Source organism: Dyella sp. KRB-257, assembly GCF_049445995.1.
Classification (GTDB): Bacteria; Pseudomonadota; Gammaproteobacteria; order Xanthomonadales; family Rhodanobacteraceae; genus Dyella_A.
This window is the reverse complement of record NZ_JBMSDZ010000023.1, coordinates 1-42,952: the sequence shown is the minus strand read 5'-3', so window position 1 is coordinate 42,952 and position 42,952 is coordinate 1. Positions and strand designations below refer to the sequence as shown.

Annotated in this window: 37 protein-coding genes and 1 pseudogene; 21 read left to right on the top strand and 17 right to left on the bottom strand. The window is 68.9% G+C overall.

What is annotated here, in order from left to right; all coding sequences use genetic code 11:
- Window positions 1-114 precede the first annotated feature (114 nt).
- Entirely contained in the window at window positions 115-540 is a 426-nt protein-coding gene (locus ACO2Q2_RS14865; RefSeq protein ID WP_423256726.1) for a hypothetical protein, read from the top strand.
- A gap of 105 nt (window positions 541-645) precedes the next feature.
- On the opposite strand, the gene ACO2Q2_RS14860 is transcribed toward ACO2Q2_RS14865, so the two are convergent.
- The 3 genes from ACO2Q2_RS14860 to ACO2Q2_RS14850 are packed head-to-tail and all read right to left on the bottom strand — an operon-like array spanning window position 646 to window position 1,623.
- The gene (locus tag ACO2Q2_RS14860) at window positions 646-987 is read right to left on the bottom strand and encodes a type II toxin-antitoxin system PemK/MazF family toxin (RefSeq protein WP_423256724.1); all 342 of its coding nucleotides are present in this window, start codon (window positions 985-987) and stop codon (window positions 646-648) included.
- Window positions 974-1,180, bottom strand: a complete 207-nt coding sequence (locus ACO2Q2_RS14855) for a hypothetical protein (protein ID WP_423256722.1) — start codon at window positions 1,178-1,180, stop codon at window positions 974-976. The genes ACO2Q2_RS14860 and ACO2Q2_RS14855 overlap by 14 nt, the downstream gene beginning before the upstream one ends.
- A gap of 11 nt (window positions 1,181-1,191) precedes the next feature.
- Entirely contained in the window at window positions 1,192-1,623 is a 432-nt protein-coding gene (locus tag ACO2Q2_RS14850) for a helix-turn-helix domain-containing protein (RefSeq protein WP_423256720.1), read from the bottom strand.
- A 44-nt stretch (window positions 1,624-1,667) separates the two neighbouring features.
- Between ACO2Q2_RS14850 and ACO2Q2_RS14845 the strand changes: the two genes are divergently transcribed.
- Window positions 1,668-1,859, top strand: coding sequence for a hypothetical protein (locus tag ACO2Q2_RS14845; RefSeq protein ID WP_423256718.1), 192 nt, complete (start codon window positions 1,668-1,670; stop codon window positions 1,857-1,859).
- Window positions 1,860-2,051: 192 nt separating this feature from the next.
- On the top strand, window positions 2,052-4,730 hold the full coding sequence (locus ACO2Q2_RS14840) for a bifunctional diguanylate cyclase/phosphodiesterase (RefSeq protein WP_423256716.1): 2,679 nt from the start codon (window positions 2,052-2,054) through the stop codon (window positions 4,728-4,730).
- A gap of 25 nt (window positions 4,731-4,755) precedes the next feature.
- On the opposite strand, the gene ACO2Q2_RS14835 is transcribed toward ACO2Q2_RS14840, so the two are convergent.
- The gene (locus ACO2Q2_RS14835; protein WP_423256714.1) at window positions 4,756-6,147 is read right to left on the bottom strand and encodes a M20/M25/M40 family metallo-hydrolase; all 1,392 of its coding nucleotides are present in this window, start codon (window positions 6,145-6,147) and stop codon (window positions 4,756-4,758) included.
- A gap of 111 nt (window positions 6,148-6,258) precedes the next feature.
- Between ACO2Q2_RS14835 and ACO2Q2_RS14830 the strand changes: the two genes are divergently transcribed.
- Together ACO2Q2_RS14830 and ACO2Q2_RS14825 are read left to right on the top strand one after the other, a co-directional pair.
- Window positions 6,259-7,497 (top strand): TIGR03862 family flavoprotein, encoded by a 1,239-nt coding sequence (locus tag ACO2Q2_RS14830; protein WP_423256712.1) that lies wholly within the window; start codon window positions 6,259-6,261, stop codon window positions 7,495-7,497.
- A 217-nt stretch (window positions 7,498-7,714) separates the two neighbouring features.
- The gene (locus tag ACO2Q2_RS14825) at window positions 7,715-7,936 is read left to right on the top strand and encodes a hypothetical protein (RefSeq protein ID WP_423256710.1); all 222 of its coding nucleotides are present in this window, start codon (window positions 7,715-7,717) and stop codon (window positions 7,934-7,936) included.
- Window positions 7,937-8,029: 93 nt separating this feature from the next.
- On the opposite strand, the gene dbpA is transcribed toward ACO2Q2_RS14825, so the two are convergent.
- The 4 genes from dbpA to ACO2Q2_RS14805 all read right to left on the bottom strand — a co-directional run bounded on the left by dbpA (window position 8,030) and on the right by ACO2Q2_RS14805 (window position 12,192).
- On the bottom strand, window positions 8,030-9,424 hold the full coding sequence (gene dbpA / locus ACO2Q2_RS14820) for an ATP-dependent RNA helicase DbpA (RefSeq protein WP_423256708.1): 1,395 nt from the start codon (window positions 9,422-9,424) through the stop codon (window positions 8,030-8,032).
- Window positions 9,425-9,464: 40 nt separating this feature from the next.
- Window positions 9,465-10,184, bottom strand: coding sequence for a pseudouridine synthase (locus ACO2Q2_RS14815; protein WP_423256706.1), 720 nt, complete (start codon window positions 10,182-10,184; stop codon window positions 9,465-9,467).
- Between the two features lie 97 nt (window positions 10,185-10,281).
- Window positions 10,282-11,061 carry an ABC transporter permease gene (locus tag ACO2Q2_RS14810; protein ID WP_423256704.1) on the bottom strand — a complete coding sequence of 260 codons (780 nt, stop codon included), beginning with the start codon at window positions 11,059-11,061 and terminating at the stop codon, window positions 10,282-10,284.
- A gap of 180 nt (window positions 11,062-11,241) precedes the next feature.
- Window positions 11,242-12,192 (bottom strand): ABC transporter ATP-binding protein, encoded by a 951-nt coding sequence (locus tag ACO2Q2_RS14805; RefSeq protein WP_423256702.1) that lies wholly within the window; start codon window positions 12,190-12,192, stop codon window positions 11,242-11,244.
- 91 nt (window positions 12,193-12,283) lie between these two features.
- Between ACO2Q2_RS14805 and ACO2Q2_RS14800 the strand changes: the two genes are divergently transcribed.
- Window positions 12,284-13,030 carry an FAD-binding oxidoreductase gene (locus ACO2Q2_RS14800; protein ID WP_423256700.1) on the top strand — a complete coding sequence of 249 codons (747 nt, stop codon included), beginning with the start codon at window positions 12,284-12,286 and terminating at the stop codon, window positions 13,028-13,030.
- A 644-nt stretch (window positions 13,031-13,674) separates the two neighbouring features.
- On the opposite strand, the gene ACO2Q2_RS14795 is transcribed toward ACO2Q2_RS14800, so the two are convergent.
- The 4 genes from ACO2Q2_RS14795 to ACO2Q2_RS14780 form a co-directional block, all read right to left on the bottom strand.
- A complete protein-coding gene (locus tag ACO2Q2_RS14795; protein ID WP_423256698.1) occupies window positions 13,675-16,155 on the bottom strand; it encodes a carboxypeptidase regulatory-like domain-containing protein in 2,481 nt (826 codons plus the stop codon).
- Between the two features lie 206 nt (window positions 16,156-16,361).
- Window positions 16,362-17,207: a hypothetical protein gene (locus tag ACO2Q2_RS14790; RefSeq protein WP_423256696.1), complete on the bottom strand. Its 846-nt coding sequence runs from the start codon at window positions 17,205-17,207 to the stop codon at window positions 16,362-16,364.
- Window positions 17,204-17,821, bottom strand: coding sequence for a hypothetical protein (locus tag ACO2Q2_RS14785; RefSeq protein WP_423256694.1), 618 nt, complete (start codon window positions 17,819-17,821; stop codon window positions 17,204-17,206). The genes ACO2Q2_RS14790 and ACO2Q2_RS14785 overlap by 4 nt, the downstream gene beginning before the upstream one ends.
- Window positions 17,822-17,997: 176 nt before the next feature.
- Window positions 17,998-18,612: a hypothetical protein gene (locus tag ACO2Q2_RS14780; protein WP_423256692.1), complete on the bottom strand. Its 615-nt coding sequence runs from the start codon at window positions 18,610-18,612 to the stop codon at window positions 17,998-18,000.
- A gap of 392 nt (window positions 18,613-19,004) precedes the next feature.
- Here ACO2Q2_RS14780 and ACO2Q2_RS14775 point away from each other — a divergent pair, with 392 nt between their 5' ends.
- The 7 genes from ACO2Q2_RS14775 to ACO2Q2_RS14745 are packed head-to-tail and all read left to right on the top strand — an operon-like array spanning window position 19,005 to window position 23,924.
- Window positions 19,005-19,649: a hypothetical protein gene (locus tag ACO2Q2_RS14775; protein ID WP_423256690.1), complete on the top strand. Its 645-nt coding sequence runs from the start codon at window positions 19,005-19,007 to the stop codon at window positions 19,647-19,649.
- A complete protein-coding gene (locus ACO2Q2_RS14770; protein WP_423256732.1) occupies window positions 19,649-20,050 on the top strand; it encodes a hypothetical protein in 402 nt (133 codons plus the stop codon). The genes ACO2Q2_RS14775 and ACO2Q2_RS14770 overlap by 1 nt, the downstream gene beginning before the upstream one ends.
- Window positions 20,047-20,247, top strand: a complete 201-nt coding sequence (locus ACO2Q2_RS14765) for a helix-turn-helix transcriptional regulator (protein WP_423256688.1) — start codon at window positions 20,047-20,049, stop codon at window positions 20,245-20,247. Before ACO2Q2_RS14770 ends, ACO2Q2_RS14765 begins: the two co-directional genes overlap by 4 nt.
- Window positions 20,248-20,249: 2 nt before the next feature.
- On the top strand, window positions 20,250-21,824 hold the full coding sequence (locus tag ACO2Q2_RS14760; RefSeq protein ID WP_423256730.1) for an alpha/beta hydrolase: 1,575 nt from the start codon (window positions 20,250-20,252) through the stop codon (window positions 21,822-21,824).
- On the top strand, window positions 21,821-21,991 hold the full coding sequence (locus tag ACO2Q2_RS14755; protein ID WP_423256686.1) for a hypothetical protein: 171 nt from the start codon (window positions 21,821-21,823) through the stop codon (window positions 21,989-21,991). Before ACO2Q2_RS14760 ends, ACO2Q2_RS14755 begins: the two co-directional genes overlap by 4 nt.
- Entirely contained in the window at window positions 21,988-22,722 is a 735-nt protein-coding gene (locus ACO2Q2_RS14750; RefSeq protein ID WP_423256684.1) for an ATP-binding cassette domain-containing protein, read from the top strand. The genes ACO2Q2_RS14755 and ACO2Q2_RS14750 overlap by 4 nt, the downstream gene beginning before the upstream one ends.
- On the top strand, window positions 22,719-23,924 hold the full coding sequence (locus ACO2Q2_RS14745; protein WP_423256682.1) for an ABC transporter permease: 1,206 nt from the start codon (window positions 22,719-22,721) through the stop codon (window positions 23,922-23,924). The genes ACO2Q2_RS14750 and ACO2Q2_RS14745 overlap by 4 nt, the downstream gene beginning before the upstream one ends.
- Window positions 23,925-24,225: 301 nt before the next feature.
- Here ACO2Q2_RS14745 and ACO2Q2_RS14740 read toward each other — a convergent pair whose 3' ends face one another.
- Both ACO2Q2_RS14740 and hemH read right to left on the bottom strand, forming a co-directional pair.
- Complete coding sequence (locus ACO2Q2_RS14740; protein ID WP_423256680.1) at window positions 24,226-25,083, bottom strand: alpha/beta fold hydrolase; 858 nt, start codon at window positions 25,081-25,083, stop codon at window positions 24,226-24,228.
- Window positions 25,084-25,088: 5 nt separating this feature from the next.
- On the bottom strand, window positions 25,089-26,207 hold the full coding sequence (hemH, locus tag ACO2Q2_RS14735) for a ferrochelatase (protein WP_423256678.1): 1,119 nt from the start codon (window positions 26,205-26,207) through the stop codon (window positions 25,089-25,091).
- Window positions 26,208-26,334: 127 nt separating this feature from the next.
- Between hemH and ACO2Q2_RS14730 the strand changes: the two are divergent.
- The 4 genes and pseudogenes from ACO2Q2_RS14730 to tatC form a co-directional block, all read left to right on the top strand.
- Window positions 26,335-27,006, top strand: a pseudogene (locus tag ACO2Q2_RS14730) (lipid-binding SYLF domain-containing protein); the annotation flags it as partial.
- A 67-nt stretch (window positions 27,007-27,073) separates the two neighbouring features.
- Window positions 27,074-27,313 (top strand): twin-arginine translocase TatA/TatE family subunit, encoded by a 240-nt coding sequence (gene tatA / locus ACO2Q2_RS14725; RefSeq protein WP_423256676.1) that lies wholly within the window; start codon window positions 27,074-27,076, stop codon window positions 27,311-27,313.
- Window positions 27,314-27,334: 21 nt separating this feature from the next.
- Window positions 27,335-27,781, top strand: coding sequence for a Sec-independent protein translocase protein TatB (tatB, locus tag ACO2Q2_RS14720; protein WP_423256674.1), 447 nt, complete (start codon window positions 27,335-27,337; stop codon window positions 27,779-27,781).
- The gene (gene tatC, locus ACO2Q2_RS14715) at window positions 27,768-28,511 is read left to right on the top strand and encodes a twin-arginine translocase subunit TatC (RefSeq protein WP_423256672.1); all 744 of its coding nucleotides are present in this window, start codon (window positions 27,768-27,770) and stop codon (window positions 28,509-28,511) included. The genes tatB and tatC overlap by 14 nt, the downstream gene beginning before the upstream one ends.
- Before the next feature lie 247 nt (window positions 28,512-28,758).
- Here the strand turns inward: tatC and ACO2Q2_RS14710 are convergent, their stop codons facing one another.
- Both ACO2Q2_RS14710 and ACO2Q2_RS14705 read right to left on the bottom strand, forming a co-directional pair.
- Complete coding sequence (locus ACO2Q2_RS14710) at window positions 28,759-30,102, bottom strand: S41 family peptidase (RefSeq protein WP_423256670.1); 1,344 nt, start codon at window positions 30,100-30,102, stop codon at window positions 28,759-28,761.
- 284 nt (window positions 30,103-30,386) lie between these two features.
- Window positions 30,387-31,580 (bottom strand): murein hydrolase activator EnvC family protein, encoded by a 1,194-nt coding sequence (locus tag ACO2Q2_RS14705; RefSeq protein ID WP_423256668.1) that lies wholly within the window; start codon window positions 31,578-31,580, stop codon window positions 30,387-30,389.
- 242 nt (window positions 31,581-31,822) lie between these two features.
- On the opposite strand from ACO2Q2_RS14705, the gene gltB reads away from it, so the two are divergent.
- Together gltB and ACO2Q2_RS14695 are read left to right on the top strand one after the other, a co-directional pair.
- Window positions 31,823-36,244, top strand: a complete 4,422-nt coding sequence (gene gltB, locus ACO2Q2_RS14700; protein WP_423256728.1) for a glutamate synthase large subunit — start codon at window positions 31,823-31,825, stop codon at window positions 36,242-36,244.
- Between the two features lie 364 nt (window positions 36,245-36,608).
- Window positions 36,609-38,039 carry an FAD-dependent oxidoreductase gene (locus ACO2Q2_RS14695; protein ID WP_423256666.1) on the top strand — a complete coding sequence of 477 codons (1,431 nt, stop codon included), beginning with the start codon at window positions 36,609-36,611 and terminating at the stop codon, window positions 38,037-38,039.
- A gap of 146 nt (window positions 38,040-38,185) precedes the next feature.
- On the opposite strand, the gene ACO2Q2_RS14690 is transcribed toward ACO2Q2_RS14695, so the two are convergent.
- Complete coding sequence (locus tag ACO2Q2_RS14690; protein WP_423256664.1) at window positions 38,186-39,529, bottom strand: hypothetical protein; 1,344 nt, start codon at window positions 39,527-39,529, stop codon at window positions 38,186-38,188.
- A gap of 363 nt (window positions 39,530-39,892) precedes the next feature.
- Here ACO2Q2_RS14690 and ACO2Q2_RS14685 point away from each other — a divergent pair, with 363 nt between their 5' ends.
- Window positions 39,893-40,657: an NRDE family protein gene (locus tag ACO2Q2_RS14685; RefSeq protein WP_423256662.1), complete on the top strand. Its 765-nt coding sequence runs from the start codon at window positions 39,893-39,895 to the stop codon at window positions 40,655-40,657.
- A 340-nt stretch (window positions 40,658-40,997) separates the two neighbouring features.
- Window positions 40,998-42,758 carry an NAD-dependent DNA ligase LigB gene (gene ligB, locus ACO2Q2_RS14680; RefSeq protein ID WP_423256660.1) on the top strand — a complete coding sequence of 587 codons (1,761 nt, stop codon included), beginning with the start codon at window positions 40,998-41,000 and terminating at the stop codon, window positions 42,756-42,758.
- The last annotated feature ends 194 nt before the right edge of the window (window positions 42,759-42,952 follow it).

Genomic DNA, 42,952 nt, shown 5'->3' with positions numbered 1-42,952 from the left:
AGATTGATATGGAAGTATAAACGGCTAAATGCGCGACGCGAAGTGCGCGGAATGTCGAAACAGCATCTTCACCCATAGGGTGAACCCGGCATGAGGGCGGAACCCAAGCGCAGCATGGATCCGACCGAACGAGCTCACGGAATCAGGTTCTACCAAGCGCTTTTGAATGATGCGCTGGCGACGGGGGATTCTGTGGTGCTTTTGAGAGGAGAAGTCACGTCCGTTGACGAAAATCCGCGAGTGTCGGAGCGAATTGATCTAAAACATGGCATCGCTACTAATGCAATGGTGAAGTTTGGGAAGCAGGCGCAAGCGGGTTATCGCATGGCAGTTGTTCTGCCGGATGCCGATGCTGGGCTCCGCTTTTTAGAATCACGAGGATACGAGCGTTGCGCGACATCATCGCCAGGGTCAGCCGAAGTTATTCGAGGCTGGGAGGCGTGGCTGGAACAGCATTTACCCGATGCGAAGAGTGCACTGGTTTTTGGTCACGATTATGAGCCGGCTTTCATATTTGAGAGGTCCCGTAGGGTAGAGTAAAGGGAAACCTCAGGGACGTAGGCAATTAACCCGCGCCCCGAAGCACAAGGCCCGCATCGCTGCGGGCCTTGTTGCGTCTGGCGGGTTCTCTTTTAGCCGCTGCGCTCACTCGCCGAGCAGCGTGTGCAGCAGTTGATGCAGCGTCTGCCGGTCACCGGCCTGCAACCGGCCGAGCGTCTTGCGGAGCAGGGCCTGCTCGGCGGTGAACACGATCGGCTTGAGCACGGAGGGCTTGAGCAGGCCGGCGGCCTGCCAGTCGGCAATCAGCGCTTCGCCAAACCCTAACGCCGGCCGTACCTGGCTGGTGATCGCGAGCAGGATCACGTCGGGGCGTTGCCGCTGATACTCGGTGCGGCTGATGACCACTGCCGGGCGCTGCTTGGCGCCGACCTGATCGGTGAACGGGAACCGCACCAGGACGACATCGCCGAACTCACAGCCGGTCATAGGCGGCATCGTCGGCGTTGTCCCAGAGCGTTTGCAGGGCGGGGGTGCTGGCGGCTTGCGCAGCGCGAACCAGGCCGCGATCGGTGTCGCGGCTGGCGAGGAAATCGATGAAGTCCTCGACCTCGGCGACCCGCTCGGGCGGCAGACGGCGGAGCTTCTCGACGACCGTATTGACGGGTTGCGGGGCGGGCATGGGGTTCTCTCTTAGCTGCGGGCCTGCGCCCGGGGGTGGCTGCGCGGCCGCCGTGCGGGCGTGGCGCCGACGGCGCGGCTGACGCGCGAGGACTTGATCAAACGGTCTATGACCAGAATCAGCGCCTGCTGGTCCTCGTCGGGCAGTTCGTCCACCTGCCGGTAGAGCTGGTGCAGCTCGGGGTTGCGCAGCAGGCCGTGGTCGGCCGGTTCGGTGCGGCCGGCCAGTGTGTCCAGACTCACGTCCAGCGCCTGGGCGATCCTGACCACGGTATCGAAGTGCGGGACGGCGTCGCCGGTCTCCCAGCGGTTGTAAACGCGCGGGCTGACCCCGAGCAACTCGGCGAAGCGGGTCTGGTTGATGTTGCGTTGGCTGCGCAGGGTGCGCGGCCGCTCGGCGAAGTTGGCCATGTCCAGCACGACACGAACGGGCGACAGCGGCATGGTAGGGGTACCTCTCAAAAGTACCGGCTTGCATAGACACTATAGTGCAGACGCGGCGCCTGCTGAAGCTGGTCAGGGTCCGGAGCGCTGCGCAGGCGATCCCACGCGACGCCGCGCGCTTCACCCGGCGCGAGCTGCGCGAGGCTGTGGGCTGGGGCGACACGCAGGTGAAGCTGCACCCCTCGCGGCTGGTGGAACACGAACACGGGTTCTTCTTCTTTAGTTGCTGCTTCTAAAGAAACAGCACTTCCAGAGCCGCTCACAGTGCCGCGTCGTAGTCGTAAGGGTGCCGCTGCGGCCGTAGTAGAGCGCGCAGGCAGTGCCCAGGCGGTGCGCCACCTCCGCGCCACCTCACAAAACCGTACTGCGCGCGCGGGTCTGATGTGCTCAGATAGCCGGCAGTGCCCGCCGGCAACACGGACAACCGCTTGAGCCAGCTACCTGCTTCGTCCCTGCCCAGCCAGGCCTCACTGCCCGCCGTCACCACGGACGGCATGGCCACCCGTCCGCCGCAGGGGTCGCGGACATGGTTCTGGGTGCTGCTCACCCTGCTGCTGGGCGTCGGCCTCACGCTGCTGTTGCACCACCAGCAGCGCGTGCGCCAGCAGGCCGCCGATCGCGCCGCCATGCAGCAGCTGGCCGACAAGAACTATGCGGCGCTGCAGGCGCGGATGGCCTCCTCGGAGCTGCTGATGCGCGCGCTGCAGACGCTGTATATCGCCTCGGACGACGTCACCGGGGCGGACTTCGCGCACTTCTACCAGAACCTGCGTCCGCGCGACTTGTTTCCCAGCCTGATCGCGCTGGCCTACGCGCAGCGCGAGATCGGCCCGGACGGCCAGGAGCGCTATATCACCCGCCGCGTGCAGCCGCTGGCCGGCAACGAGCGCCTGCTCGGGCTCGACATCACCAAGCAGGCGCGCAACCTGGCCGCGCTGGTGGCCGCGCGCGACAGCAACCAGTCCAGCCTGACCGCACCGTTCGAGCTGGTGCAGACCGACGCGGCGGGGCGACCCATCCTGGGCGTCACGCTGCGGCTGCCGATCTACAGCGAGGGCACGCCGCCGGCGTCGGCAGCCGAGCGCAGTGCCCGACTGGTCGGCTCCATCGCGGCCTCGTTCCGGGTGTCCGAGTGGGTGGGCAGCGCCTTCAGCCCCGATGCGCTCCAGCGCCTGCACGTGGAGGTCAGCGACGTGACCGCAGCGCCCCGGCCGCTGTTCGATTCGCAGCCTGCGGCGACGATCGCCGGTGGCGGCGACTTCACCCGCGACCTGCACTACGGCGGCCGCGTCTGGCGGGTGGTCATGCGCTACCGGATGCAGCCGGAGCCGACGTTCGGCTGGTCGCAATCGCTGCTGCCGTCGGGCCTGCTGATCACGCTGCTGCTGGCGCTGCTGGTGTGGTCGGTGGCCGGCACCCAGCGCCGGGCGGTGGAGCTGGGCTGGCGCATGAGCCATCGCTACCGCGAGAGCGAGGAACGCTTCCGCGCGCTCAACGAGCTGCTGCCGGCGCTGGTGGTGCTGGCCGACGCCGCCGACGGTCGCGTCACCTACGCCAACCAGGCCTCGCGCGACCGGCTCGGCGAAAGCCTGGTCGGGCGCACGCTGCAGGACATGTTCGACGCCCCGGCGATCCGGCGCTGGCTGCGCGATCCGCAGGGCGAGCAGGTCGGTTGCGTCGATGCCTTGCTCCGCGACGGGCGCGGCCTGCAGTTCTGGGCCAGCGTGTCGATCGCGCGGGTGGAGCTCGATGGCGTGCCCAAGCTGCTGCTGGTGGCCGCCGACATCACCGAGCAGCGCCAGCTCAACGAGCGGCTCAGCCATCAGGCCAGCCACGACACGCTCACCGATCTGTACAACCGGCGCGAGTTCGAGCGGCGGCTCGCCGCGGCGATGGCGGCGGTGGCCGACGGTGCGCCGGTCGCGGCCCTGCTCTATATCGACCTGGACCAGTTCAAGCTGATCAACGACACCTCCGGCCACATGGCCGGCGACCAGTTGCTGGCCCAGCTGGCGATGCTGATGCGCGAGCAGCTGGCGCGGCACGACGTGCTGGCGCGGCTCGGCGGCGACGAGTTCGGCGTGCTGCTGCCGGAGGTGGCCACGCGGGACGCGGCCGAGGCGGTGGCCGAGCGGCTGCGCGCGCGTATCGACAGCTACGTGTTCATGTGGGAGCAGCGCAGCTACTCGATCAGCGCCAGCGTCGGCGGCGTATTGATCGACCGGCCCGGTGCGCACCTGCACGAGCTGTTCGCGCAGGCCGACACCGCCTGCTACATGGCCAAGGAGCTGGGCCGCAACCGCGTGCACTTCTACTCCGAGCACGACGACGAAACCGCGCGTCGGCGCAGCGAGATGGAGTGGGCCAACCGGCTGCGCTGGGCGGCCGAGCAAGGGCGCCTGCTGCTGACCTACCAGGAGCTGAGGCCGCTGGTGGCGCACGCGGGTGACGGCGTGCACATCGAGCTGCTGCTGCGCTTTCGCGACGACAACGGTCACCTGGTGCTGCCCGGCGCCTTCATGCCCGCGGCCGAGCGTTACGGCCTGATGCCCACGATCGACCGCTGGGTGATCGAGACCGCGCTGTCGCACTTCGACCAGTTGCACCCGGCCGGTACCGCGCTGCAGCTGGCCACCATCAATCTCTCCGGCGCCAGCGTGGAAGATGACGCGCTGGCCGATCGCATCATCGAGCTGCTGGCGCTGCACCGGGTCGATCCGGCCCGGGTGTGCTTCGAGATCACCGAGACGGTGGCGGTGCGCCGCCTCTCGCAGGTCGCGCGCTTCATGCAGCGGCTGCGCGCAGTGGGCTGCAAGATGGCGCTGGACGACTTCGGCGCCGGCATGTCCTCGTTCGCCTACCTGAAGAACCTGCCGGTGGACATCATCAAGATCGACGGCAGCTTCATCCACGACATGCTGGACGACCCGGTGAGCCACGCGATGGTGCGCGCGGCCACCGACATCGGCCACCGCATCGGGCTCACCGTGGTGGCCGAGTGGGTAAGCAGCGGGGCGGTGATGCAGGCGCTGCGCGAGATGGGGGTGGATCTCGCGCAGGGCTTTTATCTGCACATGCCCGAACGGGTGCCGTTCCAGCGCGACTGACGCCGGTGGCGCCCGCCGCGGACGATCACTGCGCCGCGGGCGCCGCTTCCGGCGCCTGCCGCTCGAAGCTGCCGGAGGAACCTGGGAACACCACCGGGCTCTCGTAGCCGTCGGCCGAGACCGCCGACACGCCGAAGAACCAGTCGTCGATCACCACGTCCCTGATTACCGCCCTGTCGACGTCACCGACCGCGCGCACGTACTGCCAGCGCGGCGCGGTGGTGTCGCGCCAGTGCACGCGGTAGCCGGCCGCGCCGGGCACCTTGTGCCAGCTCACCGTGGTGTCGGTGGCCAGCGCGCCCTCGATCTTCACCCCCGTCGGCGGCGCCGGCGCATTGGCCATCGCGGCCATGGTCGCGGTATTGAGCGCGGTGACCCGGGCGAGGTAGCAAAAATCGATGCCATCGATGGTGTCGCCGTAATGGATGCCGTGCTCGGTGCGCAGGTCCTGGTGCTGCCGGGTGTAGTCCTCGTGGCCCTCGCTGACGCGGATCGCCGGATAGCCGGCCTTGAGGAACTCCACCTGGTCGCCGCCGCGGCCGTAGCGGTCGGTGCGATAGACCATCTTCACGCGCAGGTCCGGCAGGTACTGGTCGGCGATCGAGGCCATGTAGCGCGCCACGTTGCGCGAGGGGGAATCCACTTCGCCGCCGAAGTAGTTGCGGATGCGCGCCTGCTTCGCCGTCTCGGTGCTGCGCGTGCCTTCGCTGAACACGCGCACGGTGGTGTTGTCGCGCACGCCGTTCTGGCCGCGGCTGTTGCCGACGATGTCGTTGTTGAGATCGGCCTCCACCTGCCAGCCGTGGGCCACGGCGTAATCGGCCAGCACCTTGCCGCCGTACAGGCCCTGTTCCTCGCCGGACAGCGCGGCGAAGACCAGGGTGGCGCGGTTGTCCTGCCTCGACAGCAGCCGTGCCGCTTCCATCAGCGCGGCCACGCCGGAGGCGTCGTCGTTGGCGCCGGGGGCGTCGCTGGTCGCATTCATGATGTCGGTGACGCGCGAGTCGAGATGCCCGCTCATCACGATGACCCGGTCCGGATCGCTGCTGCCGCGCTTGATCGCCACCACGTCCATCACTTCGGTGGGCTTGGGAATCCGCTCGCCGGTGAACACCTGCGACGGCGTGACCACCTCCAGGCAACCGCCGCAGTCGCGCGAGATCGCCTCGAACTGCCCCTTCACCCAGCGCCGCGCGGCACCGATGCCGCGCTTGTCGGACTTGGTAGCGGACAGCGTGTGGCGGGTGCCGAAGCCGACCAGCCGGGCGATGGTGTCGTGCAGGCGCACTTCGCTCGGTGCGCTGGCCAGCGCATGCAGGGAAGTCTGTTCGCGCGGCTGCGCGGCATCCTGCGCGACGACAGCGCCGCTGGCGGCGGCGAGCAGGGCGGCGGAAAGCAGCAGTCGGAGTCGGGGCATGGGCGGAACCTCGGTGGATCGAGCAGGTGGTGCGCGCATGGCGCATCGCCCGAGTATGCGCAGGGCGCGCGCCGCGCACCACCCGACCTTCGGCATGCGACCATGCGCGGCATGATCGAATCCTCCCCACCGCGTGCCGCCGTGATCGGCGGCGGGCCGGCCGGACTCATGGCTGCCGAGCAACTGTGCGCCGCCGGCATCGGCGTGGACCTCTACGACGCGATGGGCTCGGTGGGCCGCAAGTTCCTGCTCGCCGGCAAGGGCGGGCTGAACCTCACCCACGGCGAGGGGTTCGACGATTTCGTCGCTCGCTACGGCGAGCGCGCGGGCGAGGTGGGCGGCTGGCTGCGCGATTTCGATGCCGATGCCCTGCGCGCGTGGGTGCGCGGGCTCGGCGTGGAGACCTTCGTCGGCAGCTCCGGCCGGGTGTTTCCCGCCGACCTGAAGGCCGCACCGCTGCTGCGTCGCTGGGTGCGCCGGCTGCATGCCGACGGCGTGCGCTTCCACATGCACCACCGCTGGCTGGGATGGGACGACGGTGCGCTGCGCTTCGCCACGCCGTCCGGCGAGACGACCGTGCGCGTCGACGCCGCCGTGCTGGCGCTCGGCGGCGGCAGTTGGCCGCAGCTGGGGTCGGACGGTGCCTGGATGGCCACCCTGCAGGCCGCCGGCGTGGACACGGCGCCGCTCGCGCCGGCCAACTGCGGCTTCGAGTGCCCATGGGGCGAGCATCTGGCCAGCCGCTTCGCCGGCGCGCCGCTCAAGGCGGTGGTGGCGCAGTGGCACGACCGCCACGGCTGGCGGCACCGGCGCCAGGGCGAATGCGTGATCAGCCAGTACGGCATCGAGGGCAGCCTGGTCTACGCGATCGGCCCCGCGCTGCGCGATCAGATCGTGGCGCGTGGCGAGGCGCGGCTCACGCTGGATCTGGCGCCGGGCCATCCGCTCGACACGCTGGTGTCGCGCCTGGGCGCGCCGCGTGGCAAGCACAGCATCGGCGACTGGCTTCGCCGCCGCGCGGGGCTCGATGCCGTCAAGTGCGCGCTGGTGTTCGAAGTGGCCGACAAGGCCACGCTGGCCAACCACATCGCGCTGGCCGGGTTGATCAAGGCGCTGCCCCTGCGCCTGCGCGCGCCGCGGCCGATCGCCGAGGCGATCAGCACCGCCGGCGGCGTGCGTTTCGAGGCGCTGGTGGACGAGCGCCTGATGCTGCGCGCGCGCCCCGGCGTGTTCTGCGCCGGCGAGATGCTCGACTGGGAGGCGCCGACCGGCGGCTACCTGCTCACCGCCTGCCTTGCCAGTGGCCGCCGGGCCGGGCGGGATGCCGCGCAGTGGGTGCATGAAGCCTGATGCAGGTTGCGCAGGGCGGCCCGAAGCGGAGCGGGACAAGGCCGCGCGGGCTGCCGGATCGTCATGCAGTGCAGCATCGCCCCCGCACTGGTGGCGCGCGGATTTCGGCGCTACGCTCAGAAATCGGTAAGGACAGAGACCGGCATCGTGTCCGCCTTGGGCGATCCGTGAGGCAGGCGACACCCCGGCGCATCTCACTGCAGAGAGGGTGCACAGCATGAAGATTCGTTCCGTGTCCGCGGTGTTTGTGTTGACCGTGATCGCCAGTGGCGCGATGGCTGGCGAAACCGTCCGCGTCGCCGCGCAAGACTCCATCCCGCTCCCGGCCCATCCGGTCCATCCGGCGCTCGCCATGTCGACGCAGGCACTGACCGATCTCGACGTGGTGCGGCTGACACGTGCGGCCATGACCATGCCGGCCTGCAGCACCTGCCACTGATGCTGGCGCGCCGCGCCGGTCGCGGCGCACATTCGGATTCCCTCCCGCGTTGTCCCTTGCGGCCGTCGGCGGCCGCGTGGCCGGTCGCCGGCGTCAGCCCAGCGCGCGCACACGGAAATTGCGGCCCTTGATGCGTCCGGCGCGCAGCCGCTCCAGCGCCTTGTTGGCCAGCTCGCGGCTGATCGCCACGTAGGCGCGGGTGGCGAACACGTCGATCTTGCCGATGTCGGCCGCCTGCAGGCCGGCGTCGCCGGTGAGCGCGCCGAGGATGTCGCCGGGGCGCAGCTTGTCCTGCCGGCCGGCGTCGATCACCAGGGTCTTCATCGGCGCCAGCTGCAGCGTCTTGCCGCGCGGCGGCTGCACCCTGAGCGTTTCGCGCCGCAGCGGCGCGCCCAGCACCTGCTCGATGTTGTCCGCCTTTGGCCCTTCGCGCGGCGTGACCAGGGTCAGCGCGAGGCCCGATTCGCCGGCGCGGCCGGTGCGGCCGATGCGGTGGATGTGGGTGTCCGGGTCGTGCGCGATGTCGAAGCTCACCACCAGCGGAAGCGCGGCGATGTCCAGCCCGCGCGCGGCCACGTCGGTGGCCACCAGCACCGCGCAGCTGCGGTTGGCGAAGCGCACCAGCACCTCGTCGCGGTCGCGCTGCTCCATGTCGCCATGCAGGGCCAGCGCGGAGAAGCCGCGGCGGTCGAGTTCCTGCGCCACCGCGTCGACGTCCTTGCGCATGTTGCAGAACACCAGCGCCTGCGCGCGTGCAGCCGGACCGCTTCGCTCGGTAGTGAGCAGTTGCGCCAGCGCGTCCAGCTTCTGCGCCGGCTCCACCCGCAGGAAGCGCTGCTCGATCGAGGGCCGCTGGGTGACCGGCGCCGCCACCGTCACCTCGACCGGATCGCGCTGCACGCGTGCGCTCACCGCGCGGATCTCGTCCGGGTAGGTGGCCGAGAACAGCAGGGTCTGGTGGTGCTTGGCGATGCGCCCGACGATGTCGTCGATCGCCTCGGAAAAACCCATGTCGAGCATGCGGTCGGCTTCGTCCAGCACCAGCACCTTGATGCCGCCGCCGTGCAGGCTGCCGCGCTTGAGATGCTCCTGCACGCGCCCGGGCGTGCCCACCACGATGTGCGGATCGTGCGTCAGCGAGGCCAGCTGCGGCCCCAGCGGCATGCCACCGCACAGCGTCAGCAGCTTCACGTTGGGAATGTTCGCCGCCAGCCTGCGGATCGCCTTGCTGACCTGGTCGGCCAGCTCGCGGGTGGGGCACAGCACCAGCGCCTGCAGGCGGATGGTGTCCGCGTCGATGCCCTGCAGCAGCGAGAGGCCGAACGCGGCGGTCTTGCCCGAGCCGGTCTGCGCCTGCGCGATCACGTCGCGCCCGGCCAGCATCGGCGGCAGGCTCTGCGCCTGCACCGGGGTCATGGTGGCGTAGCCGAGGGTGTCGAGGCTGGCGAGCAGGGCGGGCTTGAGCGGCAGCGAGGCGAAGGAAGTCATGCGCCATGATCGCACGGCGCCGCGTTTCACCCGTCGGGCGTCACCACTGCGTGCGGTTCGGCAGCAGGCCTTTCAGTTCCACGTCGGTGAGCTTGCGCCACTGGCCGGGCTTGAGGTGGCCGAGCCTGATGTTGTCGATGCGCACGCGGCGCAGCTGGGTCACGCGGTAGCCGAACGCGGCGGCCATCAGGCGGATCTGCCGGTTCAGGCCCTGGGTCAGCACGATGCCGAAGCCGAACCTGGCGATGCGCCGCACGCGGCAGCGCTGGGTCGTCTGGCCGTGGATGCGCACGCCGCGGCTCATGCCGGCGAGGAACTCGTCGGTGACCGCCTTGTTCACCGCCACCAGGTATTCCTTCTCGTGGCGGTTCTCGGCGCGCAGGATCTCGTTGACGATGTCGCCGTTGCTGGTCAGCAGGATCAGACCCTCGGAATCCTTGTCCAGCCGGCCGACCGGGAAGATGCGCTGCGGGTGGTCGACGAAGTCGACGATGTTGCCGTCCACGCTCTGGTCGGTGGTGCAGGTGATGCCCACCGGCTTGTTCAGCGCGATATAGACCGCTTTCTTCGCCGCCGGCGTGGCGGCGAGGATGCGCGCCCTGACGATCTCGCCGTCCACGCGCACCTCGTCGCCTTCCAGCGCCTTGGCGCCAGTGGTGACGGCTTCACCGTTGATCGTCACCCGCCCGGCGAGCAGCAGCTCGTCCGCCTTGCGGCGCGAGCACAGGCCGGCTTCGCTGATGTATTTGTTGACGCGCATGCCACAGCACCCGTGTAGGAGCGCACCCTGTGCGCGATCGCTTTTATCCGGCCCCGGAAGATTTTTCGCGCACAGGGTGCGCTCCTACAGGCTCATGTCAGGAGCGCAGCCCCACGCCGCGCTTGAGCAGCTGCAGCGCCACCGCCGACAGCACCACCACGAACAGCACCATCACCGCGAAGGCGGTGCCGATGCCGACGTCGCTGACGCCGAGCACGCCGAAGCGGAACGCGTTGACCATGTACAGGATCGGGTTGATCCGCGAGATCGCCTGCCACGGTTCGCCCAGCATGTTGATCGAATAGAACACGCCGCCCAGGTAGGTGAGCGGGGTGAGCACGAAGGTGGGCACCAGCGCGATGTCGTCGAACTTCTTGGCGTACACCGCATTCACGAAGCCGGCCAGCGAGAAGATCGTGGCGCCGAGCAGCACCGAGAGGAAGGTGAGCAGCGGGTGCACCACGTGCAGCGAGGTGAAGAACAGCGCGATCATCAGCACCAGCACGCCGACCACCAGCCCGCGCACCACGGCGCCGGTGACGTAGCCGAGCAGGATCACCCAGTTCGGCATCGGCGAGACCAGCATCTCCTCCACCGCGCGGCTGAACTTGGCGCCGAAGAACGAGCTGGAGATGTTGCCGTAGCTGTTGGTGATGATCGACATCATCACCAGGCCCGGCACGATGTACTGCATGTAGCTGAAGCCGCCCTCGATGGTGCCGATGCGGCTGCCGATCAGCTTGCCGAAGATCACGAAGTACAGCGTCATGGTGATCGCCGGGGGGATCAGCGTCTGCGTCCAGATGCGCGTGATGCGCGCGATCTCGCGGCGCACGATGGTGTACAGCGCGACCATGTTGGCGGATGTGTTGCTCATGCTTTTCGCCTTTGGCTTGTTGCTCCCTCTCCCCCGGCTGCGCCGGGGGAGAGGGTTGGGGTGAGGGGGAAGCTGTTCGCTTTTTTTTTGCTTTTGCGGAAATGAGGGAGGTCAAACTGGAAGGCCCCCCTCACCCCGGCCCTCTCCCCCGACTGCGTCAGGGGAGAGGGAGAACGGCGGTCACGCCGCCTTGTCCCGCCCGTTCTCCACCAGCCGCACGAACAGCTCCTCCAGCCGGTTGGTCTTGTTGCGCATCGAGGTCACCCGGATGCCGTGCGCGCTCAGTGCCGCGAACAGCGCATTGAGATCGGACGTGCGCGGCATCTCCGCTTCCAGCGTGTGCTCGTCGACGCGGCGCAGGGCGATGTCGGCCAGCGTCGGCAGCGGCTCGGGTGTGGCGGTGACGTCGAGCACGAAGGTCTCCGAGTCGAGCTTGGCCAGCAGCCGCTTCATCGTGGTGTTCTCCACGATGCTGCCGTGGTCGATGATCGCGATGTTGCGGCACAGCTGCTCGGCTTCCTCCAGATAATGCGTGGTGAGGATCACCGTGGTGCCGGCCGCGTTGATGCCGCTGACGAACTGCCACATCGAGCGGCGGATCTCGATGTCCACGCCGGCGGTGGGCTCGTCCAGGATCAGCAGGCGCGGCTCGTTCATCATCGCGCGGGCGATCATCAGGCGGCGCTTCATGCCGCCGGAGAGCATGCGCGCCTGGTCGTGCGCCTTGTCCCACAGGCGCAATTCCTTGAGGTATTTCTCCGCGCGCTCGGCGGCGATCTTCCGCGGGATGCCGTAGAAGCCGGCCTCGTTGACGCAGATGTCGAACGGCTTCTCGAACTGGTTGAAGTTGATCTCCTGCGGCACCAGGCCGATCAGCTTCATCGCCTCGTTGCGCTGCCTGTTCACCGACACGCCGAACACCTGCGCGTCGCCGCCGGTGGAGTTCACCAGCGAGGAGAGGATGCCGATCAGGGTCGACTTGCCGGCGCCGTTGGGGCCGAGCAGGGCGAAGAAGTCGCCGGGCTGCACGGTCAGGCTGACGCCCTTGAGCGCCTCGACGCCGTTGCCGTAGGTCTTGCGTAGGTTGTCGACGACGAGCGCCGGAACCGTTGTACTGGGTTGCGTGGACATGGGCTGCACCGTGAGGACCAAGCCGCCTATTATACGTGGCTGACCCACGCCGCCCGGGCTCGCCGGGTGCACGCACCGTTTCCGGAAGCTCATGGCCGATCATTTCCCGCTCCGCCTCGTCGACAGCCGCATGCTGGCGCCCACCGTGCGCCACCTGGTGTTCGAGCGGGTCGACGGCCAGCCGCTGGCCTTCATGCCGGGCCAGTTCCTGCAGATCCACTTCGCCTACACCGACGGCACGCCGACCAAGCGCAGCTATTCGGTGGCCACGGTGGGCGACGGCCGCTCGCCGGTGCAGCAGGTCGAGATCGCCGTGAGCTACGTGGAAGGCGGCGCCGCCACGGCGCTGCTGGGAGGCCTGGAACACGGCGGCACGGTGGAGGCCAGCGGTCCCTACGGCCGCTTCTGCCTGCAGGACGGCGACGCGCTGCCGCGCTATCTGCTGATGGCCACCGGCACCGGCGTCACGCCGTACCGGGCCATGCTGCCGCAGCTGGCCGAACTGCTCGCCGCGGGCGAGCGCGAAGTGGTGCTGCTGTACGGCGCCCGCCAGGAAGCCGAGCTGCTCTACGACGCGGAGTTCACCGCCTTCGCCCAGGCGCATCCGGGTTTCACCTACCTGAGCTGCCTGAGCCGCGAGGCCCGCACCGAGCCCCGACCGAGCGACCGCATGGGCCATGTGCAGGCCGCCCTGCCCGAGCTGGCCCCCGCGGCCGACCGCGACATCGCTTACCTGTGCGGCAACCCCAACATGGTCGACGCCGCCTTCGCCGCGCTGAAGGAATTCGGCCTGCCGGTGCCGCAGATCCGCCGCGAGAAGTACATCTCCTCGCGCTGAGCGGATACCCGGGCCGGTACGCGGCGCGGTGCGGATGCATCGGCCGCGGGCCGTAGTCGATGACGTCCACAATACGTTAACGCCCTGATCACATTGCCGTCGAGAAGCCGACGCGAATAACGTGCGGTGGTGCACGTTTCCGCGACGCATGCTGCACCCGCACATTTTGTGTGATCTGCATCGCAATTACGACGGGCGCCCGGGCGGAGCCTATCAAGACGCGACGGTGCGGGCCGAAAACCCCTTCGGACACCCGCCAACCCCGCGGATGTAGGGTTTCGACATGAGCGCTGTACGCGGTTCTTTGCTGATTCGTTGTATTGGTACCGGACTCCTCGCGTTGTGCTTTTCGTCGGCCGTGCCTGCGGCCACGAGTGGAACGAGGTTTGTCGTGCGTGTAGATGCCGGTGCCGCCGCGGTAGTACGCGCATGGCGGGCGGCCCACGGTCTGGCGGTGCCTGATGAAGCCCATGGATCCCTGGTACAGACGCCAGTCGCAACGTTCGAAGCGCGCTGCATCCAGGATGGTGGCAGTCCCCACATCGCTACTGCAAGGCGGGGGTCAGAGGATCTGGCGGCTAGGGCGGACTTGTGCGTGTAACCCGACAGGAAAAGCCCTCACGGCTGGTGCGTCGATCTCAGGATCAGTCCGGCGGCAGCGTCAGATCTTGACCGTACATAAAGCTGCGCTTCAACGTGACCGAATGTATGACTGACCCAGTTCTTACGGTGTATTCGTCCGGCGGCAATTCGTCGATTCGATAGTAGCCCCGCGGATTGGTCACTGCGCGGCCCGCGATCTCGCCTTTGGCATTCATCACCAACACCTCGACACCGGCGGCGGGACGCCCGTCATGCCGCGTGATGCGGCCGGCAAATCCGAGTCGAAGCTGCAGCACAAAGTCTGCACGAGTGGTGGCGCCGGCACGGACTTCCACCCACGGTTGGTGCTCGGGCGGTTGCAGGTCGATCGGCAAAAATTCACTGTCCAGCTTTAATTGATACACCCCCGGGGCAAGGCCACTGACAAGATAGCGGCCGCCGCTGTCCACCGTGCCGTGCGGTGCGCCATCCACCAGCACGGTCACACCGGCTAGATCCGAGCGGTGGACATTCGCAGGAAGTTCGCCGTCGAGCCGCCCGGATACGGCTCCTTGACGCATGTAAAGCGGCGAGTAACTGCCGCGCGCCAATCCAGAGGGAGTCACCGCGAAGTCCGCCACGATGGAAAGCTGGAAAGTCGGGCCACCGCCGAATGAGCGGAAGACCGGATCGTTGTAGAGCTGCGCGTGCACCGATAGCCCGGGAATCGTCTCCATTGCACCGTCGAGCAGGTAACCAATACGGCCGCTTCCTTCCAGCAACCCGACCGACCATGACACCGGATGGCTATTTCGCCATAGCCCACTGAGTGTCTGAGAGTAGCGGGTGCCCAGCCTGGGATCGCGGGTAGCAGCCACATCGAGCTGCATTCCGTGTTGCATGGCGTGGGTCAGCTCCAGCTGGCTGACGCCCGCGTAGCGGCTGAGATTGAAGCGGGTTTGCGTCGAGGCCGCCCAATAAGCGGTATACGTATAAGCGCCATTGTAGTCCGGGCGAGCGCTGAAGTTTAGTTGATCGGTGGGTCGCCAGCTCACCGCAGGTCTTACGAAACGGTAGTGCGCAGCGAGGTAAGGGTCGGTGGCGTCCCGCCCCACGAGCGAAACATCGAGCTTCGGCGTGAGTTGTGCGCCAAGTTCGCCGTAGCGGTCACTCTGGATGCCGATCTGGTCAGTGAAGTAGCCGGCAGCGTATTGACGTGCAAAAACATTCCAGTACCACCCGGCATGTTGGCCAGAACCCTGTACGTCCCAGCCGTTGGCGTTGCCACTTCGCGCCACGCCGAACCCCCAGGTGCCCAGCGCACCCCCTGCCACGATGGCGTTGGCCACGCCGTAATTGCGACCGTCGGCCCGCTGTGTGGCCGCCTCGACAGTGAGATGGTCGGTAATTCCCCACCGCAGCTGAGAGAATCCGCCGGCGCCGTGGATTCCTATCGCCCGGTCCAGTGGATTGCCATTGGCTCCAGCGCCGGCGTAGGCCACCAACATGTGTGCAGGCAGCGAGCGCGGACTATAGGCCGCGCTGACCGGAAGTACCCGGGTTGGCGTGCCGTCCCCGAAGCGCTCGTACAGCGCCACCTCGGTAAACTGTGTGCCGCGCACGTTGACGTCGCGGAATTCCCAGTGGCCATCGAGTTGGATCGATGTGCGGGACAACACCCGGCCATCCATCCGCAGTTCGGCGATGCCGCCGGGGGGGCCGCGGCCACTGAGGGTCTGTCCGCCCAGCGTCTGAGTCGCGACGATCTGGTTGTTCTGCAGATTGTCGCCGTAGCTGATGTCGGGCCGACTGCTCCATGCCGCCTGCACGCCAGTGAGATTTGCGATGGGCAGCAGCGGATCAAGTGCAACTTCGCTGTGACCCAGGTATAGCCGACTCCTGCCACGGTCCAGGGTCCAGCCGTAGCTGCGCATGGACTGCTGTCCACCGGGCGAGGTCAGGATGCGTGTGCGCCATGAACCTGGACCCAGCGCGCCCTGCAGGTCGGTTAACGTGGCCAGACTTTGACTGCCGGCCTGACGGGTCAGGTAGATCTCACTGTGAATGGTCGAGAGGCTGGCCGATGGCGCCCGAATATCCGGTACATGCGTGCCGCTTGGGTAGATGCCCGTCATGCCATCGGTCTGCGGCGCGCCTGGAGTCCAAGCGAGCTTTACGTTGAGGGCGAACTCGCCGGGGTCGAAGTCGATCTTGCCGGCCAACACCTGAGCCAGTCGATCCACGGCCACGTAGGTCGATTTGCCATGACGTATGAGCCATGAGTTCTGCAGCGAAGCCACGCCGAGAGGCGTGGGTAGCTGCAGATCCTCCCTCCTGCGTTGCACCCGGGTCTGGATTGCCGCGGCGAACTGGTCGATATCGACGGTGTAGTGGCCATCCGGCTCGCGCAGGAGATTCACGGTTGTGCCACTGTCGCGGCCGTTGACGAATAGCCCAGCTAGTAGTGGCGCGGTCGGATCGGAAGCAACCGCTCGAGCCGGCAGCAGGATGAACAGGCCAGCCAGCCAAATAATCCATGCCATGGCAAACCCATCGCCATGACGTGGACGGTCATGCAACCGGTGGGATGAACCAGCCTGCATGCGCACGCGTGGGTCTCTGTCAGCGCAGAGGAGGAGTATCGGCGGCGCGCGACCGCTGCATCGGGGGGGCGGGCGGCGTAGTGCGCGCTGCCAATCGAGCAGCCAACACCGCGGACCGATGAGTGCAACCGGCCACGAGCCCCACGCTACGGTTCATCCTTCTTGGCGGGCACGTCGAAGCGCACGACGCGGTTGAACGCGCTGTCGCCGAATGTCCCTTCCACCGCCAGCACGTAGTGTCCTGGACTGAGCGAGGCCTTGCCAAAGGAGAGTGTGGAGTGCCGGATGGCACCGGGCAGTACCGCATCCTGCGGCAGCTTGCCAAAGCGGAGCAGGCCTTTTGGCGGGCGGTAAGACGTATCCAGTTGCGCGGAAGCGACGGCGTCGTGCGTCGGATAGGCATCGGTGCGCCATAATGCGTACTGGCCGACCATCCGCGAGGTGGCATTGCCGGTGTTGCGCAAAGTGAACACCGCGGCCTGAGCGTCTGTGCCCAGTGCGACAAGGTCGCCATTGCGGTGAACCGGCCCCACATGCGCATAGATGGCCGCGCCGATGCGGAAGTAGACGCGCAAGGTGGCTGGTTTTGCTTTCGCCGCGGCGTCGGGGTCCTCCGTGAAGAAAATCATCGCGCGATGCTCGCCGGAAACCAGCGGGACCGCCGGCCGGATGGCATAACGCACCACCTGCGACTGTCCGGGCAGCACGGTAAAGCGGGTTGGGTTGATCTGCACCCAGCTGTCGAGAGACTGCTCGGTGGTGGCGGCGATGTCGACCTTGCCGTTGGCGTCCATGGTCCAGTTGCTGACGGTCACCACCACATGCATCGGCAGCTTGGCCTCGTTGCTCAGGCGGAAAGAGTGGGTCTTGCCCGGGCCATCCAGCGAGAAGTCCGCCATCTGCGGCGCCAGTGCGACCTGGGCGTGCAGCGGATGAAATGCGATTGCCGCGAGGGTGACCCCCAAGGCGATGAAGCGTGTGGCGAGGTTCATGGCGAGGTCAAGGTGACTTGATCGATCGTGAGGTTGTAAGAGCCCGCGCCATTGCCTGCGATCGTCTGGGTAAGGAACGAGAGCGTGATGTCGACTCGCCACACCGAGCACAGCACGTAACCGTTATTGTTGTTGCCGTTGCCGTTGCCGTTGCCGTTGCCGTTGCCGTTGCCCAGAAGGCACAAGTAAAGTCCCTCGGACATCAGCGATGGCCTGTAACTTGCCGTCATGGTGGTGTTGAAGCCGTTGAGGCGAGCGAGCAGGATGCCGGCTCCAGCAGCCGGCAAGCTGGTGACCGTCGCGCTCAGGCTCCCAGCGTTGCAACCGGTGCTGGTGGCGAACCAGGCAATGCCCTTGACCGGGTCCATGGTTGCCGATGGCTGTGGCTGGACCAGAGTGACTTGATTTATGCCGGTGTCGGCGATCAGCGATGCACCGCTCGCCCTTGCGGTCACGCCGCGTGTGCCGTGGGCAAAAGCCGGGCCGCCCGGGAACAGCGTAAGCGGGCCGATGGTGGGGGTCAGGGCGGTGCCGGAAGGCGGCGGAATGAAATTCAGCTGCCCAGTGGCGTCGAAGTAGACACTGCACCTGCGCGCCGCAGCGGGAGCACGCATCCTTGGCGCACCGAATCGCGCGCCGCTGGCACTGTTCTGGATGGAGGCCGGGCCAACCACCCTCCCCCCGGCGGCACTTGCTCCCGAGGCCGCAGCCGTCCAGAAGAGCAACGGCACCCACAGCGGTGCCGTTGCGGTCGACCTCAGGCTGAACATCGTGGCAGGTGCAACTGCGATCAGGTGGAAGTAGCGGTGATATAGATGGTGGCGCCCGTATAGGTATCGGCGCTCGTGGCGTTGCTCATGTCCATCGTCATCGTGACATCGCCATAGACCGGGTTGGCAAAGCCGGTTCCACCGGTGCTGCCGGTAAAGCTGGTGCCCGGAGCGCTCAGGGCGATCTTTGAGTTGCTGTCGGCCGTGCCGGAAAGCGTGGCGCTGCTGCCGTTGGCGCTGTTCAGGCCGATCGCTACCGTCGTCTGACTGCTTTTGCCCAGGATGGAGCGCAGCGACCAGGTATTTTTCAACGTGAGGCTGATGTTCTTCAGCCCGCCGGTGCTGGTCTTGAGCGCGGCATCAGCCGACAGCGATGCGCCAGAAGCCGTGGCGGTGACAGCCTGAGTGGTTTTGGTGTTGCCGGCCCCGCTGACCAGAGTATTCAGTGCGGCCGAGTCCACCGTGAGATCGATCTCTTGGTAGTAGTCCAGGACCAGTACCGGCTGCAGAGTCACTTTGAAGGTGGTCTGGCCGCTGGCGGTAGCCGAGGTTGCGGCATCGGCGCTTCCGGCCGGAATAACGGCGGCGATCCCGATCGCGATCAAGGTGGCGAGCAGCGTCTTGTTGACGAGCATGGTTTTCCCCTGCATGTAAGTGAAATGTGGCCGGATCCTTCCAAGCACACGGCGTGCCACTATGGAATGGCGCGCAGTCAGTCGCATAATTCTCGCCCTTCTTGGGTAGGGGCGTTTTTTGGCGAAGCCGTGAAAGTGTGACGGACACTGTGAAGATTCGACGCAGATCGTCACATTCTGCAAATTACATCACAGTTTCGTCTATCAAGTTTCGGGGCCAAGAGCCGATAACCCGCATCCTTGTAAAGCATGCTTGACACAGGGCGGCGCACCACTTATCTTGCTGTCAAGGGTGCTTTACAGGGGTGGGCGATGGAGTGGGGAATGCACGGTGGCTCGTGGGGTGCGACGGCCGATCCGGGTACGAGCCGGAAGGGCGGGGGAGCGGCGCCATGAAGCGTCTGAGCGAGCGCGCGTACCAGCGCCACGTCAGCATCACCATGCTGGTCTATGTCGTGACGATGGTGCTGGTGTGGCCGCTGGCGCGGACCACGCCCGGGCTCTGGCTGAAAATTCTGCTGGCCGCGGTGCCCGCCCTGCCGATGCTCTACGTGATCGCCCTGATGGCGCGCAAGGTGGCGCACAGCGACGAGTTCGAGCAGCGCGTGCATCTGGTCGCGCTGGGCGTGGCCAGCGCGGTGCTGGCGGCGCTGAGCCTGACCGGCGGCCTGCTGGCGGCGGCCGGCGCGGTGCCGCTGGACGGCAGCATCCTGATCTGGGTGTTCCCGGTGATGATGGTGACCTACAGCCTGACGCGCTGGTGGGTGATCACCCGCCGCTACGGCGGCAGTACGGAGTGCGAGCAGGCCTCGGTGTGGTCGCTGCCGCTGCGCCTGTTGCTGGTGGCGGCACTGATGGGCGTGGTGCTGCTGGCCGCCTGGTGGCGCGGGCGGCTGGACGGCACCGGTGCGGGCATGCTCGTCGGCATCGGCGGATCGTGCATCGTCTTCGCGGCGATCGCGGCGGTGCGCCGCTGGCGCCGCTGGCGCCGCGATCGCCGCGATCATGCCGGCGATCGTGCCGGGACGCCGCCGTGATGCGCGCCATCCACAGCCGCTACCTGCGCGAGTTCTTCACCGCGATGGGTGCCTATGTGGTGCTGATCGTGCTGTACGGCGTGCTGGCGCCGCGGCTGCTAGCCAGCCCCTGGCGCTTCGTGCTGGCGATCGCCCCGCTGCTGCCGGTGATCGGCGTGATCCGCGCGGTGGTGCGGCTGATCCGCGACGAGGATGAGCTGGAGCGGCGCATCGATCTGGAAGCGTTCGCCATCGCCGCCCTGGTCACCGGCTTCGGCTTTTTCAGCTACGGCCTGTTGCTGAGCGTGGGCGCGTTTCCCAGGGTGCCGGCATTCCTGGTGGCGATATTGGTGATGCCGGCGCTGTTCGGCAGCTACGGGCTGGCCAAGTGGGCGGTGGCGCGGCGGTACGCCCGACCATGAACAACCGCCTGCGCGACCTGCGCGGGGAGCAGGGCTGGTCGCAGGCGGATCTGGCCGCGCGGCTGGACGTGTCGCGGCAAACCATCCACGCCATCGAGACGGGCAAGTACGACCCGAGCCTGCCGCTGGCCTTCAAGATCGCGCGGCTGTTCGGGCAGCCGATCGAATCCATCTTCGACCCGGGGAGCAGCACGTGAGCATGAAATCCAGAGCAGGACGCATGGGCGTGGCGGTCGCGATTGCAGTCGCGATCCTTGTCGCCAACCATGTGGCCCATCGACGCAAGGCGGCCGAGCCGACGCCTGCAAGTACCGGCGCATCGTCCGTGCCGGCCGCGCCGGTCAAGCCGGCGCCACCGGCCACCTGGAAGCTCGGTTCGCTCACGCTGACCGCGTGTGAGCTGGGCCAGCCCCACAGCGCTCAGACCACCGCCGCGTGGTGCGCGCCGTTCGAGGTGCCGGAGAACCGCGACGATCCGGCCAGCCGCAGGATCAAGCTGCGCCTGGCGGTGGTGCGTTCGAACGCGGAAGTGGCGGCCAGGGACATGCTGGTGTTCCTCGCCGGCGGTCCCGGCCAGGCGGCCACCGAGAACGCGGCGGCAGCGGTTGCCGCGCTCGATCCGCTGCTCGCGCACCGCAACCTGCTGCTGCTGGACCAGCGCGGCACCGGCGGCTCGCATCCATTGAGCTGCAAGAACGACGAGAAGCCGGCCACGCCCGACGATGACGTCGAGGACGATCCGGAAAAACTCAAGGCCGAGATCACCCGCTGTCTGGCGCAGGTGGAGAAGAACGCCGATCCGCGCTTCTACACCACCACCATCGCCGCCCAGGATCTGGAAGACGTGCGCAAGGCGCTGGGCTCGCCGAGCTTCGACCTGGTCGGCGTCTCCTACGGTACGCGCATGGCACAGCAGTACCTGATGCGCTATCCCGACGCGGTGCGCGCAATGGTGCTCGATGGCGTGGTGCCGAACTCGCTGGTGCTGGGCGAGGACTTCGCGCAGAACCTGGACGATGCACTGAAGGCGCAGTTCGCCCGCTGCACCGCCGATGCGGAGTGCCACAAGCGCTTTGGCGACCCGTACCAGACGCTGTACCAGCTGCGCGACGCGCTGCGCGCCAACCCGCACACGGTGAGCTTCCGCGACCCGCAGAGCTACCAGACCGTGCAGCGCCGGCTGAGCGAGTTCTCGCTGGCCAGCGTGGTGCGCATGTTCGCCTACTCGCCGATCACCGCGGCGCTGCTGCCGCTGTCGATCGACGCGGCCGCGCACGGCGACGTCGGCCCGCTGCTGGGACAGGCCAAGCTGCTCTCCGGCGACCTCGCCGACACCATGAACGGCGGCATGCAGTCCTCGGTGATCTGCAGCGAGGACGCCGACCTGTTCACCCCGCGCCCGCAGGACGAGCACACCATCCTGGGCACGCGCATGATCGACGCGCTCACCACGGTCTGCAGCGTGTGGCCGCACGGCACGCGGCCAAAGGATTTCCACGACCCGCTGAAGACCGACAAGCCGGTGCTGCTGCTGTCCGGTCAGTACGACCCGGTAACGCCGCCGCGCTACGGCCAGGAGGTGCTCAAGGGCTTGAGCAATGCGCGCCACCTCGTGGCCACCGGCCAGGGTCATAACGTGATCGGCGCCGGTTGCATGCCGAAGATCGTCAAGCACTTCGTCGAAGACCTGCAGCCGAAGACGCTCGACGCCAGCTGCCTGGAGCGTCTCAAGCCCACCCCGATGTTCATCGATTTCAACGGAGCGACGCCGTGAAAAAGCAGCAAACCCTTTTTGCCGCACTGCTGTGGGCGGCGGCCATGTTCATCGCGGCGCTGTGCAGCGCGCCCCCGTTCTTCGCCCAGATTCTGCTTCCGCTGATGGTCGCCCTGTCGGTGCTGCTGCGCGCAAGCTCATGCCGGACCAGGAGTGCCACGCCATGATCGAGGTGAAGGATCTGCACAAGGCCTTCGGCGCGGTGAACGCCGTCGATGGCGTCACGTTCGCCGCCCGCGACGGCGAGATCACCGGCCTGCTCGGCCCTAACGGCGCCGGCAAGACCACCACGCTGCGCATGCTCTACACGCTGATGGCGCCCGACCGCGGCCAGGTGCTGGTGGACGGCATCGACGCGGCGGTCGATCCGCTGTCAGTGCGTCGCCGGCTGGGCGTGCTGCCCGATGCGCGCGGCCTCTACAAGCGCCTCACCGCGCGCGAGAACATCGACTACTTCGGGCGCCTGCAGGGTCTGCCGGAAGACGAGCTGCGTACGCGCCGCGAGGCCTTGATCGGCGCGCTGGACATGGCCGACATCGCCGACCGGCGCACCGAGGGCTTCTCGCAGGGCCAGCGGGTGAAGACCGCGATCGCCCGCGCGCTGATCCACGACCCGCGCAACGTGATTCTGGACGAGCCGACCAACGGCCTGGACGTGATGGCCACCCGCGCGCTGCGCGAGTTCATGCTCAACCTGAAGGCGGAGGGCCGCTGCGTGCTGTTCTCCAGCCACATCATGCAGGAGGTGGGCGCGCTATGTGACCGCATCGTGGTGATCGCGCGCGGCCGCGTGGTCGCCGATGCCACGCCGGACGAGCTGCATGCGCAGACCGGCGAGAGCAACCTGGAGGAAGCCTTCGTGAAACTGATCGGCAGCGAGGAGGGCCTCGCCGCATGAATGCCCTGGACAACCCCGTGCGCCGCACCCGTGCCGTGCTCACCGTGTTCCTCAAGGAGGTGCGCGAGAACCTGCGCGACCGCCGTACGCTGACCAGCGCGTTCCTCACCGGCCCGCTGCTGACGCCGCTGATGTTCGTGATGCTGATCAACTTCACCATCAATCGCGAGCTGGACAAGGCGGACAAGCCGCTGAAAGTACCGGTGATCGGCGCGCAGTACGCCCCCAACCTGGTCGATGCGCTCAAGGCCGGCGGCGTGGTGCCGCAGCCGGCGATCGCCGATCCGGAGGCGGCGGTACGCAACCAGGAGATCGATCTCGCCCTGCGCATTCGCGCCGATTACCCCGAGGCCTGGCGCAAGGGCGAACCGGTGCAGGTGGAGGTGATCTACGACTCCTCCCAGCGCGATGCCAACACGCCGGTGGAACGGGTGACCAAGCTCATCGAGGGCTATGCGCGCGTGCAGGGGGCGATGCGGCTGGTGGCGCGCGGGCTGTCGCCGGCCACTGCGATTCCGGTGGTGGTGGCCAAGCGCGATCAGGCCACGGCCCAATCGCGCGCCGTGCTGCTGTTCAACATCCTGCCGTACCTGTTCGTGCTCACGTTGTTCATCGGCGGCATGTACCTGGCGATCGACCTCACTGCCGGTGAGCGCGAGCGGCAATCGCTGGAGCCGCTGTTTGCCAATCCGGTGCCGCGCTGGAAGATCTTCCTGGGCAAGCTGGCGGCGATCTGCGCGTTCTCCACCGCCAGCCTGGTGATCTGCCTGGTCGGCTTCGGCATCGTCGGCCGCTTCGTGCCGGCGGAGAAGCTGGGCATGGAGCTGCACCTGGGGCCGTCGTTCGCGCTGCACGTGCTGCTGCTGCAGTTGCCGATGATCGTGCTGCTCGGCGCGCTGCAGTCGATGGTGGCGGCGTTCGCCAAGAGCTACCGCGAGGCGCAGACCTACGTGTCGCTGCTGATGATGCTGCCTATCCTGCCCAGCGTGGCGCTGATGGTGATGCCGATCAAGCCGCAGGACTGGATGTACGCCGTGCCGCTGCTCGGCCAGCACCTGGGCATCCTCGACCTGGTGCGCGGCACCGGCGTGAGTCCGCTGCACCTGGCCTATTGCCTGGGCGGCAGTGCGCTGGCGGCGATCATCGTGGCGGGCGTCACCATGCAGCTGTACCGCTCCGAGCGGCTGGCGATCTCCGGCTGACACCCACGGCGAGGACGGCGCGCGCGTGTCGCCCTCGCTTACCATGGCGTTCTCATTTGCCGGAGAGCCGCCATGCGCCATCGACATACCGGCGAACGCCGGTATCCAGCACCTTGCGCTTCGAACCTGAAGGCGCTGGATGCCAGCTTTCGCTGGCATGACGGGGTGGGGTGCAAATGCGGCTTCGTACGGGACGCGGTATGAGCTTTCGCTGGCATGTCGGGGTGGGGTTTGGGCTGCGTGTCTGCGCGATTCGAACGAAAGGCACCTGTCGTGACTCGCGGACGTCGCGGCGGTTGGATCAGCCCGCCGCCAACGCCCACTCCGCCACCGCCTCGGCATGCTCCAGATGCAGATGATGCCCACCGGTCATGTGCGCGACGCGGATAGCGCGCACGCACGCGGCGCGGCGCTGCATCGGTGCGCTGGGCAGGTACGAGGTGGCCGGTTCGGCCAGCAGCAGGCGGGTGGGGGCGTCGATGCCGGCGAGCAGGGCGTGGATCTGGCTTTCGGCCAGCCGCAGCGGGGTGGGGCGGTTGATGCGCGGGTCGCTGCGCCACTGCCAGCCGCCGTCGGCTTCGCGCAGCGCGCGTTCGATGATCGGTCGCGCCTGGCTGGCCGGCAGGCCGCTGGCCAGGGTGCGCGCGCTGATCGCCTGCTTGATGCTGGCGAAGGTGCGCAGGCGCTTGCCGGCCGGCTCGTGGGCGAGCGCGTGGCGGAAGCGCTGCAGTGTCTGCGTGCCGTCGTCGCCGAGCAGGCCGAGGCCTTCGATCAGCAGCAGGCGTTCGATGCGTTCGGGCCGGGCGGCGGCCACCATCGAGGCGATGCCGGCGCCCAGCGAATGGCCCAGCAGCGCGTAGCGCTCGAGCCCCAGTGCGTCGGCGGCGCCGAGTACGGCGCGCACGTAGTCCGACCAGTGATAGCTGGCACCCTCGCCCAGATGATCGGAGTGGCCGTGACCGGGCAGGTCCAGCGCGATCACCCGATGCCGCGCGGCCAGCCGCGGGGCGAGCCGCGCGAAGCTGGCGGCGTTGTCCAGCCAGCCGTGCAGGGCGAGCAGCGGCGGCGCGTCGTCGTCGCCCCAGGCCAGCGCGGCCAGCCGCAGGGCGGGCAGGTCGATGCGAAGTTCGCGCGGCTCGCCCATGTGCTTCTCGCCCATGTGCTTCAGCCGGTGCGACCGTGCATGGCATCGGCGCGGGCCTTGGCGGCGAGCTGGCCGGCGCGCACGGCTGTGGCGTCGTAGTCCGGGGCAAATTCCGGCCAGCCCTGCGCGTGGCGCAGCACCAGGTCGGCCAGTGCCTTGACCTGGTGGGGCGAGTCGTTGAGCGCGGGGATGTAGCGCAGGTCGGTGCCGCCCGCTTCGAGGAAGAACTCGCGGTTCTGCATGGCGATCTCCTCCAGCGTCTCCAGGCAGTCTACGGCAAAGCCCGGAGAAATCACGTCGAGCTTCCTGATGCCGTTTTTCGCCAGTTGCTTGACCGTCTCGTCGGTGTACGGGTGCAGCCAGCGCTCGCGGCCCACCCGCGACTGGAAGCTGGTGAGGATCTGCCCGGTCTCCAGCCCCAGTCGCTCGCGCAGCAGGCGCGCGGTGGCGTGGCACTGGCAGAAGTACGGATCGCCCGCGCGCAGGTAGCGCTCGGGGATGCCGTGGAAGGACAGCAGCAGCTTGTCGCCGCGGCCGCGCTCGGCCCAGAACGCCTCGATGCTTTTCGCCAGCGCCTCGATGTGCGCCGGGTCGTCGTGGTAGTCGTTGATCAGGCGCAGCTCCGGCGGCCAGCGCAGCACCTTGAGCGTGTCGGCCACCGCATCGATCACCGAGCCGGTGGAGGTCGCCGAATATTGCGGGTACAGCGGCAGCACCAGCAGCCGGCGCACGCCTTCGCGCTGCATCTTCTCGATCTGCCGGCGCACCGACGGCTCGCCGTAGCGCATCGCCAGCTCGACGGTGACCGGCCCCGGCCGGCGCGCGGCAATCTCCGCCTGCAGCGCCCGCATCAGCGCCTCGCTGCCGGTGCGCAGCGGCGAGCCCTGCTCGGTCCAGATGCGCGCGTAGGCGCGGGCCGAGCGCCTGGGCCGAATGCGCAGGATCACCCCGTGCAGGATGAGGTTCCACAGCCAGCGCGGCAGCTCGATGATGCGCGGGTCGCCAAGAAACTGCGCCAGGTAGGGGCGCACCTTGCGGGCGGTGGGCGCTTCCGGTGTGCCGAGGTTCACCAGCAGTACGCCAGCCTTGGCGCTCTGGTCGTGGGCATACCCGGCCAGGCCGGTATAGTGGCTGCTCATGGGCGTCGGCGGCGGTCGTGACAGGGCCGCCCAGTCTGCCACAGGCCGCCGCGCCGGCCTGCTCGCACGCGATGCCGCACGATCCCCTTCCCCTTGGATTTCGGAGCCCGCCATGTTCAAAGCATCCCTGCGTCGATGGTCGCTGCTTGGGTTGATTCTGCTGCTGCCGGCGATGGCCGCCCACGCCGAGGATCCGCCGCTGGTGCGGGCCCAGAACGCGGTGCGCGTGCTGAACGAGATCATGCAGGCGCCGGACAAGGCGATCCCGCAGGACCTGCTGCGCGACGCCAAGGCGATCGCGGTGATTCCGGACATGGTCAAGGCCGGCTTCATCTTCGGCGGCCGCCGCGGCGAGGGGCTGATCTCGGTGAAGAGCCCGGACGGTACCTGGTCCAACCCCAGCTTCATCACCATGACCGGTGGCAGCGTGGGCTTCCAGATCGGCGTGTCGTCCACCGACGTGGTGCTGGTGTTCCGCACCCGGCGCGGGGTGGATTCGATCGTCAACGGCAAGTTCACCCTGGGCGCCGACGCCTCGGCCGCGGCCGGCCCGGTGGGCCGCACCGCCAGCGCGGCGACCGACAGCCAGATGAAAGCGGAGATCTACTCCTACTCGCGCTCGCGCGGTCTGTTTGCCGGCGTGGCGCTGGACGGCTCGGCGCTGCGCATCGACTACGACGCCAACGCCGCTGTCTACGGTGCCGGCATCACGCCGCGGCGCATCTTCGAGGGCGGCGTGAGCAACGTGCCGAGCCAGGTGGTCGATTTCCGCGATCGGCTGGAGGAGTACACTTCGCGCTGATCCGGAGGGCGCGCCGCGACAGGTGCGGCGCGCCCTCCCACCCCGCTTGGCATTCGAGGACATCATGAGCATCTGGCATCTCATCATCCTGCTTATCGTGGTCGTGGTGATTTTCGGCACCGGCAAGCTGCGCAACATCGGCGCCGACCTCGGCGGGGCGATGCGCGATTTCAAGAAGGGCCTCAGCGGCGATGAAGAGGACGCGGCCAAGCGCAAGCAGGCCGAAGAGCGCCTGCAAGCCGACCCGCCCAGGGCCGCCGACAGCGCCACGCAGAGTCAGCGCGACTCCAGCGACGCCAAGTAGGCACGTCGACGGCGTGCGGCCATGATCGAGATCAGCTTCGGCAAGCTGCTGCTGCTTGCCGTCATCGCGTTGATCGTGCTGGGACCGGAGAAGCTGCCCGTGGCGGCACGCACCGCCGGCACCCTGCTGCGCCGCCTGCGCTCCGGCTGGGACAGCGTGCGCGCGGAGGTGGAACGCGAACTGCAGGTGGAAGAGATCCGCAAGGCCGCGCGCGAGGCCGCGGCGCAGGCCGAGGCGGCGCAGGCCAAGCTCGACCAGGTGCAGGCGCAGATCGGCGAGACCGCGCGCAAGGCGCGGTCGGCCGCCGAAGCCGAAGTCGCCGAGCTGGCCGGCAAACCCGCGGCGCCGCCCGCGGTCGATGTCGACGGTGCGTCGGCCAAACCCGGTGAAACCCTGATGACCGGCCCCACGGCCGACGCTCCGGCCCCGGCGCCGCTCCATGACGAGGTGCCGCGTGGCCAGGCCTGACGATTCCGGCGACGCCGAACAGGGCCTGTTCTCGCACCTGCTGGAACTGCGCAGCCGCATCGTGCGTGCCAGCGTCACCGTGCTGCTGGTGCTGCTGGCGCTGGTGCCGATGGCCAACCGCCTGTACACCGAACTGGCCGCGCCGCTGGTGGCGCGTCTGCCGCAGGGCGCGCACCTGATCGCCACCGAGGTGGCCAGCCCGTTCGTGACGCCGCTGAAGCTGGCGTTCTACGTGGCGCTGTTCATCTCGATGCCGATGATCCTGTACCAGCTGTGGGCGTTCGTCAGCCCTGGCCTGTACAGGCACGAGAAGCGCCTGGCCCGGCCGCTGCTGGCCGCCTCGCTGTTGCTGTTCTATGCCGGCTGCGCGTTCGCCTATTTCCTGGTGCTGCCGGCGGCGTTCCGTTTCCTTGCCGCGGTGACCCCGGAGGGGGTGGAGATGATGACCGACATCACCCACTACCTCGATTTCGTGATGCTGATGTTCTTCGCCTTCGGCCTGTGCTTCGAGGTGCCGGTGGCGGTGGTGATCCTCGCCGCGGTCGGCGTGGTGAACCTGCAGAAGCTGCGCAGCGGGCGGCGCTACGCCATCGTCGGTGCCTTCACCATCGCCGCCTTCATCACTCCGCCGGACATCACCTCGATGATCATGCTGGCGGTGCCGATGTGCCTGCTCTACGAGCTGGGCGTGCTGGCGGTGGCGTGGCTGCTCAAGCCCCCGGGCGTGTAGGAGCGCACCCTGTGCGCGAAAGGCCTCGGGCTTCATTGCCGCATCGATCGCCCACAGGGTGGGCTCCTACCGGGGCGTGTAGGAGCGCACCCTGTGCGCGAAAGGCCTCGGGCTTCATTGCCGCATCGATCGCCCACAGGGTGGGCTCCTACCGGGGCGTGTAGGAGCGCACCCTGTGCGCGAAAGGCCTCGGGCTCCGTTGCCGCATCGGTCGCCCACAGGGTGGGCTCCTACCGACAATGCGGGTTCAATGCGCTGCCCGATGGTTCAGCGCCAGCCCCTTGAGCACGTTGAGCGCCTGCGACAGCGCGTAGTCCTGGGTGGCGAGCCTGGCGTTCTCGGCGCTGCCGTCGTTGTTGATGTCCTTCGGCGCGCTGCCGTCCTCGTTGGCGAGATGGTGGCTGAGGTCGGCCTCGGAGGTGATCAGCTGCGGGCCGCTGTCGGCCCTGTTCACGGTGAGGTCGGCCAGCGCGATGTCGGGCTTGATGCCCTCGGCCTGGATCGAGGTGCCGCTGGGCGTGTAGTAGCGCGCGGTGGTGATCTTCACCGCGTGGTCGGCGTCCAGCGGCAGCACGGTCTGCACCACGCCCTTGCCGAAGGTGCGCCTGCCGATGATCAGGGCGCGATGGTTGTCCTTCAGCGCACCGGAAACGATTTCCGCCGCCGACGCGGTGCCGTTGTCCACCAGCACCACCAGCGGCGCGCCGTTGAGCAGGTCGCCCGGATGCGCGCTGAAGCTCATGTTGGCGTCGGCCAGCCGGCCGCGCGTGGTGACGATGGTGCCGGCGTCGAGCAGGTCGTCGCTCACCGCCACGGCGGCAGTGAGCAGGCCGCCGGGATTGGAGCGCAGGTCGAGCACCGCGCCCTTGGGCTGGCCGTATCTGGCGATCAGCGCGCCGAGCTTCTTCTCCAGGTCCGGCGCGGTGTTTTCCTGGAACTGGCTGATGCGGATGTACGCGTAGCCGGGCTCGATTTCCCGCGTGCGCACGCTGGTGACGGAAATCTTCTCGCGCACCAGCGGCAGGTCGATCAGCTGGTCGCTCTTATCGTGCACGATGGTGAGGGTGATCTTGCTGCCGGGTTCGCCGCGCAGGTCCTTGAACATCGCGTCGATGTTCTCCGCGGTCACCGGCTTGCCGTCGATCCTGACGATGGTGTCGCCGGCCTTGATGCCCGCGCGCGCGGCCGGCGTGTCGTCGATCGGCGAGACGATGCGCAGCTGGCCGTCCTGCTCGATCACCTCGATGCCCAGGCCGCTGTAGGCACCGGTGGTGTCCTCGGTGAGTGCGGCCAGGCCGTCCTTGTCCAGGTATTCGCTGTGCGGATCGAGTCCGGCCAGCATGCCGCTGATGGCGGCCTTCATCAGCGTCTTGTTGTCGACCTTCTCCACATAGGCCTGGCGCACCACCTCGAACACGCGGCTGAAATTGCGGATGTCCTTCAGGTCCACCGGATCGGGCGTGCCGGCGACCGGGCCCGTGGCGGCCGGTGCCGCGGCGGCGCTCGACGGTGCGGCGGGCAGGTCCTGGCCACGGGCCAGCGGCACGGCCAGCAGGAGGGCGATCAGGCCGCAGGCGGGGGAACGACGCATGGGGAAACTCCGGACGATCGAGGCGGGGCGCGTGGGGGCTTGGACCGCCGGCAGCGGCGGTAATTCCCGCCTCCCGCGAGCGTGCAACACCGCACTAGGAGCGTGGACCGTAGAAACTTTGGGTAGCGAGATTGGGCTATCGCCATAGGATGCGTCTATCGGAGGGTGCGCATAGTCACACTATGTAAGCCCGACGAGAGGCGCAGCCTATGGATGAGAGCACAATCGCAGCCCAAAGATTTCTACGGCCCACGCTCCTAGCCTGCGTTGCCGCACGGGTGGCGTCAACGATGGCTGGCCAGCCAGCTGCGCGGGTCCACCGGCTTGTTGCCGTGGCGCAGCTCGAAGTAGGCGCCGGTGTTGACCCCGGTGGGCGCCATCGCGGTGCCCACCGGCTCGCCCGCCTCGACCGTGTCGCCGACCCGGTGCAGCAGCGCCTCGTTGTTGCCGTACATGCTCATCCAGCCGCCGCCGTGGTCGAGGATCACCAGCATGCCGTAGCCGCGCAGGAAGTTGGCGAACACCACCCGGCCTTTCGCCACCGCATGCACTTCGCTGCCGCCCGGCGCCTTGATCAGCACGCCGTTGCCGTAGCTGTGCACCGCGCCGGAGGTCGGCCACGGCAGGTTGCCGCGGATGTTGGCCAGCATCGGGGCCTTGCCGCCGCTGGGGGCCGCGCGGCCGCCGTGCGTGCGTGCGGCCGCGCGGGCCGCCTGGTCGATCACCGCCTGCAGCCTGCTCACCAGCGACGTGAGTGCGGCCTCGTCGCGCCTGAGGGCGGCCAGCCGCGCGGCCTCGTTCCGGTAGGTGGCATCGATCTGCTCGGCCAGCTTCTGCTGTTCGGAACGCCGCGCCGCCAGCGCCTTCGCCTGTTCGACCTGTCGTGCCCGGGTGGCCTGCAGCGCCTGCTGCTCGGCGGTGATGGCGTTCTCCACGTCCTGCAATTTGGTGAGGTCGCCCATCAGCTGTTGCACGCGCTGCAGGCGGTCGCGCTGGAAGTATTTCGAATAGGCCAGTGCGCGGGCGATGCGCGCCACGTCCTCGTCGCCCAGCAGCAGGCGCAGGTCCGAACCCTGGCCGAGCGCGTAGGTGGCGCGCAGCAGGTCGGCGATGGCGGCCTTCTGTCGGTCCAGCTTCGTCTGCAGTGCTGATCGTTGCTGCTGCAACTGTTCCAGGTCGTGCTGGCTGGCGGCGATCTGCGCCTCGGTGGCACGTACGGCGCTGGCGGCACTGGCGAGCGCACGGGCGCGCCTGGCCAGCTCGGCATTCACGCGGTCGCGTTCGCTGGCGGTGGCTTCCTGCGCCCTGGCCAGCGCCTCCATGCGGCTGCGCACGTCGTCCAGCCTGTGCTCGGCACGGGTTTTCTCGGCGGCGCTCTGGCCGCCGCGCCGGGCCTGGGCGGGCGGCGCGGCGAGGAGCATGACGAGACTGGCCAGACACAGCGGGAGCAGCAGGCGGAGGTGGGCGGGTGGGGGCATGGTCCCGATTATCACCGAGCGTTGCCGCGGCGGCGAGGCGGCGACCTCGGTTGCGCCGCCCGGTTGTCGCGTTTTTCGTTTGGACGCCCAAATGCCTTTGACGCGTCGCATCAAATGTGCGTACAGTCGGACTGCACGTCTTGTCAATTGCCTGCAGCGCGTGCGCTGCAGGCGTTGGTGTCCCCAACGGTTTCATTGAACGAACAAGGGAGGCGACCTTGCACCAGCAGGTTACGCCGCGCATGTACGACGCGAGTTTCGAACACGACAGCTGCGGCTTCGGCCTGGTGTCGCAGGTGGACGGGCGCGCCAGCGCCTGGGTGGTGGACACCGCGTTTGCGGCGCTCGCCAGACTCTCCCACCGCGGCGGCGTCAACGCCGACGGTATCAGCGGCGACGGCTGCGGCGTGCTGCTGCACCGGCCGCAGCCGTGGCTGCGCGCGCTGGCGAAGGAAGCCGGCATCGCGCTGGGCGAGCGCTTCGCCGCCGGCGTGGTGTTCCTCGATCCGGCCGGCGGCGACGCGGCGGCGGTGCAACTGGAGCGCCACCTGCGCGAAGAGGGCGTGGAGCCTGCCGGCTGGCGCGAGGTGGCGGTGAACGCCGAGGCGTGCGGACCACTGGCCGCGGCGGCGCAGCCGCGGGTACGGCAGATCTTCGTCGAGCCCGCGCACGGCATGGACGAGGGCGCATTCGAACGCGCGCTGTTCCGCGCGCGTCGCCGCGCCGAGCACGCGCTGCGCGAGGATGGGCATTTTTACGTGATCACGCTGTCGGCCGAGGTCGTCGGCTACAAGGCGATGGCCGCGCCCGGCCGCCTGCGCGAGGTCTATCCGGACCTGCTGCATCCGGCGCTCGCCGCCGACGCGGTGGTGTTCCACCAGCGTTTCTCCACCAACACCATGCCGCAGTGGCGACTGGCGCAGCCGTTCCGCCTGCTGGCGCACAACGGCGAGATCAACACCATCCGCGCCAACCGCCGCTGGATGCAGGCGCGCGAGTCGGTCCTGCGCTCGCCGCTGCTGGAGCTGTCCGACCTCGGTCCGCTGGTGCGTCAGACCGGCTCCGATTCGGAGAGCCTGGACAATGCGCTGGAAGTGCTGCTTGCCGGCGGGCTCGACCTGCTCGCCGCGATGCGCGTGCTGGTGCCGCCGGCGTTCGCCGCGCGCGAGGGCATCGACGAGGATCTGGCGGCGTTCTACGAGTACTACGCACTGCACAGCGAGCCGTGGGACGGTCCGGCCGGGCTGGTGATGTGCGATGGCCATTACGCCGCCTGCACGCTGGACCGCAACGGCCTGCGCCCGGCGCGCTGGGCGCTGTCGGCCGACAACCACCTGATCGTCGCTTCCGAGGCCGGCCTGTGGGACGTGCCCTCGTCGCAGGTGGTCGCCAAGGGCCGGCTGGCGCCGGGCGAGATGATCGCGGTCGACCTGAAGGCGCACCGCCTGCTGCGCGACGCCGACATCGACGCCATCAACCGCGCGCGCGCGCCGTTCCGCGACTGGCTGCGCGCGGGCGTGAGCTATCTCGAATCGGACCTGATCGATCCCTCGCTGGCGGCCGAACCGCTGCCGCCGGACGAACTGCACCGCTACCAGAAGCTCTACGGCCTGACCCGCGAGGAGCGCGAGTCGGTGCTCAAGGTGCTGGCCGATCTGGAGGCCGAGGCCACCGGCTCGATGGGCGACGACACGCCGATCGCGGCGATGTCGCGCCAGGTGCGTCCGCTGTTCGACCGCTTCCGCCAGGCCTTCGCCCAGGTCACCAACCCGCCGATCGATCCGCTGCGCGAAAAGCTGGTGATGTCGCTGGTGACCCAGCTCGGCCCCGAAGGCAACGTGTTCGACTTCAAGCCGGAGAACGCGAAGCAGACGCTGATCAACTCGCCCGTCCTCAGCCAGCGCAAGCTGCGCCAGCTGCTGGCGCTGCCGCAGTTCGCCGGCACGCCGCGCTTCGACCTGATGTACGCGCCGGAGGAAGGCCTGGAGCAGGCGCTGCGCCGGCTGTGCCGCGAGGTGGCGCAGAGCGTGCGCGACGGCCAGGTGCTGGTGTTCCTCAGCGATCGCTACCCCGAGCGCGGCAAGCTGCCGATCCACGCGCTGCTGGCCACCGGCGCGGTGCACGCGCACCTGATCGACGAGGGGCTGCGCTGCCAGTGCAACCTGATCGTGGAAACCGCCACGCCGCGCGATCCGCACCAGTTCGCCTGCCTGATCGGCTTCGGCGCCACCGCGATCTATCCGTGGCTGGCCTACCAGAGCCTGTTCGAGCTCGGTCGCCAGGGCCACATCGACGCCGACCGCGCCGAGGTGGGCCGCAGCTACCGCCGCGGCATCCGCAAGGGCCTGCTGAAGATCCTTTCCAAGATGGGCATCTCCACCATCGCCGGCTACCGCGGCGCGCAGCTGTTCGAGATCGTCGGACTGGCACCGGAAGTGGTCGAGCTGTGCTTCCCCGGCACGCCCTCGCGCATCGGCGGCGCCACCTTTGAGGATCTTGAGCACGACCAGCGCCTGCTCGCCGCCGAGGCGTGGGACGAGGCGTTGCCGCTGCGTGCCGGCGGCCTGTACAAGTACATGCACGGCGGCGAGTACCACATGTACAACCCCGACGTGATCGCCACGCTGCAGCAGGCGGTGCGCAGCGGCGAGGCGACCGACTATCGCGCCTACGCCGATCACGTCGACCATCGCCCGCCGTCGGCGCTGCGCGACCTGCTCGGGCCGCAGCCGCTGGGCGCGCCGGTCCCACTGGACGAGGTCGAGCCGGTGGAGGCGATCCTCAAGCGCTTCGACTCGGCCGGCATGTCGCTGGGCGCGCTGTCGCCGGAGGCGCACGAGGCGCTGGCGATCGCCATGAACCGGCTCGGCGCGCGTTCCAACTCGGGCGAGGGCGGCGAGGATCCCGCCCGCTACGGCACCGAGAAGATGTCCAAGATCAAGCAGGTCGCGTCGGGCCGCTTCGGTGTCACCCCGCACTACCTGGTCAACGCCGAGGTGCTGCAGATCAAGGTGGCGCAGGGCGCCAAGCCCGGCGAGGGCGGCCAGCTGCCCGGCCACAAGGTCGACGCCACCATCGCCCGGCTGCGCTACGCCAAGCCCGGCATCGGCCTGATCTCGCCGCCGCCGCACCACGACATCTACTCGATCGAGGATCTCGCCGAGCTGATCCACGACCTGAAGGAAGTGAACCCCGAGGCGCTGGTCTCGGTGAAGCTGGTCAGCCACGCCGGCGTGGGCACCGTGGCGGCGGGCGTGGTCAAGGCGGGTGCCGACCTGATCACCGTGTCCGGCCACGACGGCGGCACCGGCGCCAGCCCGCTCACCTCCATCAAGTACGCCGGCACGCCGTGGGAGCTCGGCCTGGCCGAGACGCAGCAGACGCTGCGCCGCAACGAGCTGCGCGGCCGCGTGCGGCTGCAGACCGACGGCGGCCTGAAGACCGGCCTGGACGTGATCAAGGCGGCGATGCTCGGCGCCGAGAGCTTCGGCTTTGGCACCGGCCCGATGGTGGCGCTGGGCTGCAAGTACCTGCGCATCTGCCACCTCAACAACTGCGCCACCGGCGTGGCCACCCAGCATCCGGTGCTGCGCAAGGATCACTTCATCGGCCTGCCCGAAATGGTGATGAACTACTTCCGCTTCGTGGCGGAGGACGTGCGCGCGCGGCTGGCGGAACTGGGCGCGCGCTCGATCGAGGAGATCGTCGGGCGCACCGACCTGCTGCGCCAGCTCGAAGGCACCACGCCCGTGCAGCACCGGCTCGACCTCTCGCCGCTGATCGACGGCCGTGGCCTGAGCGCCAGCGCGGACGCGGCCTGCACGCTGGCGCGCAACCCGATGCGCGACCCCGCCGCGCTGGCCTCGCGGATCAGCGCCGACACCCGCGACGCCGTGCTCGGCAAGCACGGCGGCCGCTTCGAATACGCCATCGCCAACACCGACCGCGCGATCGGTGCACGGCTGTCCGGCGAGGTGGCCCGCGCGCACGGCGACCACGGCATGGACGCATCGCCGATCACGCTCGCGCTCACCGGCGCCGCCGGACAGAGCCTGGGCGCGTGGAATGCCGGCGGCGTGCACATCGACCTGGTCGGCGAGGCCAACGACGGCGTCGGCAAGGGCATGGCCGGCGGCCGCATCATCGTGCGGCCGCCGGCCGACTCGCCGTTCGCCAGCCAGGACGCCTCGATCATCGGCAACACCTGCCTGTACGGCGCCACCGACGGCGAGCTGTTCGCCGCCGGCCGCGCCGGCGAGCGCTTCGCGGTGCGCAACTCCGGCGCGCTGGCGGTGGTGGAAGGCGCCGGTGACCACTGCTGCGAGTACATGACCGGCGGCGTGGTGGCGGTGCTGGGCAAGGTCGGCCTCAACTTCGGCGCGGGCATGACCGGCGGCTTCGCCTACGTGCTCGATCTGGAGCGCGATTTCGTCGACTGCTACAACCACGAGCTGGTCGACATCCTGCGCATCTCGCCGGAGGGCATGGAGAACTACATGCAGCACCTGCGCCAGCTGGTGACGCGCCACGTGGAATACACCGGCAGCGCCTGGGGCCGGCAGATCCTGCGCGACTTCCGCGGCCTGCAGTACAAGTTCTGGCTGGTCAAGCCGAAGGCCGCGAGCCTGGCGGCGCTGGCGGACGAACTGCGGAGCGCGGCGTGAGGCGCGCTTCGCTGTGGCCAGGGAATGGGGAATCGGGAATCGGGAATGGCAAGAGCGGGCAACAGCCGCCGGCCTCCCCGGCGCTGTCATTCCCGCGAACGCGGGAGGTGCTTTTCAACGGCGAATGCCGGTCATCCATTTTCGGCTCCTGCATCAGAGCACCGTGGATGCCCGCTTTCGCGGGCATGACGTCCGGTGGGGTGAAGGCGTTCAGAGAGAACCGGGTGACTGCGCGGAGCTTGCCGACGCCCCGGAGTCAAGCGTCGGAAGCTACGCGGCATAGGGCACTCGCCCCTCCGCGAAAACCTCCAGCTCGCCAGCTCTCTCGATTCCCGACTCCCGATTCCCTATTCCCGGCCCCCCGATGACCGACAAACTCTTCCAGTTCCTCAACGTGCCGCGACAGCCGCCGCGCACCGTGCCGGTCAACGTGCGCGTGCTGGGCTACGGCGAGATCTCCGGCGATTTCGCCACCAGGGAGGCGGGCACCCAGGCCGAGCGCTGCATCGATTGCGGCAATCCGTACTGCGAGCACGCCTGCCCGGTGCACAACTACATCCCCAACTGGCTCAAGCTGGTGCAGGACGGCCGCATCATGGAAGCGGCCACGCTGATGCACGAAACCAACCCGCTGCCGGAAATCTGCGGCCGCATCTGCCCGCAGGACCGCCTGTGCGAAGGCGCCTGCACGCTGGAGCAGACCGCGTTCGGCGCGGTCACCATCGGCAGCATCGAGCGCTGGGTCACCGACGAGGCGCTGCGCCAGGGCTGGCGACCGGACCTCTCGCACGTGACGGAAACCGGCAGGCGCGTGGCGATCGTCGGCGCCGGGCCGGCGGGCTTGTCCTGTGCCGACCGCCTGCGCCGCGCCGGCATTGCCGCCGACGTCTACGACCGGCAGCGCGAGATCGGCGGCCTGCTGACCTTCGGCATCCCGCCGTTCAAGCTGGAGAAGGACGTGGTGCGCACGCGCCGCACGGTGCTGGAGGAGATGGGCGTGCGCTTCTTGCTGGGGAAGGAAGTGGGTCGCGACATCGAGTTCGGCCAGCTGCTGGACGACTATGACGCGGTGTTCGTCGGCACCGGCGCCTACACCTACGTCGACGGTCAGCTGCCTGGCCGCGAGCTGCACGGCGTGCACGACGCACTGCCGTTCCTGATCGTCAACACCGAGCGCCTGCTGCGCAACGAGCCCTCGCCGATCGACCTCGCCGGCAAGCGCGTGGTGGTGCTGGGCGGCGGCGACACCGGCATGGACTGCGTGCGCACCGCGGTGCGCCTGGGCGCCGCGGCGGTGCGCTGCGTCTACCGCCGCGACGAGGCCAGCATGCCCGGCTCGGCGCGCGAGGTGAAACACGCGCGCGAGGAAGGCGTGGAGTTCGTGTTTCAGCGCCAGCCGCTGGAGATCCTCGACGACGGCCACGGCCACGTGCGCGGCGTGCGGGTGATCGCCACCGAACTGGTGAAGGACGGCCATGGCCGCCCGCGCCCGCAGAACGTGCCGGGCAGCGAGGCGGTGATCGAGGCCGACGTGGTGATCCAGTCGTTCGGCTTCCTGCCCAGTCCGCCGGACTGGCTCAAGGCGCACGGCGTGCAGTTGCACCGCTCCGGTCGCGTGATCACCGGCGAGCACGGCGCGCTGCCGCACCAGACCACCCATCGGCAGATCTTCGCCGGCGGTGACAACGTGCGCGGCGCCGACCTGGTGGTGCGCGCGGTGTACGACGGCCGCGAGGCGGCCGGCTCGATCGCGCGCATGCTGGCCGAGCAGCCGGTGGCGGCCGCGGTCGCATGAGCGCCCGGAGCTTGTGAAGAAAACCACTTCCTGTGGTTTTCTTCCATCGTGAGTCCGGCACCTGTCCGGACTCACTCACGCGGATCAGGCACTTGCGTGTCCGGCCTTCCCTGGCCGGCCTGAGCGGTTGAAAAGTCACAACGTTCTCAGCGTGCCGGAATGCGCACGTTCCGGCGCACCGATACGCGGCCGTCGGCGCCGCTGATGCGCAGCCGGTAGACGCCCGGGCGCAGGTACAGCTCGCCCGCGGTGGCGCCGCGCAAGGGCCGCACCCGGTCGTGCAGTGGCGGCGGGTTCGGCGGCGGATCGAACAGCAGGCGATCGGCGGCGACCGCGTCATCGCCTTCGTTCGCCGGCAGCGCCTCCACCAGGCACGGCCAGCGCTGTGCGCAGGCGGTGTCGCCGCTGACGAAGTACGGCCGGCGCAGTCCCCACAGGCCCAGCCAGGTCGGGCGTTCGCGGCGCAGGCGCGGCGGCGGGAAGAACACGCTGACGTCGTAGCCCGGGCGCAGCGACCACGGCTTGCCGTCACGGTCGACGAACACGAACGGCTGATCGGGGTGGCGCGTGGCCATCGCCGCGGTGTACCACGGGTGGTCCTGCGTGGCCTGCGGATGCGGGATCAGCATGGTCTGCTCCACCGTCAGCGCGTCGATGCCGTCCAGCTGCTGCAGGTACTGCGCCATGCTGCGGCCGCCCAGGTAGGCGCCGCTCTCCTGGATGTGCGCGTAGCCGGCGTTCACCACCAGCCTGGCCCTGGGGTCGCGGCGAAACACGCGGTCGTAGAGGTTGCGCGCCTGCGTCCGCTCGCGCTCGTCCGCGGTGCCGGGCTGGTCCGACTCGTAGGCCACCACGGTGAAGCCGAGCCTGAGCGCGCTGCGCACCATCTCGGCGTAGATCGGTTCGCGGGTGTAGAAGCCGCTGTCGGCGGTGACGTAGCCGCGCTTGGCCAGCGCGTGGTCGTCGCCGTACAGCGTCTCCACCGCAAAGTAGTTGAAGCCCTCGGCGCGCAGCGTGGCCAGCATCGCCACCGTCAGCGTGCGGGTCAGCGGCACGTTGTGCGCCTCGTTGAACAGCACCACCCGGCGACCCCTGGCGAGGCGGGCGATGGCGACGCGCGCGTCCTGCATCCGCCAGCCCGCGGCCAGCGGCGAGGGCGCGTCGTCCGGCTGCGCCGGCTGACCGATGGAGTAGCTGGCCTGCGCGTTCGGGTAGTCGCCGATGAAGCTCTGGTACCAGCTCAGGTACTGGCTGAAGATGATGTTGAACACGCGATCTTCCGCCGGCGCGGCGCTGGCCGCGTCCATCATCACGCGGTACTGGTCCAGCAGATCCTTGCGCCGGGCGGCGGTCGCCATGATCTGCTCGGAGCGTTCGGCGGCGGCGACCTGCGCCGCGCGCCAGGCCGCGTCCTGCTGCGCCGCCGTGGCGCGGGAGGCCAGGGTGAGCATGCCGATCAGCAGCACGGGCAGGGGATGCCAGCGGACCATGTCGTCTCCTCGCCGAGGGCTCGATGCCGGCGGCTGCGACGAGTGTGCATCCGGCGGGCAGCGGGCGAAACCCGACCCATGGCGCCGGGCGTGCAACATCCCCCTGGCACCGGCCCGAGCGGCCGAGACCACTTTCCACGGGGTGGCGGTGTACTTTGAGAGACGCGGCGACTCGCTTCGTGCGATGGCTGGCACGGCAAGCCCCGGCGGGCGGCGACGGAAAGCTCGTCGGCATGATGGATGCGGCATGCGCCTCGCGGGGATGACGAGCAAAATCGGGCCTTCCCCGGATAACGTTGCAAACTCCTGCTCCTCGACGCCTCCTCTCTCGCTCCTCATGCCTCTTCACTCACTCCTCGCCCCATGTGCCTGATCGGTTTCGCCTGGAACGCCCATCCGCGCTGGCGGCTCGTGCTCGCCGGCAATCGCGATGAGTTCCACGGCCGGCCGAGCGCGCCGCTGGCGCGCTGGCCGGATACGACGATGGCGGCCGGGCGGGACCTGGAAGCCGGCGGCACCTGGCTCGGCGTCACCGACGAGGGCCGCTGCGCGGTGGTGACCAACGTGCGCGATCCGCGCGATCCCCAGCTCGGACGCTCGCGCGGCCTGCTCGCACTGGACTACCTCACCGGGCCGCACGACGCGCCCGCCCATGCCGAGCGACTGCAGGCCGAGGCGGCGCACTACCGGCCGTTCAACCTGCTCACCTTCGATGCGCGCGACGGCTTCTACCTCGGCAACCGCCCGGCGCCGCGGCTGCAGCCGATCAGTCCCGGCGTGCACGGCCTGTCCAACGCCGACTTCAATGCGCCGTGGCCGAAGACGCGGGCGCTGATGGACCGGCTGCAGGCCTGGCTCGACACCGATGCGGACGACACCGAACCGCTGTTCGCCGCGCTGGCCGACGAGCGCCAGGCGCCGGACGAGGACTTGCCGGACACCGGCATCGGCCTGGAACGCGAGCGCTGGCTGTCGTCGGCGTTCATCCGCGGCGAGCGTTACGGCACCCGGGCGAGCACGGTGGTGCTGATCGATCGCCGCGGCGCGGGCCGCATCGTCGAGCGGCGGTTCGTTCCGAACGGACGTCCGGACGGCCAGACCGCCTTGCGCTTCGGCACCGCCGACTGAAAGGCCGAGAAAAAATCGCCCACCTGCGGCGACCGTCGCCAAAGGCCCGTGCCGGCGGCGCGCTCGCTGCGGCGGTCGAATTTTTTTTATCAGCCTCTGGGCGCACGCGTCGGTGAACGCTTTAGCCGGCAGGCAGCAGGTGCCTACAGTGCGCCCGGCACGAACCCGCTGTCGGACGCGTCGATGTCCTGACTAGGCTTGCCCGATCGGCGCCGGAGCGCGCCGCGGGAGACACACTATGCGTAGTCCAGCCATGCGTAGTCCAGCAGCCTGTCGGACTTTGCTCGGCCGGGCGGCGAATCCGGCTGCGCGGTCCCGGTTTCCGCCGCTTGGCCGATCCATGGAACCACCATGGGCCGACGAAACGTCGAAAATCCGTCCTCGCCCAGCCGACTTCTCGTCTCGACCAGCAAAGCCCGACAGGCTGCCGGGGATCGCGTTCGTCCTGGGTCTGCTGTGGGTCGTCGCGCCGCTGCATGCGGGCTGTCCCGACTGGCCGCCCGCCCGCGCCCGCGCCGAGCTCGCCGCCCTGCACGATCGCCTCGCCGCGTGGAACCACGCCTATCGGGTGGAAGGCCGCTCGCCGGTGGATGACGCCATCTACGACCAGGCGCTGGTGCAGTTCCGGGTCTGGCGCGCGTGCTTTCCCGCGCAGGCGCCGGCCGAGCTGCCGCACCTGGCCGACGCCGGCGGCAGCGTGCGTGCCCCGGTGGTGCAGACCGGGCTGGCCAAGCTGCCCAGTGCGGATGCCGTGCAGGCGTGGATGCGCTCGCGCGGTGGGCACGACCTGTGGATCCAGCCCAAGGCCGACGGCGTGGCGGTCACCCTGCTGTACGAGCACGGCACGCTGCGCGAGGCGGTGAGCCGCGGCGACGGCGCGCGCGGCTCGGACTGGAGCGCCGCCGTCCGCCGCATCGACGCGGTGCCCAAGACGCTCGCCCACGCGCCGGCGCGCGTGGTGCTGCAGGGCGAGCTGGTGTGGCGCCTGCCCGGCCACGTGCAGGCGCGCGACGGCGGCGCCAACGCCCGCTCGAAGGTGGCCGGCGCACTGGCGCGGGGCGAGCTGGACGACGCCACCGCCGCCCGGATCGGCCTGTTCGTGTGGGACTGGCCGAGCGGGCCGGACGAGATGGCCGCGCGCCTGGCCGGCCTGCGCACGATGGGTCTGGCCGACAGCGCCGCGCTGACCCAGCCGGTGGCGACGCTGGCCGAGGTGACGCGCTGGCGCGAGCGCTGGTATCGCCAGACGCTGCCGTTTGCCGCCGACGGCGTGGTGCTGCGCCAGGGTCAACGACCCTCGGCCAGCCGCTGGCAGGCCGCGCCGCCGGACTGGGCGGTGGCGTGGAAGTACCCGGCCGCACGCGCGCTGGCCACGGTGCGTGGCGTGGATTTCCGCACCGGCCGCAGCGGCCGGGTGAGCGTGGTGCTTGAGCTGGAGCCGGTGCAACTGGACGACCACCGCGTGCAGCGGGTGAGCGTGGGGTCACTGACGCGCTGGCGCCAACTCGACGTGCGGCCCGGCGATCGCGTCAGCGTGTCGCTGGCCGGGCTCACCATCCCGCGCCTGGACGCGGTGGTGTGGCGTACCCGCGAGCGCACACCGGTGCACACGCCGGATACAGGGCACGATGCGCTGAGCTGCTGGCACCCCGATCCGGGTTGCGAAGGGCAGTTCCGTGCGCGGCTGGTGTGGCTGGGCGGCCGCCACGGACTGGACCTCGACGGCGTCGGCCCTGCGCTGTGGCAGCAGCTGATCGATGCCGGACAGGTGCGAAGCCTGCTGGACTGGATGCGCCTGACGCCCGCGCAGTTGGCCACGCTCGATGGCATCGGCGCGGAACGCGCGGCGGCGTTGGGCCGTGCCTTTGCCGCCGCGCACGATGCGGATTTCGGCCGCTGGCTGGCGGCCCTGGCGCCGCCGCCGATGGGCGACGCGCCGGTGCCGGACTGGGCCACGCTGGTCGCCCGCAGCGAGGCGGACTGGCGGCGCATGAATGGCGTTGGCGCCACCGGGGCGAAGCGGCTGCGCGCGTTCTTCGCCAACGAGGACGTGCGGGCGCTGGCGGCGCGCCTGCACGCCGCCGGCGTGGCCGGCTTCTGAGCCGCATTTAGCGGTCGTCGCCGCCGCCGTCCACGTAGTACCAGCGTCCGTCCTCGCGCACGAAGCGGCTCAGAGGGTGTCGACAAAATAATCAGCTTGCGAGTCTGGTAGCAAGGATACGCGCCTCGACCAGCCAAACCCAAGCCACCGGTGCCCATGACGAACGGTCGTGGTGCGCCATCAGGCGGCGGGCG

What these genes read in the sequence shown, in the direction of transcription:
- ACO2Q2_RS14685 (WP_423256662.1), top strand. Translation starts at nt 39,893, where the DNA reads ATGTGCCTGATCGGTTTCGCCTGGAACGCCCATCCGCGCTGGCGGCTC.
- ACO2Q2_RS14785 (WP_423256694.1), bottom strand. Translation starts at nt 17,821, where the DNA reads ATGCGTGCTCCCGCTGCGGCGCGCAGGTGCAGTGTCTACTTCGACGCC.
- ACO2Q2_RS14790 (WP_423256696.1), bottom strand. Translation starts at nt 17,207, where the DNA reads ATGAACCTCGCCACACGCTTCATCGCCTTGGGGGTCACCCTCGCGGCA.
- ACO2Q2_RS14825 (WP_423256710.1), top strand. Translation starts at nt 7,715, where the DNA reads ATGAAGATTCGTTCCGTGTCCGCGGTGTTTGTGTTGACCGTGATCGCC.
- ACO2Q2_RS14815 (WP_423256706.1), bottom strand. Translation starts at nt 10,184, where the DNA reads ATGCGCGTCAACAAATACATCAGCGAAGCCGGCCTGTGCTCGCGCCGC.
- ACO2Q2_RS14775 (WP_423256690.1), top strand. Translation starts at nt 19,005, where the DNA reads ATGAAGCGTCTGAGCGAGCGCGCGTACCAGCGCCACGTCAGCATCACC.
- dbpA (WP_423256708.1), bottom strand. Translation starts at nt 9,424, where the DNA reads ATGACTTCCTTCGCCTCGCTGCCGCTCAAGCCCGCCCTGCTCGCCAGC.
- ACO2Q2_RS14865 (WP_423256726.1), top strand. Translation starts at nt 115, where the DNA reads ATGGATCCGACCGAACGAGCTCACGGAATCAGGTTCTACCAAGCGCTT.
- ACO2Q2_RS14855 (WP_423256722.1), bottom strand. Translation starts at nt 1,180, where the DNA reads ATGCCCGCCCCGCAACCCGTCAATACGGTCGTCGAGAAGCTCCGCCGT.
- tatB (WP_423256674.1), top strand. Translation starts at nt 27,335, where the DNA reads ATGATCGAGATCAGCTTCGGCAAGCTGCTGCTGCTTGCCGTCATCGCG.
- ACO2Q2_RS14800 (WP_423256700.1), top strand. Translation starts at nt 12,284, where the DNA reads ATGGCCGATCATTTCCCGCTCCGCCTCGTCGACAGCCGCATGCTGGCG.
- ACO2Q2_RS14780 (WP_423256692.1), bottom strand. Translation starts at nt 18,612, where the DNA reads ATGCTCGTCAACAAGACGCTGCTCGCCACCTTGATCGCGATCGGGATC.
- ACO2Q2_RS14710 (WP_423256670.1), bottom strand. Translation starts at nt 30,102, where the DNA reads ATGCGTCGTTCCCCCGCCTGCGGCCTGATCGCCCTCCTGCTGGCCGTG.
- ACO2Q2_RS14745 (WP_423256682.1), top strand. Translation starts at nt 22,719, where the DNA reads ATGAATGCCCTGGACAACCCCGTGCGCCGCACCCGTGCCGTGCTCACC.
- ACO2Q2_RS14835 (WP_423256714.1), bottom strand. Translation starts at nt 6,147, where the DNA reads ATGCCCCGACTCCGACTGCTGCTTTCCGCCGCCCTGCTCGCCGCCGCC.
- ACO2Q2_RS14770 (WP_423256732.1), top strand. Translation starts at nt 19,649, where the DNA reads ATGCGCGCCATCCACAGCCGCTACCTGCGCGAGTTCTTCACCGCGATG.
- ACO2Q2_RS14860 (WP_423256724.1), bottom strand. Translation starts at nt 987, where the DNA reads ATGACCGGCTGTGAGTTCGGCGATGTCGTCCTGGTGCGGTTCCCGTTC.
- ACO2Q2_RS14750 (WP_423256684.1), top strand. Translation starts at nt 21,988, where the DNA reads ATGATCGAGGTGAAGGATCTGCACAAGGCCTTCGGCGCGGTGAACGCC.
- hemH (WP_423256678.1), bottom strand. Translation starts at nt 26,207, where the DNA reads ATGAGCAGCCACTATACCGGCCTGGCCGGGTATGCCCACGACCAGAGC.
- ACO2Q2_RS14765 (WP_423256688.1), top strand. Translation starts at nt 20,047, where the DNA reads ATGAACAACCGCCTGCGCGACCTGCGCGGGGAGCAGGGCTGGTCGCAG.
- ACO2Q2_RS14795 (WP_423256698.1), bottom strand. Translation starts at nt 16,155, where the DNA reads ATGGCATGGATTATTTGGCTGGCTGGCCTGTTCATCCTGCTGCCGGCT.
- ACO2Q2_RS14805 (WP_423256702.1), bottom strand. Translation starts at nt 12,192, where the DNA reads ATGTCCACGCAACCCAGTACAACGGTTCCGGCGCTCGTCGTCGACAAC.
- ACO2Q2_RS14810 (WP_423256704.1), bottom strand. Translation starts at nt 11,061, where the DNA reads ATGAGCAACACATCCGCCAACATGGTCGCGCTGTACACCATCGTGCGC.
- ACO2Q2_RS14760 (WP_423256730.1), top strand. Translation starts at nt 20,250, where the DNA reads ATGAAATCCAGAGCAGGACGCATGGGCGTGGCGGTCGCGATTGCAGTC.
- ACO2Q2_RS14705 (WP_423256668.1), bottom strand. Translation starts at nt 31,580, where the DNA reads ATGCCCCCACCCGCCCACCTCCGCCTGCTGCTCCCGCTGTGTCTGGCC.
- ACO2Q2_RS14830 (WP_423256712.1), top strand. Translation starts at nt 6,259, where the DNA reads ATGATCGAATCCTCCCCACCGCGTGCCGCCGTGATCGGCGGCGGGCCG.
- ACO2Q2_RS14740 (WP_423256680.1), bottom strand. Translation starts at nt 25,083, where the DNA reads ATGGGCGAGAAGCACATGGGCGAGCCGCGCGAACTTCGCATCGACCTG.
- gltB (WP_423256728.1), top strand. Translation starts at nt 31,823, where the DNA reads ATGTACGACGCGAGTTTCGAACACGACAGCTGCGGCTTCGGCCTGGTG.
- ACO2Q2_RS14695 (WP_423256666.1), top strand. Translation starts at nt 36,609, where the DNA reads ATGACCGACAAACTCTTCCAGTTCCTCAACGTGCCGCGACAGCCGCCG.
- ligB (WP_423256660.1), top strand. Translation starts at nt 40,998, where the DNA reads ATGGAACCACCATGGGCCGACGAAACGTCGAAAATCCGTCCTCGCCCA.
- tatA (WP_423256676.1), top strand. Translation starts at nt 27,074, where the DNA reads ATGAGCATCTGGCATCTCATCATCCTGCTTATCGTGGTCGTGGTGATT.
- ACO2Q2_RS14690 (WP_423256664.1), bottom strand. Translation starts at nt 39,529, where the DNA reads ATGGTCCGCTGGCATCCCCTGCCCGTGCTGCTGATCGGCATGCTCACC.
- ACO2Q2_RS14850 (WP_423256720.1), bottom strand. Translation starts at nt 1,623, where the DNA reads ATGCCGCTGTCGCCCGTTCGTGTCGTGCTGGACATGGCCAACTTCGCC.